Origin of the sequence: Neopoerus faecalis (genome assembly GCF_029218125.1) — a bacterium.
Lineage (GTDB): Bacteria > Bacillota > Clostridia > Oscillospirales > Oscillospiraceae > Oscillibacter > Oscillibacter faecalis_A.
Genome location: NZ_JARFXX010000003.1, coordinates 230,687 through 287,263, shown reverse-complemented (window position 1 = coordinate 287,263; position 56,577 = coordinate 230,687). Strand labels below are relative to the sequence as shown.

At 55.7% G+C, this 56,577-nt stretch carries 54 protein-coding genes (2 of these 54 only partly in view); 30 read left to right on the top strand and 24 right to left on the bottom strand.

The genetic code is table 11. From position 1 onward, the window contains the following. Nucleotides 1-149: the end of a HEPN domain-containing protein gene (locus PY311_RS05635; RefSeq protein ID WP_286147707.1), read on the top strand. Its footprint begins 226 nt before the window's first position; 149 of the gene's 375 nt are visible here — the last part of the coding sequence; its start codon lies off the left edge, out of view; the stop codon is at nucleotides 147-149. A gap of 391 nt (nucleotides 150-540) precedes the next feature. Here the strand turns inward: PY311_RS05635 and PY311_RS05630 are convergent, their stop codons facing one another. Further along, nucleotides 541-1,674, bottom strand: a complete 1,134-nt coding sequence (locus PY311_RS05630; RefSeq protein WP_286147706.1) for an IS3 family transposase — start codon at nucleotides 1,672-1,674, stop codon at nucleotides 541-543. A 504-nt stretch (nucleotides 1,675-2,178) separates the two neighbouring features. Between PY311_RS05630 and PY311_RS05625 the strand changes: the two genes are divergently transcribed. Continuing rightward, a complete protein-coding gene (locus PY311_RS05625; RefSeq protein WP_286147705.1) occupies nucleotides 2,179-3,093 on the top strand; it encodes an SDH family Clp fold serine proteinase in 915 nt (304 codons plus the stop codon). A gap of 10 nt (nucleotides 3,094-3,103) precedes the next feature. Continuing rightward, on the top strand, nucleotides 3,104-3,277 hold the full coding sequence (locus PY311_RS05620) for a hypothetical protein (protein ID WP_286147704.1): 174 nt from the start codon (nucleotides 3,104-3,106) through the stop codon (nucleotides 3,275-3,277). A 482-nt stretch (nucleotides 3,278-3,759) separates the two neighbouring features. Here the strand turns inward: PY311_RS05620 and PY311_RS05615 are convergent, their stop codons facing one another. The 3 genes from PY311_RS05615 to PY311_RS05605 all read right to left on the bottom strand — a co-directional run bounded on the left by PY311_RS05615 (nucleotide 3,760) and on the right by PY311_RS05605 (nucleotide 7,119). After that, the gene (locus tag PY311_RS05615; protein ID WP_286147703.1) at nucleotides 3,760-4,407 is read right to left on the bottom strand and encodes a potassium channel family protein; all 648 of its coding nucleotides are present in this window, start codon (nucleotides 4,405-4,407) and stop codon (nucleotides 3,760-3,762) included. Nucleotides 4,408-4,427: 20 nt separating this feature from the next. Continuing rightward, entirely contained in the window at nucleotides 4,428-5,768 is a 1,341-nt protein-coding gene (locus tag PY311_RS05610; protein ID WP_286147718.1) for a TrkH family potassium uptake protein, read from the bottom strand. A 277-nt stretch (nucleotides 5,769-6,045) separates the two neighbouring features. Beyond that, nucleotides 6,046-7,119, bottom strand: a complete 1,074-nt coding sequence (locus PY311_RS05605) for a DUF6076 domain-containing protein (RefSeq protein WP_286147702.1) — start codon at nucleotides 7,117-7,119, stop codon at nucleotides 6,046-6,048. Between the two features lie 151 nt (nucleotides 7,120-7,270). Between PY311_RS05605 and PY311_RS05600 the strand changes: the two genes are divergently transcribed. The 6 genes from PY311_RS05600 to PY311_RS05575 all read left to right on the top strand — a co-directional run bounded on the left by PY311_RS05600 (nucleotide 7,271) and on the right by PY311_RS05575 (nucleotide 12,618). Then, nucleotides 7,271-7,810 (top strand): AAA family ATPase, encoded by a 540-nt coding sequence (locus tag PY311_RS05600; protein ID WP_286147701.1) that lies wholly within the window; start codon nucleotides 7,271-7,273, stop codon nucleotides 7,808-7,810. 78 nt (nucleotides 7,811-7,888) lie between these two features. After that, entirely contained in the window at nucleotides 7,889-8,323 is a 435-nt protein-coding gene (locus tag PY311_RS05595) for a hypothetical protein (RefSeq protein WP_286147700.1), read from the top strand. 479 nt (nucleotides 8,324-8,802) lie between these two features. Continuing rightward, nucleotides 8,803-9,108: a MobC family plasmid mobilization relaxosome protein gene (locus tag PY311_RS05590; protein ID WP_286147699.1), complete on the top strand. Its 306-nt coding sequence runs from the start codon at nucleotides 8,803-8,805 to the stop codon at nucleotides 9,106-9,108. 5 nt (nucleotides 9,109-9,113) lie between these two features. Continuing rightward, nucleotides 9,114-10,562, top strand: a complete 1,449-nt coding sequence (locus tag PY311_RS05585) for a relaxase/mobilization nuclease domain-containing protein (RefSeq protein ID WP_286147698.1) — start codon at nucleotides 9,114-9,116, stop codon at nucleotides 10,560-10,562. Then, on the top strand, nucleotides 10,562-10,846 hold the full coding sequence (locus PY311_RS05580; protein WP_286147697.1) for a hypothetical protein: 285 nt from the start codon (nucleotides 10,562-10,564) through the stop codon (nucleotides 10,844-10,846). The genes PY311_RS05585 and PY311_RS05580 overlap by 1 nt, the downstream gene beginning before the upstream one ends. An 80-nt stretch (nucleotides 10,847-10,926) precedes the next feature. Further along, nucleotides 10,927-12,618: a recombinase family protein gene (locus PY311_RS05575; protein WP_286147696.1), complete on the top strand. Its 1,692-nt coding sequence runs from the start codon at nucleotides 10,927-10,929 to the stop codon at nucleotides 12,616-12,618. Nucleotides 12,619-12,764: 146 nt separating this feature from the next. Here PY311_RS05575 and PY311_RS05570 read toward each other — a convergent pair whose 3' ends face one another. After that, nucleotides 12,765-12,890 carry a hypothetical protein gene (locus PY311_RS05570; protein WP_286147695.1) on the bottom strand — a complete coding sequence of 42 codons (126 nt, stop codon included), beginning with the start codon at nucleotides 12,888-12,890 and terminating at the stop codon, nucleotides 12,765-12,767. A 1,122-nt stretch (nucleotides 12,891-14,012) separates the two neighbouring features. On the opposite strand from PY311_RS05570, the gene nifJ reads away from it, so the two are divergent. After that, the gene (nifJ, locus tag PY311_RS05565) at nucleotides 14,013-17,534 is read left to right on the top strand and encodes a pyruvate:ferredoxin (flavodoxin) oxidoreductase (protein WP_286147694.1); all 3,522 of its coding nucleotides are present in this window, start codon (nucleotides 14,013-14,015) and stop codon (nucleotides 17,532-17,534) included. 392 nt (nucleotides 17,535-17,926) lie between these two features. On the opposite strand, the gene PY311_RS05560 is transcribed toward nifJ, so the two are convergent. Both PY311_RS05560 and PY311_RS05555 read right to left on the bottom strand, forming a co-directional pair. Further along, nucleotides 17,927-18,352 (bottom strand): hypothetical protein, encoded by a 426-nt coding sequence (locus PY311_RS05560; RefSeq protein WP_286147692.1) that lies wholly within the window; start codon nucleotides 18,350-18,352, stop codon nucleotides 17,927-17,929. Further along, nucleotides 18,315-18,722: a hypothetical protein gene (locus PY311_RS05555; RefSeq protein ID WP_286147691.1), complete on the bottom strand. Its 408-nt coding sequence runs from the start codon at nucleotides 18,720-18,722 to the stop codon at nucleotides 18,315-18,317. Before PY311_RS05555 ends, PY311_RS05560 begins: the two co-directional genes overlap by 38 nt. A gap of 299 nt (nucleotides 18,723-19,021) precedes the next feature. Here PY311_RS05555 and greA point away from each other — a divergent pair, with 299 nt between their 5' ends. Continuing rightward, on the top strand, nucleotides 19,022-19,489 hold the full coding sequence (gene greA / locus PY311_RS05550; protein ID WP_286147690.1) for a transcription elongation factor GreA: 468 nt from the start codon (nucleotides 19,022-19,024) through the stop codon (nucleotides 19,487-19,489). A gap of 10 nt (nucleotides 19,490-19,499) precedes the next feature. Beyond that, nucleotides 19,500-21,002: a lysine--tRNA ligase gene (lysS, locus tag PY311_RS05545; RefSeq protein WP_286147689.1), complete on the top strand. Its 1,503-nt coding sequence runs from the start codon at nucleotides 19,500-19,502 to the stop codon at nucleotides 21,000-21,002. A gap of 204 nt (nucleotides 21,003-21,206) precedes the next feature. Here lysS and PY311_RS05540 read toward each other — a convergent pair whose 3' ends face one another. From PY311_RS05540 to PY311_RS05530, 3 genes are all read right to left on the bottom strand, one after another. Then, nucleotides 21,207-21,629, bottom strand: coding sequence for a DUF2000 domain-containing protein (locus tag PY311_RS05540; RefSeq protein WP_286147687.1), 423 nt, complete (start codon nucleotides 21,627-21,629; stop codon nucleotides 21,207-21,209). Nucleotides 21,630-21,738: 109 nt separating this feature from the next. Then, nucleotides 21,739-21,924 (bottom strand): helix-turn-helix domain-containing protein, encoded by a 186-nt coding sequence (locus PY311_RS05535; RefSeq protein ID WP_286147685.1) that lies wholly within the window; start codon nucleotides 21,922-21,924, stop codon nucleotides 21,739-21,741. Between the two features lie 377 nt (nucleotides 21,925-22,301). Next, the gene (locus tag PY311_RS05530; RefSeq protein WP_286147684.1) at nucleotides 22,302-22,550 is read right to left on the bottom strand and encodes an AraC family ligand binding domain-containing protein; all 249 of its coding nucleotides are present in this window, start codon (nucleotides 22,548-22,550) and stop codon (nucleotides 22,302-22,304) included. 720 nt (nucleotides 22,551-23,270) lie between these two features. Between PY311_RS05530 and PY311_RS05525 the strand changes: the two genes are divergently transcribed. The 7 genes from PY311_RS05525 (at nucleotide 23,271) to rnc (ending at nucleotide 31,227) form a co-directional block, all read left to right on the top strand. Further along, nucleotides 23,271-24,032, top strand: a complete 762-nt coding sequence (locus PY311_RS05525) for a TrmH family RNA methyltransferase (protein WP_286147683.1) — start codon at nucleotides 23,271-23,273, stop codon at nucleotides 24,030-24,032. A gap of 18 nt (nucleotides 24,033-24,050) precedes the next feature. Continuing rightward, the gene (gene dprA / locus PY311_RS05520) at nucleotides 24,051-25,226 is read left to right on the top strand and encodes a DNA-processing protein DprA (RefSeq protein ID WP_286147682.1); all 1,176 of its coding nucleotides are present in this window, start codon (nucleotides 24,051-24,053) and stop codon (nucleotides 25,224-25,226) included. A gap of 65 nt (nucleotides 25,227-25,291) precedes the next feature. After that, nucleotides 25,292-27,724, top strand: coding sequence for a type I DNA topoisomerase (gene topA, locus PY311_RS05515; protein WP_286147681.1), 2,433 nt, complete (start codon nucleotides 25,292-25,294; stop codon nucleotides 27,722-27,724). Nucleotides 27,725-27,761: 37 nt separating this feature from the next. Continuing rightward, entirely contained in the window at nucleotides 27,762-29,069 is a 1,308-nt protein-coding gene (gene trmFO, locus PY311_RS05510) for a methylenetetrahydrofolate--tRNA-(uracil(54)-C(5))-methyltransferase (FADH(2)-oxidizing) TrmFO (protein WP_286147680.1), read from the top strand. Nucleotides 29,070-29,127: 58 nt separating this feature from the next. After that, nucleotides 29,128-30,141: a phosphate acyltransferase PlsX gene (plsX, locus tag PY311_RS05505; RefSeq protein WP_286147679.1), complete on the top strand. Its 1,014-nt coding sequence runs from the start codon at nucleotides 29,128-29,130 to the stop codon at nucleotides 30,139-30,141. 98 nt (nucleotides 30,142-30,239) lie between these two features. Continuing rightward, a complete protein-coding gene (gene acpP / locus PY311_RS05500) occupies nucleotides 30,240-30,485 on the top strand; it encodes an acyl carrier protein (RefSeq protein WP_286147678.1) in 246 nt (81 codons plus the stop codon). Nucleotides 30,486-30,543: 58 nt separating this feature from the next. Next, nucleotides 30,544-31,227 carry a ribonuclease III gene (rnc, locus tag PY311_RS05495; protein WP_286147677.1) on the top strand — a complete coding sequence of 228 codons (684 nt, stop codon included), beginning with the start codon at nucleotides 30,544-30,546 and terminating at the stop codon, nucleotides 31,225-31,227. Nucleotides 31,228-31,279: 52 nt separating this feature from the next. Here rnc and PY311_RS05490 read toward each other — a convergent pair whose 3' ends face one another. From PY311_RS05490 to PY311_RS05475, 4 genes are all read right to left on the bottom strand, one after another. After that, complete coding sequence (locus PY311_RS05490) at nucleotides 31,280-32,674, bottom strand: DUF2812 domain-containing protein (RefSeq protein ID WP_286147676.1); 1,395 nt, start codon at nucleotides 32,672-32,674, stop codon at nucleotides 31,280-31,282. Nucleotides 32,675-32,694: 20 nt separating this feature from the next. Continuing rightward, nucleotides 32,695-34,161, bottom strand: a complete 1,467-nt coding sequence (locus PY311_RS05485; protein WP_286147675.1) for a DUF2812 domain-containing protein — start codon at nucleotides 34,159-34,161, stop codon at nucleotides 32,695-32,697. Beyond that, nucleotides 34,158-34,487 (bottom strand): PadR family transcriptional regulator, encoded by a 330-nt coding sequence (locus PY311_RS05480; RefSeq protein WP_286147674.1) that lies wholly within the window; start codon nucleotides 34,485-34,487, stop codon nucleotides 34,158-34,160. Before PY311_RS05480 ends, PY311_RS05485 begins: the two co-directional genes overlap by 4 nt. Nucleotides 34,488-34,690: 203 nt before the next feature. Then, a complete protein-coding gene (locus tag PY311_RS05475; RefSeq protein ID WP_286147673.1) occupies nucleotides 34,691-35,623 on the bottom strand; it encodes an alpha/beta hydrolase in 933 nt (310 codons plus the stop codon). A 176-nt stretch (nucleotides 35,624-35,799) separates the two neighbouring features. Here PY311_RS05475 and PY311_RS05470 point away from each other — a divergent pair, with 176 nt between their 5' ends. Further along, nucleotides 35,800-36,222, top strand: coding sequence for a zinc ribbon domain-containing protein (locus tag PY311_RS05470; protein WP_286147672.1), 423 nt, complete (start codon nucleotides 35,800-35,802; stop codon nucleotides 36,220-36,222). 48 nt (nucleotides 36,223-36,270) lie between these two features. Here PY311_RS05470 and PY311_RS05465 read toward each other — a convergent pair whose 3' ends face one another. Together PY311_RS05465 and PY311_RS05460 are read right to left on the bottom strand one after the other, a co-directional pair. Next, nucleotides 36,271-37,140 (bottom strand): radical SAM protein, encoded by an 870-nt coding sequence (locus tag PY311_RS05465; RefSeq protein ID WP_286147671.1) that lies wholly within the window; start codon nucleotides 37,138-37,140, stop codon nucleotides 36,271-36,273. After that, a complete protein-coding gene (locus PY311_RS05460; protein ID WP_286147670.1) occupies nucleotides 37,137-38,411 on the bottom strand; it encodes an aspartate aminotransferase type Ic in 1,275 nt (424 codons plus the stop codon). The genes PY311_RS05465 and PY311_RS05460 overlap by 4 nt, the downstream gene beginning before the upstream one ends. Nucleotides 38,412-38,632: 221 nt before the next feature. Between PY311_RS05460 and PY311_RS05455 the strand changes: the two genes are divergently transcribed. Further along, nucleotides 38,633-39,997 carry an MATE family efflux transporter gene (locus PY311_RS05455; protein WP_286147669.1) on the top strand — a complete coding sequence of 455 codons (1,365 nt, stop codon included), beginning with the start codon at nucleotides 38,633-38,635 and terminating at the stop codon, nucleotides 39,995-39,997. Nucleotides 39,998-40,033: 36 nt separating this feature from the next. On the opposite strand, the gene PY311_RS05450 is transcribed toward PY311_RS05455, so the two are convergent. From PY311_RS05450 to PY311_RS05415, 8 genes are all read right to left on the bottom strand, one after another. Further along, a complete protein-coding gene (locus PY311_RS05450) occupies nucleotides 40,034-41,002 on the bottom strand; it encodes a tRNA dihydrouridine synthase (protein WP_286147668.1) in 969 nt (322 codons plus the stop codon). Then, on the bottom strand, nucleotides 40,999-41,349 hold the full coding sequence (locus PY311_RS05445; protein ID WP_286147667.1) for an arsenate reductase family protein: 351 nt from the start codon (nucleotides 41,347-41,349) through the stop codon (nucleotides 40,999-41,001). Before PY311_RS05445 ends, PY311_RS05450 begins: the two co-directional genes overlap by 4 nt. Nucleotides 41,350-41,413: 64 nt before the next feature. After that, nucleotides 41,414-43,090, bottom strand: coding sequence for a DAK2 domain-containing protein (locus PY311_RS05440; RefSeq protein WP_286147666.1), 1,677 nt, complete (start codon nucleotides 43,088-43,090; stop codon nucleotides 41,414-41,416). 16 nt (nucleotides 43,091-43,106) lie between these two features. Continuing rightward, a complete protein-coding gene (locus PY311_RS05435) occupies nucleotides 43,107-43,457 on the bottom strand; it encodes an Asp23/Gls24 family envelope stress response protein (RefSeq protein WP_286147665.1) in 351 nt (116 codons plus the stop codon). 170 nt (nucleotides 43,458-43,627) lie between these two features. Next, a complete protein-coding gene (locus PY311_RS05430) occupies nucleotides 43,628-44,728 on the bottom strand; it encodes an alginate O-acetyltransferase AlgX-related protein (protein WP_286147664.1) in 1,101 nt (366 codons plus the stop codon). A 9-nt stretch (nucleotides 44,729-44,737) separates the two neighbouring features. After that, the gene (locus PY311_RS05425; protein WP_286147663.1) at nucleotides 44,738-46,141 is read right to left on the bottom strand and encodes an MBOAT family O-acyltransferase; all 1,404 of its coding nucleotides are present in this window, start codon (nucleotides 46,139-46,141) and stop codon (nucleotides 44,738-44,740) included. 69 nt (nucleotides 46,142-46,210) lie between these two features. Then, entirely contained in the window at nucleotides 46,211-46,777 is a 567-nt protein-coding gene (locus PY311_RS05420; RefSeq protein WP_286147662.1) for a bacteriocin transport accessory protein, read from the bottom strand. A 143-nt stretch (nucleotides 46,778-46,920) separates the two neighbouring features. After that, nucleotides 46,921-48,273 (bottom strand): MATE family efflux transporter, encoded by a 1,353-nt coding sequence (locus PY311_RS05415; RefSeq protein ID WP_286147661.1) that lies wholly within the window; start codon nucleotides 48,271-48,273, stop codon nucleotides 46,921-46,923. 214 nt (nucleotides 48,274-48,487) lie between these two features. Between PY311_RS05415 and PY311_RS05410 the strand changes: the two genes are divergently transcribed. The 9 genes from PY311_RS05410 to pyrG all read left to right on the top strand — a co-directional run. Further along, nucleotides 48,488-48,961: a MarR family winged helix-turn-helix transcriptional regulator gene (locus tag PY311_RS05410; RefSeq protein ID WP_286147660.1), complete on the top strand. Its 474-nt coding sequence runs from the start codon at nucleotides 48,488-48,490 to the stop codon at nucleotides 48,959-48,961. Between the two features lie 14 nt (nucleotides 48,962-48,975). Continuing rightward, nucleotides 48,976-49,818, top strand: a complete 843-nt coding sequence (locus PY311_RS05405; RefSeq protein ID WP_286147659.1) for a DegV family protein — start codon at nucleotides 48,976-48,978, stop codon at nucleotides 49,816-49,818. Between the two features lie 154 nt (nucleotides 49,819-49,972). After that, nucleotides 49,973-50,830, top strand: a complete 858-nt coding sequence (locus tag PY311_RS05400; protein WP_286147658.1) for a hypothetical protein — start codon at nucleotides 49,973-49,975, stop codon at nucleotides 50,828-50,830. Between the two features lie 208 nt (nucleotides 50,831-51,038). Continuing rightward, the gene (locus PY311_RS05395) at nucleotides 51,039-52,130 is read left to right on the top strand and encodes a class II glutamine amidotransferase (RefSeq protein WP_286147657.1); all 1,092 of its coding nucleotides are present in this window, start codon (nucleotides 51,039-51,041) and stop codon (nucleotides 52,128-52,130) included. Continuing rightward, nucleotides 52,130-53,635 carry a glutamate synthase-related protein gene (locus PY311_RS05390; RefSeq protein ID WP_286147656.1) on the top strand — a complete coding sequence of 502 codons (1,506 nt, stop codon included), beginning with the start codon at nucleotides 52,130-52,132 and terminating at the stop codon, nucleotides 53,633-53,635. Before PY311_RS05395 ends, PY311_RS05390 begins: the two co-directional genes overlap by 1 nt. Nucleotides 53,636-53,699: 64 nt before the next feature. Then, a complete protein-coding gene (locus PY311_RS05385; protein WP_286147655.1) occupies nucleotides 53,700-54,419 on the top strand; it encodes a GltB/FmdC/FwdC-like GXGXG domain-containing protein in 720 nt (239 codons plus the stop codon). A gap of 28 nt (nucleotides 54,420-54,447) precedes the next feature. Next, nucleotides 54,448-55,656, top strand: coding sequence for a glutamine synthetase family protein (locus PY311_RS05380; protein WP_286147654.1), 1,209 nt, complete (start codon nucleotides 54,448-54,450; stop codon nucleotides 55,654-55,656). Nucleotides 55,657-55,714: 58 nt separating this feature from the next. Further along, entirely contained in the window at nucleotides 55,715-56,296 is a 582-nt protein-coding gene (locus tag PY311_RS05375) for an ANTAR domain-containing response regulator (protein WP_286147653.1), read from the top strand. Between the two features lie 47 nt (nucleotides 56,297-56,343). Beyond that, nucleotides 56,344-56,577, top strand: partial view of a CTP synthase gene (pyrG, locus tag PY311_RS05370; protein ID WP_286147651.1) — the 5' end (the start) only. 1,362 nt of this gene lie beyond the right edge of the window; 234 of the gene's 1,596 nt are visible here — the first part of the coding sequence; its start codon is at nucleotides 56,344-56,346; the stop codon falls past the right edge of the window.

Here is a 56,577-nt window from a genome sequence, read left to right as displayed (position 1 = left end):
CGTTGAAAGGTAACCTCAGAGACTGTGCGTATGTAAACCAGTTTTATATTGAAACCCGCTATCCATCTGACTCTTATATGCCTGTGTCCGAAGAGGAAGCTCGGGATTGCATGGATGCCGCAAGGAAATTGATGGAGTTGCTGGCATAACGCGCAGACTACTATTTGACTACTACCGCGAAAAACCTCGGAAGTCTTGCCCTGCAAGGCTTTCGAGGCTTTTTCTCAAAATGGCGGAAATTTGTGCGATACCAACCAAACCGTTGCCCTGCAGAGCTTTCCAGTTTGCCGGTCTGATAATTCCGACTCTAAAGGCCGCTGGTTCGAATCCAGTCGGGCGTACCAAAATGAACGACCCTACCCAATCCGAACAAGTTGATGAGACTTGCGGATCGGGTAGGGTCGTTTTGTATCTTAAAAGCCTTGGCATGACAGCATTTTTTGAAGATATCACGCCAAAGCAGATATGAGACGCTCAAATTCAAACCTCTTCAAATCGAGGTAGAAAACGCAAAAGCCAGGCGATTCAAACACCGATGTCTCATTTGGCATTTTTGTAGAAGTTTTCTTCCATCTGGCATGGCGTCAGATTTTTCAATGTTCGATGCGGCCTTCGGGTATTATAAAACTCAATATAGGAAGCGACACTGGCTTGAAATGCTCTATCGGAAGTAATATTTCTTCGGTAGAGCTCTTCTTTTTTCAGTGATGCGAAAAATGACTCTGCTACCGCATTGTCATGTGGCTCGCCGGGGCGCGAAAACGACTGTGTTACATTGTGCTCATGTAAGAGCTTCTGGAACCGATGAGATGTATATTGCGCGCCTCGATCACTATGAAAAATAAGTCCGGCTGGAGGATCTCGCTCCTCATAAGCCATCTTAAACGTGGCCGTGATGAGCTGGGTACTGTTCTTCTTTGAGATCTTATATGCGATCACTCTGCGTGAGAAAAGATCAATGATCGCGCAGACATAGAGATAGTGATCTCCGATTTTAAAGCAGCTAACATCGCTGACCCACCTCTGATTTGGCTGATCAGCAGTAAATTGCTGCTGCAGGAGATTTTTCTTTCTCTCCGGCTCACGAAGCTTCAGATATTCCTTCTTTGCTGTCATCCGAACGCTGCGCAGTCCCATTTCACTCATGAGCCGTGAAACATACTCCTTACTGACTTGATGACCTCTCTGAACAAGAATCGTTTGAATTTTCTCCGCGCCCAGCACCTGCTGATATTCATCGAACACATCGCGGATCAGTTGGCAATACTCTTCTCGGCGCTTTTCAAACCAGGCATTTTCACGCTTGTTTCGTAACATATGATTGTAAAATGTACCACGGTCGACATCCAGTGCTTCGCATATTGTGTGGACCTCATACTTCCCATAAAACGGTTCCAGCGCGTACAGCCGTTCCTTTAATGGCGCAGATACCAAGCAATCGGCAGACTTTAGAATCGTGATGACGTTTTGCAACTTTTCAACTTTACGCTGGAGTAATGTGTATTCTTGATAGGAAAACTTTAACGGCTTTCCAGCACTGTCTGTAGGAAAAGATTTGAGCCACCGATATAAGGTACTGCGTGGGATAGAGAGTTCATTGGAAAGAGCGGCGACGCTTTCCCCTTGCTGACAGCGTGCGACAATGGATAGCTTTTCTTCGTTTGAATATTTCATAGTAATATCCTCCCTTATTATTAGGTTAGGATATCACGGAAAATGAGACGAGGAAACTTGCAAGACTTTGGTGCTAATGCGATGTGCAATATTAGTACCGATGTAAAAAGGCCGCTATAAGCAAGGACACAGCTTCGGCAAAAGTTTCTCCGATACGTCGACGGTTGCATATCTTGGTTCAACTATTGGTTTAGTCCTAATATATGTGAAGTAGTAATTATAATGTAATTGCTTAGGAAAACAGATGTATTCATACTCCTACTTTGGCATAATAGAATTGATTAGAATGGAGGCAAATTTCGCATGGAATTTTCTTGGAACACTGACTATATAGTTGATTATTTCCATTTTGGGAAAGTTAAAGGTTCTTCAATCACGTTGAATTATTCGTATTGAAATAAATGTCTAAAGCATAATAATTAACATTTCAGATTGGAATTTCTCAATTGACATTTGCAACTTTCCGCGTTAAATTTATAGTATAATGAGGAAAGGAGTAGAAATATGCCTTCTTGGGGAGATCTTTTGTCGGAATTACAGCCGCATACGGATGCTAGTGGAAATGCTGTACCCGGATTATCCTGTGACGATTTGAGAACGAAGTATATTAGCAAATTATCCGAGTATACAAATCGAAATGTTATAGCCTATTACTCTGGGTGGCTCAAACCCTTAAAATCGCAAAATATCGATATAAATGACAGCGATATAACCGGTTTTATGAATGCGATTAAGGGGCTTGATACGGATAAAGGTCTCGACTTAATTCTTCATACGCCAGGAGGAAATCCGACAGCAACAGAAGGAATCGTAAAGTATTTACACAGCAAATTCAAGGATGACATACGTGTTATTGTTCCACAGATGTCAATGTCTGCTGGAACTATGTTAGCATGCTCAGCAAAAACAATTATCATGGGGAAGCATTCTTGCCTAGGGCCAATTGACCCTCAATATGGTGGTGTCCCCGCTTACAACATCGTTAATGAATTCCGCGAGGCAAAAAACGATCTTGACCGTAACATTGATGCAAAAACATATTGGGAACTACAGCTCAAAAAATATCCCGCAGCATTCTTTTATACTGTAATGGATGCAATCAACTTATCGAGCCAGTTGGCAAGTGATTGGTTAATTCAATATATGTTTAGTGATGAAGATCCTACCACAGCAAAAAAGAAAGCTACTAAAATTGTAAAAAAGTTAAATGCAAATAACAAATCGCACTCTCGGCACTTTACCGTTGACTTTTGCAAGGAACTTGGTCTTAATATTACAGAACTAGAATCTGACCAGACTTTACAAGAATTGGTACTTAGTGTCCACCATGCGTTTATTATCACAATTGATGCAACTGCAGCTACAAAATTGATTGAAAATCAAAATGGTGCACGGTATATTACATCTCAAAAGAAATGATGGTGACTTTATGGAATCAACTATAGATTTTCAAAGAGAAGAATATGAAGCCTTAATGAAGGTACTCGGACTTGATAACGATGGATTTGATGAAACCGACGATACAGCTAAGTACTTTGATGCGTGGAATTTTGGGAGAACGGATGAGGATTCAAATTTCTTCGCAACAACGGCACTATCTTGAATAACATTCCGCATCTTTTTCATCAACACTATCCAAGGAAGACCCTGTAACCACAACGGTTCATGTTCATAGGTACACAATGTGACCTATGGGGCAAACCGGACGGTACAGGGCACGAAAAAGTAAGTCGAGGGAAATTCCCTCGACTTATTTTTTCTTTGATCCCAAGTTTATTTGAGCGTCACATTTCAATTGAATACGCAGACTTGATACGGGATATAGCATTGAATTAAAACTCAGCCCTCTGCCTTTTCATTGGCAGAGGGCCGTTTTTTTGGCTTAACAATTATTGAACATTCCTTACGGTGATAAATACGCCCCGGTGATGATGCTGTTCAGCAAGCGTGATGTGGCAAATCTGCTGAAGAGGAAGTTGAAGAACGGGTCTGTTCGGGAGTCCGTGCGGCAGAAGCAGAAAATGCAACAGGTACAGCAAAAGCGAAAAAAGAAAAGCAACGACGGCTGGGAGCGATAATATCATTTCAAATCCGAAAGCACTTTTGCAGGGCTTTATACTCACCCAATGCCAGGATCGTAATGTCATCGGACAATATGGTGTCCGGCGTAACGGAAACATCCGTTTTTCCTGCACGTTTGATGCCGAGAATGGTGATGCCGAACTTCCTGCGGACATCCAGCTCGCCAACGCTTTTCCCGACCCACGCCTCTGGCACCTGAACTTCAAAGATGGCGTGCTGTTCATCGATCTCTATATAGTCAAAAATATGGTCGGCAGTGAAGCGAATCGCTGCCCATTTTGCCATCTGCTTTTCGGGATAGACCACGTTATCTGCGCCGTTGCGGAGCAGAAACTTCGCCTGCACATCGCGTTCGGCGCGGGATACCACGCATTTTGCGCCCAGCTCTTTCAGCAGCGAGGTGGTTTCCAGCGAGTTCTGGAAGCTGCCGCTGATGGTCACAAAGCAAACATCAAAATTCCCGATGCCGAGCGAACGCAGGAACTCCGCATTGGTGCTGTCACCGATCTGTGCGTTGGTGACAAACGGAAGCACATCGTTGATCCGCTCCTCGTTGGTATCGACTGCCATGACCTGATGCCCCAGTTGAGAAAGCTGCATGGCGATATGCCGCCCAAAGCGGCCTGCTCCAATCAATAAAACATTTTTCATGGGATAGACAACTCCTTTGCTCATCCAATCGTGATTCTTTCCTGCGGCAGCTTTGCATTGCCGCTTTTTTTGCTGGACACCGTCGCATAAATGAGCGTCAGCCCGCCGACTCTGCCCAGATACATCAGCGCGATCAATACCATTTGCGAGGGAATGTGCAGCTGCGGCGTAATACCCAATGTCAGTCCCACCGTGCCTACCGCCGACGCTGCTTCATACAGGCAGGAGGACAGCGGAAGATTCTCATATACGCTGATAAAAATGCCTCCGCCAAAGAACAGCGCAAGGTACATCGTCAGAATGGTCGCGGCGGTTTTGACGGCACTGCAATCGACTCTGCGCCCAAAGAATTGGGCACTGTCCCGCTGGCGGAAGGTCGCGGCAGCATTGGCAAGCAGAACTGCCAGCGTAGTGGTTTTCATGCCGCCTGCCGTGGAGCCGGGAGAACCGCCGATGAGCATCAGAAGGATCATCACGCCCAGCGACGCGCTGGACATGGCGGGTAGATCGACCGTGTTGAAGCCCGCCGTTCTCGGCGTGACCGATTGGAACAGGGCTGCCTGGACCCGCGCTCTGAGGGGAAGGGTACCAAAGTCCACAAAGAAGAAAAACAGCGCCGGAAGGACGATCAGTGCAAGTGTCGTGACAAGAATCACCTTGCTCTGCATTCGATAACGGTGGAAGTGCAGCTTGTTTTCGCAAATGTCATCCCACGTCAAGAAACCGATGCCGCCGGTTATGATCAGCAGCATGATCGTGATATTGATCACCGGATTTTGGACGTAACCGGTAAGGGACGGATACAAGTTGCCGTTCGTTCCCAGAATGTCAAACCCCGCGTTGCAAAAGGCGGAGATGGAGTGAAATACCGCCATCCAGATCCCGCGCCATCCGTAGTCGCGGCAAAACACCGGCAGCATGGCAAGTGCGCCGATCAGTTCGATCAGAAATGTTCCCTGCAGGATGAACCGTGTCAGCCGGACGATCCCTCCGACCCTCGGCGCTGAGATGGCGTCCTGCATGGTGCTGCGCTGCATCAGAGAGATCCTTCGCCCGGACAGCAGCGCAAACGATGCCGCCACGGTGACAACACCGAGTCCACCTATCTGAATCAGCGTCAGGATCACCACTTGGCCAAAGACCGACCAATAGCTGCCGGTATCCTGCACCACAAGACCCGTTACACAAACAGCGGAGGTCGCGGTGAAGAGCGCTTCATGAAATGGCGTTACGCACCCGGCTGTTGTGGAGAGCGGCAGCATCAGCAGCAGCGCGCCCAGCAGGATCACCCCTGCAAAGCCCAATATGATAATTTGAAAAGACGAAAGGCGGCGCTTTCTGAAAACCATTTCTTCCGACATCATCCTCACTCCTTGTGAATCGTGCGATCGCTTTATTGTGCGCAGGTTAAACTGTGTATTTGTAAGATAATACGATTTAAGAGTACAGGCTGTTGGATGGAATGTCAAGATTTACATTGCAAATCAAACACAAGCTGTTGTCAGTATGATCCAGAGCCGTCTGCGAAGTGCTCCACTGCTCAGGGCTCCGTAATGGGACTACGCAGTGCTTCGGCACCGCAGCACAGGGGGGAACTGCATCCGCATTTGCGGACGCAGCTCCCTCCTGTTTTTTCGCTCACAGCTTATTCAGTTTTTGCGTGACCTCATCCACAATGCGCTGGCGTTCCTCTTCGCTCTGCGCTCTGCCATATTCCATCAGCGCATCGTCCCGCAGCGTCTCCATTTTCCGGGACCACACTTCAAACACGCCCTTGCTCATCGTCCCCTTTCGGGTACGGGCAAAATATTTTTTGTAGGCCCGCTGATGTGCTTTCCAAACATCGTTGTTCCGCACCTTGCTGCGAAAGCTGCTGGTGGCTCCGATCTCCCGGCAGGTCTTGCCATCCTGCCCCGGCGCCGGTTCGCCGCAATAGGCGTAGGTCATACCCGGCATCTGCAAGAACCAGCGTCCGCAGTTGGCACAGCGTTTCGGCACAAAGCCCTTCTGCAGCCCCTTCATAAGCTCCACATAGACGAAATCCAGCAGCCGGTCAAAATACATCTTCTCAACTACCTCGGCATTTTCTCTTTCGCCCCGGATGCGGTACTGCGCTCTTACCAGCGGCGCGTCTACCTCCGGGTCCTTCCCCAAACTGACACCGCTGACAAAAGCCTCATAACCGCTGGAATAGATCAACTGCGCCAGAGATTCTTTTCTCTGGCCTTTTTTCTTTTCAAACACAGCGTTTGCAAAAACCCGGTCCAGAAACCACGCGTACCGCTCCTGAATGAGCTGAATGTCCTTGATCTGCTGCTGCATGAAGGATGGTATTTCGCGCTCCTCATTGATCACATATTTCGCAAATGCCTCCCGCACTTCCTCACCCACAAATTCCTCGATCTTCATATCTCCGAAATAACGGAAGTCCATCAGATACAATCGGTAGAGCGGCAGAGATCCAAAACCCTTCTGCATGTCCATATAGGCACGCGGAGCGTCATCATAATTCTTTTCGTGGACAGCGGTGTTCAACCTGTCCAACAGCTTCTGAAAAGGTGTGACATCCAGATTTAGGATCTCCGTCAGCACAGTTCCGTAGGGCTGCATCTCCGGGACCATCTCCACCCAGTAGCCGGATGCGCCAAATTCCACTTTTGTGTTCGTATGCGAACGCTGAAAATCAAACAGGTCTTTTCCTAAAACAGACATAAGCCCTCTCCCAGTAGATAATGTATTCGCCTCAATATAGTGTATGTAGTAAAATGATACATTACCTATTTTCGAAAGTCAATCCCCATGTTACGATACAAGCACAGGCCTGAAAGAAATAAACACTCCAACTCAGAAAGGAGAAATTTTTATGAACCGACTGCAAACCATTGACGCGGACACGCTGCAAAGCACCGCTTACGAGCCGGCCTTCTTCGTGGTCGACGATCTGCTGCCCCAGGGACTGCACCTGCTGGCAGGCGCGCCGAAGATCGGCAAATCGTGGCTGGCACTGTGGCTGTGTCTCTGCGCCGCGCGGGGCAAGCCGCTCTGGACATTCGCCACACGGCCATGCGAGGTACTGTACCTCTGTCTGGAGGACAACTTCCAGCGCATCCAAAGCCGCCTCTTTGATCTCACGGAGGACGCGCCGCCCACGCTGCACTTCGCCGTCATGTCCCAGCAGCTCCACAACGGGCTGGTGGAACAGATCGAACAATTCCTGAAAAAGCATCCGCAGACCAGGCTCATCGTCATCGACACGCTCCAGCGTATCCGCACAGTGGGCAATGACGCAAACCCCTATGCCGCGTCGTCGCGGACTTCATATCCTTCGTTTCCGCCTACGTCGAAAACTCACTCATTTCGTCGCTCCTCCTTTTCCGTTCAGAACCGCTTTGCTGGGTTCTGAACGGAGAGCCACGCAAAGCCGCTGGCATTGCGTGGAGAGGCGATGCGGCAAAATGTGATTTCTTTCTCAGAAGGAAGAATGATGGAGAACACCGCCACGCTCTACTGCACCGGGCGGGACATCCCCTACCGGGAACTGGCATTGGAGTTCGATGGCGAGGATCATGTCTGGAAACAGCTGTCAGATGACTGCGAACAGAAAGAGCAGCCCAACGAGAGAATTCTTTTTCTTCTCTCTGAATTGCTGCGCCGGCAGCCGGAGATCAGCGCCCCTGCCAAGGCGCTGTTGGAAAAGATCGACCCTGCCGGTACGGAGGGACTGACCCCCAACAGTTTCTCCCACCGAATCCGTAAAAGCGTTGACGCTCTAAGGAGAAACGGCATTACGGTGTCCTTCCGCAAGAGCAACGGCGACCGTCTGATCTGCCTGAAAAGGGTCGATGGTGTCGATGATCCCGCTGCCGGAAACATCGTCACCATCGACCCTGAGAACCCGCCGTATTTCGGCGTGTGAGCCGCTGTGTGCGCGGTTCGGGGCTGGGGTGGCGTGTGTACCCGCCGAGGGGAGATTCAGCCCGCACAGGGCAAATTCCGGGGTAGCATAAAAACGGCAAATAAGCCGCCGTAACTCCTGCGCGTCCAGTGTTTCAACGGCATGAAGCGCACGCCGAGGGTAATGATACCACCCCCCATGCAGGAACGCCGAAAAAGCGCTGTGTGAAGGGAGAAAAATTCCTTAAAAGCCAGCAGAAGAAACATTTTATTTCTCTGCCGCAGATGGAAAATTCCTCTGCGTAAGCCGTTATTCCCAATAGGCGCAGAGACTCCCTGTTACGGGAGCTTTTATCACCTCCGTTGGAGGTGGCCAGCATCGCATTTGTCTGGTCTGCGGCGAAGCTGCTGCCCTGCCAAATGCACTGGGCGGGGCATGGCCCCGCACCCCATTTTCGGGCAGAAGCCCGGACTCACTTTTAGCTACGATTGGAGAAAAACATGAAAAAAGATATCAAATTCAGCACGCGCATGGCGTCCGCTGACCGCGAGAAGATCAAAGCGCTGGCGGCGAAGGCCCACATGTCCATGAGCGACTACGTCACTGCCTGCTGTCTCGGAAAGCGGATCGTGGTCATCGACGAACAGAAAGAACTGCTCCGCCAGCTCAAGGGCATCGGCAGCAACATCAACCGCCTCACCGTCCTCGCCAACATGGGCAAGGTGCAGGTCATCGGTCTGGAAAAAGCTGCCGGTGAGCTGTCCGAGGTCAGCGTTGCGCTACGGTCAGTCATGGAAGGTCGGTGAGCCGTATGGCCATCGTACATTTCGTGAACTACAAAAAGGGCACACAGTCCCGCGCCGCCATGCGCGGCGTGATGCTCTACGTCATGCAGGAAAAGAAAACCGCATGGGAGGGCGGGGCGCTCGTCAGCGGCATCAACTGCCAGCCGCAAAGCGTCTATGACGACTTCCTGAACACGAAACTGCTCTACCACAAGGACGGCGGCACGATGTTCTATCACTTGGTGCAGAGCTTCCCAAAAGGTAAAATGATTGATCCACGGCAGGCCCACGAAGCCGCGCGGCGGCTGGCGGAATACTTCGACGGCTGCGAGGTGCTGGTCTGCACCCATGTAGATCGCGAGCACGTCCACTCTCACTGCGTCATCAACTCCGTCAATTTCGAGACCGGCAAAAAGCTGCACATGGCGAAGGAACAGATTCAAGAACTGATGCGGCGCAATGACGTGATCTGTCTGGAGATGGATCTGCCGGTCTTTGAGCCGACCGCGCAGCAGGCCCGCGGCATGAGCGGCGCGGAGTATCACACAGCGCTGAAGGGACAGAGTTGGAAGCTTCGGCTCATGAACACCATTGACGAGTGCATGAAATACGCCGCCGACAAGGACGCCTTCGTTTCCCTGATGGCGTCCGAGGGCTACGCTGTCCGCTGGGAAAGTGGGCGCAAGTACATCACCTACACCACGCCGGACGGCATGAGATGCCGCGACAGCAAATTACATGAAGAAAAGTACTGCAAGGAGGTCATGGAGCATGAATTCAGAATACGCACAGAGCTCATCAAGAGAAAATTTCATCGAGCAGCGGAAACCGATGGAGGAATTGAAACGGCTGAATCAGCCGAGCAGCGCGCCGCAGCCGCAGTCGATCCAGCCCATCGTGATCCAGTGCGATCTGCCGCAGGCGATGAGCAAGCTGGCGGAGCAGGCAGACGGAATAAACTGGGAGCTGGAGGAAATTCGGAAGGCCCTGCCGGAGCTGAAAACGCACGTCGACCTGACACCGGTGCAGAAGTCGCTCACGGAGATGCAGAGATCGCTGACAGAGATGAACAGACTGCTGGAACGGGTTGGGAATCTGAGCGAGAAATATTCCTCCAAGTGGATCGACTGGCTCCCGGACTTCAGCCTGCTGGTGGCCCTCAAGTGGATCATGCTGATGCTGATCCTTGGCACGGCGGCACTGGCGGGTTGGTATGGCGCGGCGGCGATCCGCGGCCTGTTCCTCTGATTCCCGCCGTGGCAGGACTGTCTGCCGTAGGAACACTGCTGGATGAGGACGAGGACGCCGAGGAAAAGCGGCGGCGCATGGAGGCGAAAATCGCCGCCGAAAACCTCGGCGCGGCGATCGGCTTCGCCGCGGGCGCGGCTATGGCTGTGAAAGAAAAATTGGACGAGCAGTCTGCGCGAGAAGAACAGAAAAAGCAACAGCATGAGCAAACCATGGGAGGATTGTAATGAAACAGGATTGGGAAATTTATCGTGACACGGGCATCCTCGGCGCCTACCGGCCGGAGCAGGTCATCCTGCGCCGCTCCGAGGACGGCGGCGTGGAAACGTTGTTCCGTGACAGCACAGCCAAATGGGAGGGCGATGACCTCACCCGTCAACGGGCGATGCTGGTTGGTGGGAAGTGCTTCTTTGTGACCTCCGTATTCCCCGGCGGCGCATCGGCAACACCCACAGACAAGCTCCTGCAGCTCATCGACACAAAGTTAGAGCGGGAGCATCATGAGCAGTAAAATTCCGGTAGACTTGCGAGAGCCGGTGCGGTATACTTCGTGTTACCGTACCGGCCTGCCCCAACGAAAAGGAGGTAACTATGGCAGGTCAAGAAAATCAGCAATACACCGTACTCTACGGACGGCTCAGTCAGGAGGACGAGCGGGCCGGAGAGTCCAACAGCATTCAGCACCAGCGCACCCTGCTGGAGAAATACGCAAAAGAAAAGGGCTTCGAGAACACCATCTTCCTTGCGGATGACGGCTACTCTGGTACGAACTTTGAGCGGCCTTCATGGAAAAAGATCATCGTGGAGATGATCGAAGTGGGACAGGTGGCGAACCTCATCGTAAAGGACGCCTCCCGCTTGGGGCGAGAATCCCTTCAGGTGGGCTACTACATGGAGATATATTTCCCCCAGAAGAATGTCCGCTTCATCGCGGTCAACGATGGCGTGGATTCCACGGTGGAGAGCAGCAATGACTTCAACCCCATCCGCAACTGGGCCAACGAGCTTCACGCCAAGGATACCAGCCGCAAGGTCCGTGCGGTCATGAAAATGAAAGCGGAGCAGGGAGAGCGGCTGGGCGGCAGACCGCCCTACGGCTATCGGAAAAGTGATGGTGACGCCAACACGCTGGTTCCGGACGAGGACACCGCACCTGTGGTGAAGCGCATCTTCTCTCTCTGCGCCGCTGGAAACGGCCCCAAGCGAATCGCCACCATCCTCACCAAAGAGCAGGTGGTGAACCCGTCCAACGCCTACTACCGCAAGACCGGGAAAAGCCATCGGGGACTGGACACCACCAGACCCTGCCTGTGGTCTTCCAACAGCGTCACCAGCATTCTGAACAATGAGGTCTACCTCGGACACTCGGTTGGACTGCGTACCACTACGATCTCCTACAAAAACAAGCAGCGTGTGGAGCGCCCTGAAAGTGAGCGGTTCGTGGTGAAGAACACCCACGAAGCCCTTGTCACGCAGGAGCAGTGGGACATCGTGCAGGAGGTGCGTCAGCACAAAAAGCGTGTCCCCAAGCACATGGACGAGCCGAACATCTTCTCTGGACTGGTGTTCTGCGCGGATTGCGGCAAGCCGCTGGTGCTGCACAGAGCCAGCACGATGAAGCGGACGGAGTACAACTTCAAGTGCTACACCTACGGCAAAAAGGGCAAGACCGTCTGCACGCCGCATCACATCCGGGAGTTTGAACTGAAAGCCGTTGTGCTGGAGGACTTGCGCCGGGTGACGCACTTCGCGCGGATGAAGGAAAAGCAGTTCGCCGCCTACATCGGCAGCAAGAATACGCTGGAGTTGCGGCGTGAGATGAACACGATCCAAAAAGATCTGGATACCATGCGGCGGCGCAGAGAGGAACTGTCCAAGCTGTTCAAGCGGCTCTATGAGGACAATGTGCTGGGGCGGGTGACCGATGAGCAGTACCGGATGCTGGCGGGCGATTACACCGTCGAACAGAAAGCGTTGGAGGAACAGATCCCCGAAAAGGAGGCCCGGTTGGAAAAGCTGAAAGCCGCCTCCGCCAATGTGAACACGTTCGTTGAGAAGGCGAAGCAGTATACCGCCATCGACGAGCTGACGCCGGAGCTGCTGCGCCTGTTCATCCAGCGGATCGAGGTAGGCGAGCGGACGGAGAAATACTCCCGCAGCTCCCACCAGAGCATCCGCATCGTGTACCGCGACATCGGCACGGTGGACAGCGCGATGGAGCAGGGCGAGGCGCAGCCGCGCATTGCGCCGCCCCTGAGTGAGGTATTCCAGCTTCCCGCATAAAAAAACAGAGAAAAAAAGCAAGAAAGCGGACAGCAAACGCTGTCCGCCCCCTTGCAAGATATGGTGTCAACTTGTGTCCCTATGAACATTACCCGAATGGTTACAGGGTTTTTATTTTGTCAGGTACACACGAAGGTACACACTTTTCATTTTGCCTTGATAATTTCAGAAAATGCTTCTTCAGTAAAGGCGGCTGCCTTCGCCAAATCTCCGGCCATTTGATGTCCGTAGATCCCATCAGTATCCATATCTTGACTGTGCCCAATTGTCATCTTCTTTAGCCCCTCCAGCATCTCTTTGTTGACGCTGACATAGGTGTGCCGGAGTTCGTAGAGCGATACCACGGGGATATTATTGGACGTGCAGTAACGTCGCCAACAACGGTAGAATCGGTTTCGAGTTTTTCTCAGGCTTCTTTTTCCTGATCAATGGAGGGCTTGAGAACGAGATCAACAATCGTTTTAGCGTCAGAATTAACATCTAAACTCACGGCTCAAATAAGTACGAACAACAATATAATATGATTTTCGGAATCAGCTTCAAATAAGGGCTCAAAGTATGACATAAGGCTCGATATAGAAGAAGTATTTACTTGGGTTGGAAAGGTATTGTGATATAAGATCGACATTTTCGAAGAATCTACTTCTGCTGAGTTGGAATTGAAGCCTTCGGTTTCATGTGCACTATATTTGGAGCCAAAGGCTTTTTAGGCATTCGATATTTATTGATTTTACAATTACCATCTTCATATTTTTTTGTTGTATTTTCACGAAGACCAATGAGCTTTCCGACTTTTGCTCTGGAGTATCAGTTGGCTTTTCAAGCTAAATATAGACGGTGGCCAACAGGTTTATTGAAATTGTTGTTCATAACAGAACCTGCTTCTGTTCTGCGGCAGCGGGCAGCTTGCTTGAGAGACTGCAGCGTTTTATGGCAAAAGCAGCAATACCATTATTTCATAGCAGATTATTAGGAAAAGCTATAGTTCATGAACGTGAACTTGATGCGGAACTTTTCCGGTTTTGACGGTTATTATACCGAATTTGCTGTATTTACAGCATTTATGGAGGGAAGAAGGTCATATATTTGCCAAAACAAGACACAGGACCGGAGTGGAGATGCGATATGCGGTAAATAAAAATGATGGGAATATTTTACCAAATTGTAAATATTTTCACAATTTGAAGCATTTTGGACTTGCAAACTTATAATGTGTAGAGTTATAATCATGTGAGGACCGGGCTGTGTCCAATAAAATGCCTCCAATGTGATTGGGAGCGTTTTCAAGGATGCAGCTTGATCAGTAGGCTGATCCGCCCAATATGGGCTCCACATCAAAGGGTGGAGAGCCGCCGTGTTCAATACAGGGAAGAAAAATAGGAGGAATTACGTTCATGGCAAAAAACAAAATGTTTAAAACGATGGACGGTAATGAAGCTGCCGCATACGTGTCTTATGCGTTTACTGAGGTAGCTACCATTTACCCCATCACTCCTTCCAGCCCCATGGCTGACCATGTGGATGCGTGGGCTGCCAACGGCAAGAAGAACCTGTTTGGCCAGCCCGTAAAGCTGGTCGAGATGCAGGCGGAGTCCGGCGCGGCCGGCGCAATGCACGGCTCTCTGGAGACCGGCTCCCTGACCAGCACCTACACCGCTTCTCAGGGCCTGCTGCTGATGATCCCGCCCATGTACCGTATCGCCGGTTCTCAGCTGCCCGGCGTTATGCACGTCTCTGCCCGTACCGTGGCAACCCACTCTCTGTCCATCTTCGGTGATCATTCCGACGTTATGGCCTGTCGCCAGACCGGCTGGGCACAGCTGGCTTCTTCCAGCGTGCAGGAGGCTATGGATATGGCTGCCGTTGCCCACCTGTCCGCCATCAAGGGCTCCATCCCCTTCCAGCATTTCTTCGACGGCTTCCGGACCTCTCACGAGATTCAGAAGGTCGAGGTTCTGGACTATGAGGATCTGGGCAAGATGCTGGATTGGGACGCTGTTCAGCGCTTCAAGGATCATGCCCTGAGCACCGAGCATCCCACTCTGCGCAACACCCTGCAGAATCCCGATACCTTCTTCCAGTCCCGCGAGGCCTGCAACAGCGCCTATGATGCGCTGCCCGCCATTGTCGAGGAGTACATGGGCAAGATCAACGAGGTCACTGGCCGCGACTATCAGTTGTTCAACTACTACGGTGCTCCCGATGCTGAGCGCGTTGTGGTGGCTATGGGCTCCGTCTGCGAGACCCTGCTGGAGGTTGTTGATTATCTGATGGAGCGCGGCGAGAAGGTCGGCTTCATTCAGGTCCATCTGTTCCGTCCCTTCTCCATGGAGCGTCTGCTGGAGAAGATTCCCGCTACCTGCAAGTGCCTGACCGTTCTGGACCGCACCAAGGAGCCCGGCGCTCCCGGCGAGCCTCTGTATCTGGATGTGTGCGACGCTCTGTGGGAAGGCAAGCGTACCAACATCGAGGCTCTGTGCGGCCGCTATGGCCTGGGTTCCAAGGATACCACTCCTGCCCAGATGAAGGCCGTGTTCGACAACATGAAGGGTGAGAAGAAGAACCACTTCACCGTCGGCATCAACGATGACGTTACGCATCTGTCCCTGCCCGTTGGCGAGAATATCGTCACCGCCGGCAAGTCCATCATCTCCTGCAAGTTCTGGGGTTTGGGCTCCGATGGTACCGTTGGCGCCAACAAGAACTCCATCAAGATCATCGGTGACCACACCGACCAGTACGCTCAGGCTTACTTTGAGTATGACTCCAAGAAGTCCGGCGGCGTTACCAAGTCCCACCTGCGCTTCGGCCATGAGCCCATCCACAGCACCTACTATGTTACCATGGCTGACTTTGTGGCCTGCCACAAGACCTCTTACATCAAGGACTTCGATATCGTCTCCGAGATCAAGCCTCACGGCACCTTCCTGCTGAACACCAGCTGGACCGGCGCTGAGCTGGAGGAGCACCTGCCCAACCGCGTGAAGCGTCAGATCGCCGAGCGTGAAATCAACTTCTACACCATCGACGCTACCGCTATCGCTATGGAGCTGGGTCTGGGCAACCGCACCAACACCGTGCTGCAGGCTGCCTTCTTCAAGCTCTCCGGCATCATCCCCATCGAGGATGCTGTGAAGTACATGAAGGACGCTATCATCAAGTCCTACTCCAAGAAGGGCCAGAAGATCGTCGACATGAACAGTGCCGCCGTTGACAGAGGTGTTGACGCTGCCGTGAAGATCGACGTTCCCGAGTCCTGGAAGACTCTGGCTGACGATACCAAGGCTCCCGACGCAAGCCTGCCTCACTACATCCGTGAGATCCAGATCCCTGTCAACAAGCAGGCCGGCGATGCCATCCCCGTGAGCGAGTTCATGCCCTACGCTGATGGTGTTACCCCCTCTGAGACTTCTAAGTATGAGAAGCGCGGCATCGCTGTGAAGGTGCCCAAGTGGATCCCCGAGAACTGCATTGGCTGCAACAAGTGCGCTCTGGTCTGCCCCCACGCCGCGATTCGTCCCTTCCTGCTGAACGCGGAGGAAGAGGCTGCAAAGCCTGCCGCCTTCGTTACCAAGGAGGCCAAGGGCAAGGGCTTTGAGGGCTTGACCTTCCGTATGCAGGTCGATCCTCTGGACTGCCAGGGCTGCGGCGCCTGCGCCAATGTCTGCCCCGCCAAGGAGAAGGCTCTGGTCATGGAGCTGCTGGATACCCAGATGCCCGAGCAGGAGAACTGGGACCATGCTCTGACTCTGTCCACCAAGGCCAACCCCATGGACAAGTTCACTGTTCGCGGTTCTCAGTACGAGCGTCCTCTGTACGAGTTCAGCGGCGCCTGCGCCGGCTGCGGCGAGGCTCCTTACATGAAGCTTATGTCTCAGCTGTTCGGTGACCGGATGTTCGTTACCTCTGCTACCGGTTGCGCTTACGTTGTGGGTTCCTCCACTCCTTCCTTCCCCTATGCGGTCAATGAGAAGGGTCACGGCCCCGCAAACTCCAACTCTCTGTTCGAGGATAACGCCGAGTATGCTCTGGGCATGAAGCTGTCCATCGACCAGATGCGCCGTCAGATGGCTGCTCACGCCGAGGCTGTGGTGGCTTCTACCTCCGACGCTGCTCTGAAGAGCGCTCTTGAGGCTTGGCTGGCTGAGGGCGATAACGGCGACAAGACCCGTGCTCTGTCCGAGGCTGTTGTGGCTGCGCTGAACGCCACTGCTGAGACCTCTGATGATATCGCCTTCCTGAAGGCCAACAAGGATGCTCTGCCCAAGAAGAGTGTCTGGATGTACGGCGGCGATGGTTGGGCTTACGATATCGGCTTCGGTGGTCTGGACCATGTTCTGGCCTCCGGCGCTGACGTGAACGTCCTGGTGGTCGATACCGAGGTGTATTCCAACACCGGTGGTCAGGCTTCCAAGGCCACTCAGCTGGGTGCCGTGGCTCAGTTCGCCAACGGCGGTAAGAGAACCGGCAAGAAGGATCTGGGTGCCATCGCCATGACTTATGGCAATGTCTATGTTGCTCAGGTCGCTATGGGTGCCAACGAGCAGCACCTCATCACGGCTTTGAAGGAAGCCGAGGCGCATCATGGCCCCTCCATTATCATCGCTTACGCACCCTGCATCAACCACGGTATCTCCAAGGGTATGAGCCAGGCTCAGCTGGAGGAGAAGGAAGCCAGCGAGTGCGGCTATTGGCCTCTGTGGCGCTATGTGCCCGAGCTGAAGGCCGAGGGTAAGAACCCGTTCATCCTGACCAGCAAGGAGCCCAATGGCAAGCTGCTGGACTTCATGATGGGCGAGACCCGTTTCGCTGCTCTGACCAGAACCTTCCCCGAGACTGCCAAGGTTCTGTTTGCCGAGGCTCAGGAGTTCTGCGATGCTCGTTACGCCAGATACAAGCATCTGGCTGAGCAGTAATTGCAGATTAGAAACAGTTACGAAATTTGTGTGAAAGCCAAATTTCATATCTGATGTAATGAATACCACCCGTGTTTCGGCAAAAATCCGAAACACGGGTGGTTTCTTATTTGGAGAGCCCTATATTACAAGGCTTTCCACTTTTTCATAGATGGTCGATACATAGCCGGGAAACATCAAAATTGTGAAGACGTTTTTTGTACGTCAACAATGCTGTATAAACACGGTGTTTCTATATGTCTCCGCATAATTTCAACTGCTTGTGAGGACTTATATTTTAATATTTAATGTGGGAGAATCTCATTGTAAGGTTGTAAGGTAAGTATTCTGACGTCGGATTACTTGCGGAGAGAAGCGTCCTCCAGAGCCGTGACTGCCGTTTTACCAATTGCTCACATTGATAGAAAACAGGCCCCGGGATTTCCTCGGGGCCTGTTTTTAAGACACACAAGAACGCACCTTTTGTTTGCACTTTTGCAGGAGAATTTTACATGGAGCAGATGGTTCAGATATATCTGAACCATCTGCTCCATGTCCAGGTTGGGAACCTTGACCGGTTCCTTATTGTAGGAATCGATTTCTCCGTTGAAATATTTTGCCAGCTCCGTCATCGGGCCACAAAGATCTCGAATATCCTGAGCCACCGTATCGCTGCCATCACCCAGCACCTGATAGGATAGCGAGCTGCCGTCCGATGTAAGAGTCAGATTGCCCAAGGTTTTGAAATCAGGACCATCATAGGTGATGTTGTTTAAGTCCAGATTCTTTCCGAGGTCATAGTTAGGAATATTGATGGAACCAACCGTAGTAGGTGACATTCCTATCTGAATCCGTGGACGAATCAAATACTTCAAATACCGGGAGAATTAAATCCGTAGAAGGTGGATTGGACTGAGAATAGGTTTCGGCGTAGGTCTGATTACTGTAGATTTGGATAATCGCATTAAAAATATCTGCATTTGCTCCCTCTAAGTCGAAAACATCGGCAGTCGGTATGGGAAAGGCATCCCACATTACATCTTCCCCTGTAAGCAGAATCCAATCATCCGTTTCTGTCTTTTCAGAATCGGGAGCTTGAATTTCCTCAGAGGGCTGCTTGTCCTGATTGTCAGGCGTGTCATTTGACTGAGAGGGGCTTTTTCCGCAGGCAGCACAGGAACAAATCAGCAAGGCAGACAAAATCAACAAAAGCTTCTTTTTTATTCCATTTTTGCCGCTGTTAAGGTATTTGACAGCGGCGATCCTCCTTCATAATAAAATATAGAACCGATTGCTTTGAATGGTCTGGTACCTTAGCTATCTTATAACAAAATACGGGAATTGTCGAAAGGGGAAGTGTTGCCTCTATAGAAAACGGCCCCTGATTCTGTTGCCCTTGACAATTTGCGGAGCACTTATTATAATAATAAACTATGGTAAATTAGGTGTATTGTGTGCGGAGACGCCGTATACTTCACCAAACAACGATAAACGAAAGGAACGGCTGTATGGAAAGAGAATATAAAATGAGCGCAGCGCGCGCTCAGGAACTTCAGGAGGAACTGAATTATCTGAAGACAACCCGCAGCGATGAGGTTGCGGAGCAGATCAAAATCGCCCGCGGCTTTGGCGACCTCAGCGAGAACAGCGAGTATGACGAAGCCAAGAACGAGCAGGGCAAGCTGTACTCCCGGATTGCAGAGCTGGAGGAGATTTTGCAGCATGTTGTGATCGTGGACGAATCTGCGGCGTCCGATGCCATCACCATCGGCTGTACGGTCACGGTCCGGGCCAAGGACGGCAAGGAGGCCAGCTATAAAATCGTCGGCTCTCAGGAGTCCGATCCGATGCACGGCATTATCTCCGAGGAATCCCCCTTCGGCAAGGCCCTAATCGGCGCCAAGGAGGGGCAGGAGGTCATCGTGGAGGCACCCTTCGGCAACATCCATTATACGGTCGCAAAGATTGAGCGCTGAGGAGGATACGATGGCTGAACAGAAGAATCCGCAGACCCAGCCGGAGCTGAGCCTGTCTGAGCAGACCCGTATTCGCCGGGAAAAGCTGGCAAATCTTCAGGCCGAGGGCCAGAATCCCTTTGAAATCACGCGCTTTGATTGGGATGCTACCTCTCAGCAGATCAAGGATCACTTTGACGAGATGGAGGGCAAGCCCGTTAAAGTGGCGGGACGGCTGATGAGCAAGCGCGGCATGGGTAAGGTCTCCTTCTGCGATTTGCAGGACCGGGATGGCCGAATTCAGCTTTACGCCCGTCAGGACGAGATGGACGAGGCAGTCTATAAGAAGTTCAAGAAGTATGACATCGGTGATATTGTCGGCGTTGAGGGCGAGGCGTTCCGCACCCAGCGGGGCGAGATGAGCGTTCGCGCCAAGAATATCATTCTGCTGTCCAAGTCCCTGCTGCCTCTGCCGGAAAAGTTCCACGGCCTGCAGGACAAGGAACTGCGGTTCCGTCAGCGGTATGTGGATCTGATGGTGAACCCGGAGGTAAAGAAGAACTTCGTTATCCGTTCTCAGTTCATCAAGCATCTGCGGAATTATCTGGATGATATGGGCTATATCGAGGTGGAAACGCCTGTGCTGAATACCATCGCAGGCGGTGCCGCTGCCCGGCCATTTGTCACTCACCACAATACGCTGGATATTGATATGTATATGCGGATCGCCACGGAGCTGCCCTTAAAGAGGCTCATTGTCGGCGGCATGGACCGGGTGTACGAGATCGGCCGCATCTTCCGCAACGAGGGCATGGACCCCAAGCACAATCCTGAGTTCACAACTGTGGAGCTGTATCAGGCCTACGCCGATTTCCACACTATGATGGATATTGCCGAGGGTGTGTACACCACCTTTGCCAAGAAATATCTGGGCACCTATGAGCTGGAATGGATGGGGGAGAAGATCGACCTGACGCCCGGCTGGCCCCGGATGACCATGGTGGAGGCTGTCAAAAAGTACGTTGGCATTGACTTTGACGCCATCTCCGATGACGCGGAGGCTGTGGCCGCCGCTAAAGCAAAGGGCGTGGAGCTGGCGGATGCTGCCGAAAAGACATGGGGCAATGCCCTGTATGCCTGCTTTGATCAGCAGGTCGAGGAGCATCTGGTGCAGCCCACCTTTATTACCATGTACCCGGTGGAGGTCAGCCCCCTGACCAAGCGCAGCCCTGCTGATCCCCGACTGACGGAGCGCTTTGAGTTCTTTATCTGCCGCAGTGAGATGGGTAATGCTTACTCTGAGCTGAATGACCCTATCGACCAACGGGAGCGCTTTGAAAAGCAGGTGGAGCAGCGGGAGCGCGGTGACGATGAGACCGAGATGCTGGATGAGGATTTCCTCACCGCCATGGAGTATGGTATGCCTCCCACGGGCGGCATGGGTATGGGTATCGACCGCGCTGTGATGCTCTTTACAGGCACCGACACGATTCGAGAGGTCATCCTGTTCCCGACCATGAAGCCTTTGGACTGATTTGAAACATTAAAAACCTTGATTTATCAAGAGATTCAGCGTTTTTAAGTTGCCATTTTTGCGGTTTGACTACAATTTGACAACAAATGAAAACCGGTAAAAGGTGCTGAAATATCAAAAACCGCGTGCGTGATTTTAAAATCACGCACGCGGTTTTTTGATTGTGTTGTTGCCGCACAATCAAAAAAGTCACTGATCGTCGCATCACCGCAGCAGCGGCATACTGCCGGTCAGTTGATTGACCTTCTTTTTGGCACCGCAGATGGCAAGGCCGAGATAGTTAAGACTATTTTCGGGAGCTTGTGTCATCCGTTCCGCAAATTCGGTGTAGGTCTTGCAGCTTTGCGCTAAATCGGAGAAATCCACAACTGTCAGTTCCTGAAATTCCAGCAGATACAGCCGTTCGCGCAGCACTTTGATGGCCTCCGAGGTGCTTCTGAGAATAGGGACAGGGAATTCGATAATTCCGAGATGGCTTTGGCCGCTTGCATCCTCGACCGCTGCGCCGACAACTTCCGGCAGTGTTTTCCCAAGGGTAATTCCCAAAATGGCTGCGGTATTTGCAATCAGACCCAATGGCAGCCCCTCGTCCATAACAATCACACATTTTTCATTTTCTAAGCTCATACGCTTCCTCTTTTTCTTTGAATTGGGAAGGAAAAATATGAAAAATGCTGCAATAGAACGGTGAGAAAGGAAAGATACTTTACACAGAAAAAGGAGGCTTTCTGCTCCCTTAATGCCGGAAGCTATCCTGATAAAGACCGGGTGACAGGCCGATAAAGCGACTGAAGCAGTTGGTAAAGTGGCTTTGATCGGAAAAACCGACCTGCAGCGCGGTATCAACGGGGGAGACTCCCTGTTCCGGCAGCCTTTTTGCGGCCCCGATGCGAACGCTCTCCAGATAGCCGTAGGGAGTCAAGCCCTTGTACTTAGTAAAGGCCCGCAGCAGTGTAGATTACTCACAACGGCGCAGCGGCAGATGTCATTCAGACAGATGTACTCCGCAAAATGCTGTTCCATGAACCGACAGGCCGCTTCGATTTCCACCCGGCATTCTGGTGTGTGCGCTTCAAAAGGACAGCTACAGTAGGGAAGAAGCAGCGAGATCAGCAGAAGCAGCAATTTCTCCCTATGGAGCGTACACGCTTTCCCCATGACTGCTTCGTGCAGGCGGCGTAGGCAGCGAGCGGCCTCCTTGTCGGCAATGACTGCCGGGGAAAAAGCGGGAAGTGCTCGTTTCCCGGTTATCTCTTCCACCAAGGTGAGCATGGTTTCCCTTGGGATATTAAGCCCCCGTTAATCCATTGCACCTTTATCACTTTGCACGCAGGCGTGTGTATCCCTGAGGTTAAAGAGCACGATGTTCCCCGGGCGCAGCGAGTAGACTGTACTTCGACAGGAGAGACTGCGGCGCCCCTTCTCTATGAGGCCGATGACATAATATGCGTGGAAGTGACTTGGAAAGGGCTGCGCGATTCCCTGAAAGCGAAAGACCTCTAATTGCAGCGCTGTGTCATAAACGGCGGTTCGTATTCCTTTTTTCATATCGCCCTCCCGCGTCATATTTTATCACCCGCCCGATTAAAAAGGCTTGTAAAATAGCTTCATTTTGACCGAAGACTAAAAGAGACGAAAAATACTGAATTTGGAAAGATTGTAAAGTGATATCATTTGTCAGTATTTCTGCTTGCCAGATAAAAGATTACGTCGGCCTCGGCATCTGTCAGTGGGATATTGACGCGGTTCGGATAGCCGCCCTGAAGTTGGCCATAGTCAGTAGTAAAGCATGGCAGCGAGGAGGCGCAGACAACCTCGTTAAATACATCGGCGTCTGTCTGGACCAGAAATTTGGAGACAGGCATTTTTTCGCGGCAAATGGTGTCCCAGAAGCCGAGCTCCGAGCGGAGCAGAAAATTGAAGCCGTGGAGTGGTTTATGTCCATTCTGTGATTGCATAGAAAAAACTGAAAATCGCTATTACAGCAGCAGGCCGATACAGTTGTATCGGCCTGCTGCTGTTTCTGTGTTTTGCAGGCAGATTCGAATGTATTCCAACGTTTGGAGGGTATGATTGGGCTTGCCGGACAGATGCGGTCTGCTTTCCGGGAGGGCAGGGTGGCTTTGAGGGGGAAATGTTTTTTATTTTATAATGTATCGCGGAAAGTTTGCTTGACAATCCAGTCGGATACCTTTATGATATATGCGTTTAAGATGTGATACTCTGCTGTTTGAGGCGTAATAGCGTTTTTGGGAAGGGAGGCGGCTGATGGAGACCATTACAAGCAGACAAAATCCGCTATGTACCCATTTGCGGAAACTATCGTCCTCCGCCGCCTACCGGCGCCAGTGCGGGGAGTTCCTCTGTGACAGCCCCAAGCTGCTTCAGGAGGCGCTGCTTTGGGGTTCGGAGCTCCATACCGTGGTGGTCACGGCGGGGACGGAAGCTCCGCCGCTGCCGAAGGGTGTACGGCTGGTTGAGGTCCCGGCGGATGTGATGCGGTCCGTTTCTCCCATGGAGACCCCTCAGGGGACGCTGTTTACCTGCGCCATCCACACGGAGCCGCTGCCGGAAACGCTGGCGGGCCGCCGCTATGTGGTGTTGGACACCTTGCAGGACCCCGGCAACGTGGGCACCATCCTCCGCACGGCGGACGCCTTCCATGCCGATGGAATGTTTCTGGTGAACGGCTGCGCGGATCTCTATAACCCCAAGACCCTCCGGGCTACCATGGGAGCGGTGTTCCGCTGCCCGGTGTGGACGGTGGGGGCGGAGGAGCTGTCCGCTCTGCTGAAAAAGAGCGGCATTCCTCTTTACGGCGCGGCGCTGCGGGAGGATACCCTGGACGCCCGTGCGGTGGATTACAACCGCTGCGCCATTGCCATCGGCAGTGAGGGCCGGGGACTGACGGAGGGCGTGTTGGCCCTCTGTGACCGGACGATCAAAATACCCATGAGCGAGCACTGCGAATCGTTGAACGCGGCGGCGGCAGCCACGGTCCTGCTGTGGGAGGCCGCCCGGAATGACTGAACGGGGAGGACGCGGGATATGCTGAAATATTGGGTATGGCTGTCGGAGTTGAAGGGCCTGCGGAATCAGACCAAGCTGGCGCTTCTGCGCCGCTTTGGCGACCCGGAGAGCATATTCTACGCGGACCCCGATGAGCTTTCCCTGACAGAAGGGGCCGACCTCAGTCAGCTAAAGCTGCTGGAAAATCACGAGCTTGCACAGGCAGACCGCATTCTGGCGGATTGCCAGCGATTGGATATCGGATTGCTGACATTTTCCGATGCGGCCTATCCGGGGCGGCTGAAGAATATCTATGACCCGCCGGTGCTGCTGTACTATAAGGGCAAGCTGCCGCTGCTGGACGATCTGATGTCCGTGGCGGTGGTAGGCACCCGGGACTGTACGCCCTACGGCGTGAACTGCGCGGAGAAGCTGGGCTTCGGACTTGCCTCCGGCGGCGCGGTGGTGGTGAGCGGTCTGGCAAAGGGCATCGACGCCGCGGCCACACGGGGCGCTCTGCGTGCCGGCGGCATTACCATCGGCGTTACAGGCAACGGTCTGGATGTGCACTATCCCTATGAAAGCCGGTATCTTTACGAGGATGTGGCAGCATCCGGCGTACTGCTATCGGAGTATCCGCCGGGAACGGAGCCGGCGCCGGGGCATTTCCCGGTGCGGAACCGTATTCTTTCCGGTCTGTCCTTAGCGGCTCTGGTGGTGGAAGCGCCGGAACGGAGCGGTGCGCTTATTACCGCCGCTACGGCGCTGGAGCAGGGCCGGGATGTATTTGCGGTCCCCGGTCCCATCGACGCACCTACCAGCGTGGGCTGCAACCGCCTGATCCGGGACGGCGCGGGGCTGGTAACGGATGCGTCCGACATTTTGCGGGAGTATGAGGGCCGCTTCACTTTGAATCTGAAAGAGGCGCGGGAGGAGCCGGAGACCTTGGGCTATCAGGCCCGGATGGTGCCGGAGCCGAAGCCCGTGGCCCCTGCCCTCAGCCTGTCCCGCAGCGATGTGGAGCTGACGGACGACCAGATCGCCATTTTAAAGGCACTTTCCGACACGGAGCCGATGCAGGTGGATGACCTCACCGAGCTGGTGGACATTCCCACCCGCCGGGTGCTCTCCGCCCTGACGGTCCTTGAAATCGACCAATATGTGGTCCAGCACGCGGGCAAGCACTATACCCGCGCCGTGACCCTTACAGAATAAACGCGCTCCTGAGCACGATCAGAATATGAAAACGCGGCTTTTGAACAAAGCCGCCGGAGGTAACTATGGCAAAACAGAGCCTGGTCATCGTGGAGTCTCCTGCGAAGGCCAAAACCATTGGAAAATATCTGGGCAAGGACTATGAGGTAAAGGCTTGCATGGGCCATCTCCGGGACTTGCAGAAAAGCAAACTCAGCGTGGATGTAGACAATGACTTCGAACCGGTCTACAAGCCCATCAAGGGGAAGGAAGCCATCATTTCCGACCTGAAAAAATCTGCCAAGGCGGCGGATACCGTGTACCTCGCAACCGACCCGGACCGCGAGGGCGAGGCCATCAGCTGGCATCTGAAAAGCCTTTTGAATTTGCCGGATGAAAAGACGCACCGTGTCACCTTCAATGAGATCACGAAGAATGTGGTGCGGCAGAGCATTGAACATCCCCGGGACATCGACCAGAATCTGGTGGACGCCCAGCAGGCCCGGCGTATTCTGGACCGGCTGGTGGGCTATCAGCTCAGTCCCCTGCTGTGGAAGAAGATCAAGCGGGGCCTGTCCGCAGGACGGGTCCAGTCCGTTGCCACCCGAATGGTGGATGACCGGGACCGGGAGATCGAAAACTTCAAGCCGGAGGAATATTGGACGCTGGACGCCAACCTCACCGGCAATGACGTGAAAAAGCTGCCCTTCTCCGCCCGGTATCACGGGAAGAACGGCAAGAAGGCAGAGCTGAAGTCCGCCGCCGAGGTGGAAGCCGTGGTAGAGGAGACGAAGAATGCTGTCTTTACCGTCAAGTCCGTGAAGCGGACGGATAAGAACCGTTCTCCCTCGCCCCCCTTTACCACCTCCACCATGCAGCAGGAGGCCAGCCGCAAGCTGTCCATGACCCCCCGCCGCACCATGGCCATTGCCCAGCAGCTTTACGAGGGCGTGGATATTGAGGGCGAGGGCACCGTGGGTCTGATCACCTATATGCGTACCGACTCTCTCCGCATCAGCGAGGAGGCTGTCGCCGCCGCCAAGGAATTTATCGTGGGGCGCTACGGTCAGCAGTACTATCCCGCCAAGGGAGCCAATCACTATAAGGCCAAGGCCAGCGCCCAGGACGCCCACGAAGCTATCCGCCCCAGCAATGTGAACTGGACGCCGGAGATGCTGAAAAAGGACCTCACCGGCGAGCAGTACCGGCTCTATAGGCTGGTCTGGAGCCGCTTTGTGGCCTGTCAGATGGCCAACGCTGTGTACGACAGTGTCTCCGTGGAGATCGATGCGGCGGGACACAGCTTCCGTACCAGCTCCTCCAGCCTGAAATTCTCCGGCTACACTGCCGTGTACGAGGAGGGCAAGGACGATGATAAAGAGGAAAAGGAACCCACCCTGCCGCCGCTGACGGAAGGGGAGACGCTGGACCTCAAGAGCTTTGGCCGGGACCAGCACTTCACCCAGCCCCCGGCCCACTATACCGACGCCACGCTGATTCGGGCCATGGAGGAGCAGGGCATCGGCCGTCCCTCTACCTATGCCCCCACGGTGTCCACCATTCTGGACCGGGAGTATGTGGTGAAGGAGGGAAAGTACCTCCACATCACCAATCTGGGCCGGGTAGTGACGCAGCTCATGGAGGAGCGGTTCAGTGACATTGCCGATTTGAAATTCACGGCCAATATGGAAAAGAAGCTGGACGATGTGGAGACCGGCTCTGTGAAGTGGAAGTCCGTGCTTCGGGATTTTTACGGCAATTTTGCCGAGAACCTCAAAAAGGCGGAAAAGGACTTGGAGGGCGTTTATATCAAGGTGCCTGACGAGGTCTCCGAGGAGATCTGCCCCGTCTGTGGGCGGAATCTGGTGGTGAAATCCGGCCGGTTCGGGCGGTTTTTGGCCTGCCCCGGTTTCCCGGAGTGTAATTTCACCATGCCGCTGGTGGTGGAGATGCCGGGCCGCTGTCCCAAGTGCGGCGGGCGGCTGTTCAAGCGTACCGGCACCAGTCGAAAATCCGGTAAGCAGTACACCTATTACTGCTGCGAGCACACCAATAACCGGGTAGCCGGCGGCGCGACCTGCGATTTCATGACATGGGATGTGCCGGTAAAGGATGATTGTCCGATTTGCGGCAAGACCATGTTCAAGCGGGCAGGCAAGGGCTACAAGCGGCCCTACTGCATCAACCCGGAATGTCCCAACTTCCTGCCGGAGGACAAGCGCGGCTACCCCAAGAAGCAGGCAGAGGCGTCCGCCAACGCGGAGGAGGCTCCTGGCGAGTCTGACACACCGGCAGAGGAGAAGCCTGCTAAGAAAACGACGGCGAAGAAGGCTGCCGCCAAGGCCGCTGAAAAGAAGGCCGCCGCAAGAAAAACGGCGGTGAAAAAGGCAGAGGGCGAAGCGGCAGAGAAGAAGCCTGCGGCGAAAAAGACAACTGCCAAGAAAGCCGCTGCCAAAACTGTCGCAAAGAAAACAACAACGAAAAAGACAACGAAAAAAACTGCGGAGGCCGGGGAGTGACCGGCTTTCCGCAAGAATGAAATAAAGGACTTTGCAAATGAAGGTAACAGTGATCGGCGCGGGACTTGCCGGCAGTGAATGCGCGTGGCAGTTGGCCCAGCGGGGAATACAGGTGCGGCTTTGTGAAATGAAGCCGGAAAAAATGACGCCCGCCCATACAACGGAATATTTCGCGGAGCTTTGCTGCTCCAACTCTCTGCGGGGCGCTGCGCTGGAAAATGCCGTGGGCCTTTTGAAAGAAGAACTGCGGCGGCTGGACAGTCTCATTCTCCAATGTGCCGATGCGACCCGTGTGGAGGCCGGCGGTGCTCTGGCGGTGGACCGCCACGGCTTTGCCAAGCTGGTTACGGAGAAAATTCGCAGCCATCCCAATATCACGGTAGTCCCCGGCGAGGTGACGGACATTCCGGAGGGAGAGGTCATCATTGCCTCCGGTCCGCTGACTTCCGATGCACTGGCGGAAAAGCTGCAAATGCTGTTGGGCGCGAACAGCGACCTCCACTTTTTTGATGCGGCGGCGCCGCTGGTGTCTGCCGAAAGTGTGGATATGAATTATGCGTGGATGGGCTCCCGCTATGACAAGGGCACAGATGATTATGTAAACTGCCCTATGAATCAGGAGGAGTATGACGCTTTCTGGAAGGAGCTGACCACCGCCCAGGAGGCGGAGGTCCACGGCTTTGAGGACAGTCAGGTTTTTGAGGGCTGTATGCCGGTGGAGGTCATGGCCCGCCGGGGCCATGATACGCTGCTGTACGGTCCGCTGAAATCCCGTGGACTGGACGATCCCCGGACGGGCCGCTGGCCCTATGCTGTGGTGCAGCTGCGGCGGGACAATGCCGAGGGCAGCGTTTATAATCTGGTGGGCTTCCAGACCCACCTGAAATTTCCGGAGCAGAAGCGGGTGTTCTCCATGATCCCGGCGCTGCATAACGCGGAATTTCTGCGCTACGGTGTGATGCACCGCAATACATTTTTGGATTCCCCTCGGCTGCTGGACCGGTATTACCGGCTGAAAAAGGAACCCCGCATTGCCTTTGCCGGACAGATGACCGGCGTGGAGGGCTACGTGGAGTCCGCCGCCAGTGGCTTCTTGGTGGGCATTGAAACGGCCCGGCGGCTGAAGGGCCAGCCTCCGGTGGATTTCCCCCGGGAGATGGCCGTTGGAGCCTTGGCGCTGTATATTTCCAACGAGTCTGTCACTCAGTTCCAGCCCATGAATATCAACTTCGGCATCATCCCGCCGCTGGACCACTTTGTAAAGGGCAAGCGGAACAAGAACGCTGAAATTTCCCGGCGTGCACTGGAAATTCTGGAAATGAAAAAGGCCGATATTCTGGCCTGAGCGAAAAGAAAATGCTTCGGCCATTGGACGGAGCGTGTTCCCCTGAAAGGAGGAAGCAATGAAAATTATCATAGACGCCATGGGCGGCGACAACGCGCCTAAAGCGATCGTAGAGGGTGCATTGGCGGCCCACACCCAAACCGGCGCCGAAATTGTACTGGTAGGGCAGGAGAATGCGATTCGTGACTGTCTGGCAGGCCTGCTGCCGGAGGGTGTAGAGATCGTAAATGCCACTGAGATTGTGGAAATTTGCGATGATCCGGCCACGGCCTTTAAGCGGAAAAAGGATTCCTCTTTGACGGTAGGTTTGACCATGCTGAAAAACGGAGAGGGAGACGCTTTCATTTCCGCCGGCTCCACCGGCGCTTTGCTGGCGGGCGCTACGCTGCTGGTCAAGCGCATCCGGGGCATCCGGCGCGCGGCTATGGGCCCGGTGATTCCCACTGCCTCAGGCCGTGCCATTCTCTGCGACTGCGGCGCCAACGCGGACTGTACGCCGGAATATCTGCTGCAATTTGCGTACCTCGGCAGCTTTTATGCTAAGCGGCTTATGGGATTGGAAAATCCGCGTGTGGGCCTGTTGAATATCGGCGCGGAGCCCTCCAAGGGCGATTCTCTGCGTCACGAGACCTTCCAACTGTTAGAGGAGGCAGGCCGGGAGGGCCGCTTGAATTTCATCGGCAATGTGGAGGCCAATACGGCGCTGCTGGGCGGCGCCGATGTGATTGTGGCAGACGGCTATTCGGGCAATATTCTTCTCAAGGGCGTGGAGGGCTGCGCCAAGCTGATGATGGGCGAGCTGAAAAAGGCGCTCCGTTCCAGCACGAAAAGCAAGCTGGGCGCTCTGCTGGTCAAAGACAGCCTGCGGGACATGAAAAAGCTGCTGGACCCCAGCGAGATAGGCGGTACGCCGTTCCTTGGCATCAGCAAGCCGGTGCTGAAGGCTCACGGCTCCTCTGATGCTCACGCCATCTGCAATGCGGTGCAGCGGGCAATCGAATATGCACAGAGCGGCATCATCGCCGATGTGGAAGCGCATATTGATGAGATGAAGGTGGAAAAGCAGGCATAAATATGGAAATGCCTCTTGACAGGGCCATAGGATTGCCGTATGATGTTTTCTGCCAATTATGGATGAATATTACATTCTCATAGGAGTGAAGTGCGATTATGTCAGTTGAGGAGATCTTTCAGACTATGCGGGATCTGGTGGCCGAGCAGTTTGCCATGGGCCCGGCGGAGATTACGATGGAGACTTCTTTTGAGGAGGACCTCGGCGCAGATTCCGTGGACTTGGTAGAGCTTGTGATGGCCATGGAGGAAGAATTTGATATGGGCGAGGCCGGCGAGGATGAGCTGACCGGTCTGAAGACGGTTGGTGACGCGGTGAATTACGTTGCCTCCAAGCTGAAATAAAATGAGGAAAACGCCCCGCTTCCGGCGGGGCGTCCTTATAACCGTGAGAGGTAAGAGGATGCAGGAACTTGAGAAAAAACTGAATTACACATTTCATGACCAACGGCTGCTGCGGGAGGCGCTGAATCACAGCTCCTATGCCAATGAGCACCGCGCACAGGGAATGAACAGCAATGAGCGTCTGGAGTTTCTGGGCGACAGTGTGCTGGGCTTTGTTACGGCGGAATACTTATTTGCCCGGCACCCGGATTTGCCGGAGGGAGACCTGACCCGCATCCGGGCGGCGCTTGTGTGTGAACAGAGCTTGCATGAGGTGGCGCAGAAGCTGGGTTTAGGCAGCTATCTGCGGCTGGGAAAGGGCGAGGAGGCCGGCGGCGGACGCCAGCGCACCTCCATTTTGGCGGACGCCACCGAGGCGGTATTTGCCGCGGTGTATCTTGATGGCGGCATTTCTGCCGCTTCCGCGCTCATTCACCGTGTTTTGCTGGATGTGGAGCGGGAAGAGGTAGTAGAGGAGCGCCGCCGGGATTATAAGACCCAGCTTCAGGAGCGTGTTCAGCGTCAGGCCGGGCAGGAGCTGACCTACTGCATGGTGGGCGAAGAGGGCCCGGATCACGCCAAGACCTTTATCACGGAGGTCCGCTTGAACGGCGCGGCCATTGGCCGGGGCAGCGGCCACAGCAAGAAGGAATCCGAGCAGATGGCCGCAAAGGCCGCCTTGGAAAAGCTGAGCGAACATTAAAGAATAAAACAGCAGCCGGAACAAATGCTCCGGCTGCTGTTCTTTTATGAAATCATGCCAATGCGCCGCAGCCCAGCCGTTCCCGCACCAGTTCCGCCTGCATAGGTTTGACCGTGGCATCGGGCCAGTTGAAAAATTGAAGATCCACCAAACGGTCAGCATACCGCAGAAGAAAGTGCAGGGAACCATCGGCAGAGCTATAGGCGGTTTCCGCGCCCCAGTGGGAAGCATCAAGCTCTGTAAAGGAAATTTGCTCCACAGGATGAAAGGCGCTGCATGCGCCCTGCCGCAGCTCTGTCAGTCTGCGGTCGAGGAAATACGCACTTCCCACAAAAACGGAATAGGCGAGGGCGGGCTGGCTGCTGCCCTGAAAAAGCGGAACCGATTGCAGTCCGGCATACTGCCGAAGCAGCGGCGTGCCGCGTACCTCAAAAAAACAGGAGTAGTTGGTGTCGGATGTTTCACCGGTCAGTTCCTCCACTGTCAGGGGCAGTGGGTCATGATAGATTTTATCAACAAGAAAGGTCGAGCCTCCAACAGATTGGGTGATGCGTTCAGCATTTCGATGCCCTAAAATGATAGGGTGGGCCGCAGTGTAGCCAAGGGAGAGAACCAGCTCTAAAGCGAAGGCTGCCATAAGAAACGCGGCAGCAGTCCGTCTTCCGCGTTGTTGCAGCCGGTGACGGAGCCTGAAATAGACTGCCAATAGAAAGATCGTCCCGGGGATGACAGCACCGGTCAGTGTGGCCAAATAGTAGTTCCGCTCTGCGATGACGCTGAAAAGGAAGAGGAACAGGCAGATAAGGGCGAGAATGGTATGAACAGCGTTCAGACGCCGGTTTCCCTTGGGGGCCTGAAGGCGGTTTTCGTTTTGAGCGGTCTGCCGGGCCGAGCGGTACCAGAGTAAATGGGAGACAAGCGTAATACAGCAGGGAAGGATGTACAGAAGGAGCGCTGGCAGGAATAAACGGAACCACGCCGCCCAGTTACCGGCAGAGCGCGTCAGAAGCAAAAGGGGGAGCAGCAGAAGAATATAAAAAATCAGCGAACCAGCAAACAGAACGGAATCCCGGACTCTCATGGCGGCGTGAATCGTTTCCATCTGCACCACCGGGTCAGTTTCAATGGGAACCGGCTCTTTCTCCGCTGTGCGGAAAACCTGCATCTGCCCAGCCGTGGCCGTAAGCTCCCAGCCGGTGGCGCGGCACAGCTCCCACAGCTCCCGCTGCTGCCGGGAAATATATTCATCGGCGGGGTCCTTTGGAAAATACACCACGGCATAATGCAGATTGGCAGGCGGACATTTGCGGTAGCGCCAGAAAACAGGACCGATATGCTCCAACTGCCAGCCCTGCTGGGCAAGCGCCTCCAAGTGCTGCGCGATCTCCGGGGCGGCGTATAAATCAAACAGGTTGTATTCATACTGTGCGTTTCGGAATGTGAACATATTTCCGGCCTCCTTTTCCGCTATGTCAAAGAACCGAAGCCCAGCCGCTCGCCAACAAGGGCCATTTGCTCTTGAGTGGGGGCAGTATCGTACCATGGGTCAAAGCGAAGCCTAACGATGCGGTTTGGGTAGCACAAAAGGTATACGCCGTTGGCTGTATCGCCGCGGTGGAACTGATAGACTTCATCAGCGCCCCATGGAGCAGCGTCCGTGGGGACCCAGCTTCGCCGGGGCTGTCCAATCAGGCTTGTGTTGCGGTTGAAGGTTTCCAGCTCCTTGAAAAAGGAGTCCTTCACCGGTGCGTAAAGGCAGCTCAAATTAACCTGATACACTGAGCAATACAGCTCCGGGGCGGCGGTGCTGCCTGCTCCATAGGTCTGTTCCTGCCGGAAGATATACTCCGTTACCAGCAGGGAGGTGCCGGTTTTCCGATAGCAGGAATAGTCTGCGCCGGGGATTTCGCCCATTAGTTCTTCTACCGTCAGGGGCAGGGGATCATGATACACGGTGTAGGTGTAGCGGCTGCTATCATGATAGCCGGGAGAGGGCCGCTTCTCCGCATTTGGGTGCCCCAGCGGTGTGCCAACGAGCCGCAGACTTACCCAAAACAGCCCGGCGGTCAGGACAAGCGCCGCTATGATGGTGATGAAGGTGCTCAGCAGCAGATTGTGCTCGGCGGGGAAGCCGTGCTTTTTCATGAGATAGCGGCTGCCGTGGATGACCAGCGACAGCAGCGCGGCATAGAGAATCCAAAGTAAAAGACCGGTATAGACAGCCATTCCGTATCGATTGGCTGCCAGTAGCGTACCGAGATATGCCGCGCAGAAAACCGCAATCAGTGAAAGCTCAAGGACTCTTCGCCATTTGTGGCTGCGGGGAGAGAGGAGAACCCCCTCCTCCCGGGCGGCCACCGCCGCCCGTTTGCTCCAGCGGTAGTAGGCGATCAGCTCTGCAACGGAATCCATCAAAATCAATCCCCAAAGCAAAACGGCCAGAAGGGAGATTCCGGATGACAGCAGATCCCGAATTGTTTCCGCATTTCGGAATTGCGCCCAGATCTGAAGCAGCGCACAGCACAGCATGAGCCAGTTGGAGCGGGCGACTCCTGTTTTCATGGCGGCATGGACGTTTTCCACCTGTACCACCGGGTCTGTTTCGATGGGGGTTGGATTCTTTGCCGGATTGCAGAAAATCTGCATCTGATAGCGGTTAGAGACCAGCTCCCAGCCCGTTGCCTTGCACAGTGCCCAGAAGTCCCGCTGCTCCGGCGGCGGTTCCGGGTCAAACTGGCTGGCCTTGGGGAAGTACACCACGGCGTAGTGTAGCTCCGCCGGCTCACAGCGCCGGTAGGTCCAGAACACAGAGCCGGTATGTTCCAGCTGCCAGCCCTGCCGGGCCAGCTCCTCTAAATGGCGGACGATGCCCGCGTGGTCATAATAAGAGTAAAGATTGACTTCGCGCCGCTTTTTTCGGCCTGACAGGTTCATGCTTCGATCTCTCCTCTCCGTCCCATATAGCTGCGGTAATCCTCGGACAGCGCTTGCAGCCGCCGGTACTCGTCTGCCAATGCCTGCTCTCCGGCAGCGGTAATGAGATAGCTCCGCTTGCGGCCCTCCGTTTTTGTTTCCACGATCCAGCCGGTTTCCTGAAAGCTCTCCAGCAGATTGTAAAGCGTTCCGGGCCCCACCGTAACGCGGCCATGGGTGATATTGGCGATTCGGGCCATGATGTCCGCGCCGCAGCACTCGTCCCGGAGGGACAGCAGTACATAGAACATCTGCTCCGTCAGCGTTTGAAATTTTTCCCGTGCCATAGGCAGCACCATCCAGTATCGATATTCGATATTTCTATCTACAACATACTATCGAATATCGATTATGTCAAGAAAAATGTGGAAAAGTTGAAAAAGCCGGACCGCCATGCAGACGGTCCAGCAAAATGCTTATTTACATAATGATTGTAAAATGATTTAAAAAAGTAGAAAATCAAATAAAACAGAGCTTTACATAACTTTGATTATAGTCCTGCCTTTTCCGTAAGCCAGCCGTAAATATCCCGCTGAATTTGTTCATGCTCCGCTTCCTTTAAAATTTCATGACGCAGTCCCGGATACAGCTTTACAGTCACATCCTCCATTCCGGCCTTGCGGAAGGCATCGGCGGCGCGCTTTACACCCTTTCCGCAGTCGCCTACCATATCCATATCGCCGGAAACGAACAAAACCGGCGTATGGCGATTCATTTTGCGGATATTGGCTGAATCACAGACAAAGCGGATGCCGGAGAGCATTTCCCGGAACAATCCGGCAGTGGCATTGCCCTGACAGAGCGGATCAGCAAGATAGGCGTCTACATTGTCTGGATTTGCGGAGAGCCAGTCCATCGCGGTGCGGTTGGGGGCAAAGCGGCGGTTGTAGATGCCGAAGGACGCCCTGGTCGCCAGCTCGCTGGGGCGGTTTTCACCGTTGCGGCGGCACTCTCCGCGGATGGCGGCCATAGCGGCCGCAGTCACGGTGGGGCTCAGATGGCCGGTTCCCATGATGACCGCGCCGTTTACCGTGCCGGGGTAGCGAATGAGATAGGTCCGGGCCAAAAATGACCCCATGGAATGTCCCAGCAGGAAATAGGGGAGGTCGGGAAATTGGCTGTGGGTTAGTTTGCGGAGCTGTTCCAGATCGTCCACCACATAGTTCCAACTGCCCTGCGGGCCGAAATAGAACCAGGGCGCACCCTCCGCAACGGACAGGCCGTGACCGATATGGTCATTTCCCACCACGGCAAAGCCCTGCTCCGTCAGATATTGCGCAAAGGGCTCATAGCGCAGAATATATTCGGAAATGCCGTGAGCAATCTGCAAAACGGCCACAGGGGTGCCGTCTGGCAGCCATGAAACGGCGTGGATATTTGTTTTACTGTCGGCTGAGGGAAAAGTAAATTCGTGTTTCACCATGGTGCATTCCTCCTGCTTTCAGCGGTAGTTTACCACATTTCCAAGAAAATTACCAGCGTTCGACTTATCAACGGAAAACAAATTGTGAACACCATTGCGTTTTTCGTTTGCCGGCGCTATACTAAAGACATGAGATTTCCGGTCAAGTGTACCGAATTGTGAAAGGAGCGCTTAATATGGCATTTTTTGAGGAATTGGGACGCAAGGCAAAGGACGTAGCAGCCGTGGCGGCGGACAAGGCCAAGGATATGGCGGCAGTGGCCGCCGATAAGGCCCGGGAAACAACGGAGCTGACGAAGCTCTCGGTAGCCATTGCCGGCGAGCAGCGGGAGCTTGAGAAGAATTACCGCCTGATCGGCGAGTGGTTCATGAATGAGTATGACGGTGAGCTGCCGGAGGGCGTAAGCGAGCTGGCCGCAGCGGTGGCGGCCTCCAAGGCCAAGATCGCGGAGCTGGAGGAGCAGAAGACCGCTGTTAAGAGCGAGTCCGCCGTGGAGGCGGAGGGGGCCGTAGTAGAGCCTGCCGCCAAGGTCTGCCCGGTCTGCGGTGCGGAGTCCGACAGCAAGTTCTGCCCGAAGTGCGGCGCCCCGATGGACTGAGCAGATACATGAAAACTGCCGTGGAACTTTCGTTCCACGGCAGTTTTTTTATAATCCCCGCCAGCTTTCCGGGCGCAGACAGGAAAGGTCCTGTTCTGCCCGCCGAATCGAGGATAACAGTGCGTCCCGGTCGGCATTCAGCGTGCCCCGCAGGTCCAGATAATTACTGGCGTGGTTCATGCGGAACACACTGCCGGGACTGTCAAAATTCCGCACCAGCAGCTCTGTTTCCGTAAGGACCTGATGCTGGTCCAGCAGATGAAAGCTGCCCGCCTTTACCCAGTCATACAGCGGCGTGCCCGGCTCCACCATCAGCGTGAGCATTCCGATATACTCCGGGTTCATGGCGTTGAAGGCTTTTGCAGTGTCTACTGCGTGCTCCTCCAGCAGCTCCGGTCCGCCCAGACCCGTAATGGCGGTCACGGACAGCGCCATGCCGCAGCGGCGGACCTTCTGGCCCATTTCGATGATCTCGGCGGCGGAGTGCCCCTTCCGCATCAGCGTCAGCACCTTGTCACTGCCGGATTCCAGCCCCATGTATACCATGGTCAGGCCCTTTTCCCACAGTGTCCGCAGTTCCTCCTCCGTCCGCAGACGGATACTGGAGGGGGAGGCATAGCTGGTGACCCGCTCGCACTCCGGGAACAGCTCCCGGATGGTATCCAGAATTGTGTACAGTTCACTGGCCTTTCGGATCAGCGCGTCGCCATCCGCCAGAAAAACGCGCCGGACACTGCGGTAGCGCTGCCTCGCAAGCTGAAAATCCTCAAGCACCTCGTTCAGCGGCCGCAGAGCGAAGCGTTTTTCCTTGTACATACTGCAAAAGGCGCAGGTGTTGTGGCTGCATCCGTAGGTCACCTGAACGATGAGACTGTAAGCCTCGGACGGCGGCCGGTAGACCATACCCTGATATCTCATACGCCCAGCTTTTCCAGAGCGGCCATTCGCACACAGGTGCAGAACACGGTAATGGCCTTTTCCACATCCTCCACCGGCGGGAAGGAGGGGGCGATACGGATGTTGCTGTCATTGGGGTCAATGCCGTAGGGGAACGTGGCGCCGGCGGCGGTCATGGATACACCGGCCTCCTTGCACAGTGCCAGCGTCCGCTTGGCGGTGCCTGGCATGGCGTCAAAGGAAATGAAGTAGCCGCCCTTGGGATGGCTCCAGCTTGCGATTTCCAGCGGGGCGATCTCCCGGTCCAGCGTGGAGAGGACTGCCTCAAATTTGGGTGCCATGAACGCGGCGTGCTTTTTCATCAGCTTCAGGGTGTGGGCGTGGTTTTGGAGATAGAGCACGTGGCGCTGCTGGTTCACCTTATCATAGGAGATGGTCTGAATGCCGATCCACTTTTCAAAATCCTCGAGGTTTGCTTCGGAGGTAGCCATGCAGGCCACACCGTCGCCGGGGAACGTGATCTTGGAGGTAGAGGCAAACTCATAGACCATATCATAATTGCCGTACTTCTTGCACTGGTGCAGAATGTCCGGGAACTCCACATAGTCTCCCTCAAACTCATGGACGCAGTAGGCGTTATCCCACATGATGGTAAAATCCGGCGCGGCGGGCTTCATGGAGGCCATACGGATGATGGTATCCTTGGAATAGATGATGCCCTCTGGGTTGGAATATTTGGGAACGCACCAGATGCCCTTCACGGCGGGGTCCTTGATGGCTTCCTCCACGGCGTCCATGTCCGGGCCGGTGGGGGTCATGGGAATGGTGATAAGCTCAAAGCCAAAGGACTGGGTCAGCTTGAAGTGGCGGTCATAGCCGGGGGCAGGACACAGCCACTTCACCACAGGCTCCTTGCACCAGGGACGGGGGCTGTTGAGGCGGCCATGGATGAAGGCGCAGTCAATAACGCCGTACATCAACTGCAAACTGGCGTTGCCGCCTACAAAAACCTGCTTGGGCTTGCAGTCCAGAATGTTTGCGAACAGGCGCTTTGCCTCCGGCAGACCGGACAGAGCGCCGTAGTTGCGGATGTCGATACCGTCAACAATGTAATCCTCAGGCTCCTTGAGCATGTCGAAAATATCAGAGACCATATCCAGTTGGTCCTTGCAGGGCTTGCCGCGGGTCATGTCCAGCTTGAGTCCCTGTGCCTTCAGGTCCTCAAAGGCAGTCTGAAGGGCTGCGTATTCCGCCCTCCGTTGGTCCAGTGTCATGTTTTTGTAAGCAGTCATCTGTCTCATCCTCTCCGGGTATCCCCTAAAGTTGGAATGGGTGTTCCCCATATCAATATCCGTTACATTATACTCACTTCCGCCTCGTGTTTCAAGCCTTTTCCCGGAAAAGAACAGGTAAAATATCAGTATCCTCGAAAAAAATTTACACGTTCTTTTCATTTTGCGAAAAATATGCTATAATCTTTCCTAATATAGATAAATTGACAGGAGTGTTACCCTTGGACGAACAGCAGCAGAAAAAATACGTACAGATGACGCAAACGCCGGTGAGCCGCCTGATTCCGCGGTTGGCTTTACCCTGTATCATCAGTATGCTGGTCACGGCATTTTACAATATGGCGGACACCTTTTTCGTGGGAATGCTGAAAAGCAATGCCGCCACCGGCGCTGTGGGCGTGGTGTTTTCCCTGATGGCGATCATACAGGCCATCGGCTTTTTCTTCGGGCAGGGCAGCGGCAATTTCATGTCCCGCGCCATTGGCCAGAAAAATTATGAGGAGGCTTCGGACATGGCCTCCACAGGCTTCTTTTCTGCGCTGGCGGCGGGCGTGCTCATCTGTGCGCTAGGCTTGATTTTCCTGAAGCCGCTGGCCTATCTGCTGGGCTCCACGGATACGATTCTGCCCTACACCAAGGCGTATCTCCGTGTGATTTTGCTGGGTGCGCCGTGGATGACCTCCTCGTTGGTGCTGAACAATCAGCTCCGCTTTCAGGGCAGCGCCGCCTATGCCATGGTTGGCATCACTGCCGGCGCAGTACTGAATATCGGTCTGGACCCGCTGCTGATCTTTGTGTTTGATCTGGGAATTGCCGGCGCGGCATGGGCCACCATCATCAGCCAGTTTGTCAGCTTTTGCCTGCTGCTGGTGGGCTGCGGCAGGGGCGGCAACATCCGCATTGATTTCGCCCACCTGCGGATGAAGCCTTACTATTATCTCTGGATTTTCAAGGGCGGACTGCCCTCACTGGCGCGGCAGGGGCTTGCCAGTGTGGCGACTATCTGTCTCAATCAGGCTGCCCGTCCCTTTGGGGACGCCGCCATTGCCGCTATGGGTGTGGTGCAGCGCATCGCCATGTTCGGCGGCTCCGCCATGATCGGCTTTGGACAAGGCTTCCAGCCGGTGTGCGGCTTTAATTACGGCGCGGGGCTTTACCGCCGGGTCAAGGACGGTTTCTGGTTCTGTGTCAGGGTAACAACGATTTTTATGCTTGCTGTCAGCGTGCTGGGCTTTGTATTCGCGCCGCAGCTTGTGGCTGTATTCAGGGATGACCCGGAGGTGGTGGCCATCGGCACCCGGGCACTGCGGTTCCAGTGCGTGACCTTCTGCCTGCAGGGTTGGGTGGTCATGAGCAATATGTGCCAGCAGACTATGGGACTGACCACGCCGGCAACCTTCCTTGCTGTAGCGCGGCAGGGCTTGTTCTTTGTGCCGCTGGTTTGGCTCTTTTCAGCCCTGTGGGGCCTGACGGGTATCGAAATGACTCAAACGGCGGCGGACCTTTTAACGTTCCTCTGCGCGGTTCCGCTGCAGGCCCGGGTGCTCCGGCGGCTGACATGGCTGGAACATAAAACGGCGAAATAGAAAAAGCGGTATTGCCGTGAAGCAATACCGCTTTTTTTAGATCAAATCGCCCGAACAGTCCGTCCGCAAGGGACAGGAGGCCAGAATGGCCGCTTGTATGGTTTCGTATTCCGTCGGTGTGCGGAACCGCCGAAGCTGCTTGTTCAGCTTTTCGGCGTCATCAAAAAGGTGAATGAGATAGAACCAAACCTCCCGCATCCGCTGAGCGGCGGTGGCAACCTGACCATCGTAAAACGCCGTGTAGCTTTGATAAAGCTCCTCTAAAAAGGCGGTGAGCTCCTCGCGGTTTGTCCCGCTGCCGCCCCGGAGCTTCCGAGCAAGTGCGGGGTCGGCTACCAGCCCCCGGCCGATCATCACATGGCTGACCGCCGGGAATCGGGCCTCCAGCGCCCGTACCTCACCGACTGTCCGCAGGTCGCCATTGTAGCATACCGGGTTCCGGCTTTCTGCCAGCGCATAGGCGAAGCTGTCCAGATGCACCGCGCCCCGGTATTTTTCCTTCCGCACCCGGGGATGGACGGTGAGACAGGCGATAGGGTAGCGGTTGAAAAGCTCCAGCAGAGCGGGAAATTCCTCCGGCGTGTCATAGCCCAGCCGAGTTTTGACGGATACCGGCAGAGGGGCGCGGGCAAACACCATATCAAAAAAGCGCGCCAGCTCATCGGGGTGAGCCAAAAAGCCAGAGCCCTTGCCCTTGGCGGTAACGGTGCCGGAGGGGCAGCCTAAATTCAGGTTTACCTCTGTAAAGCCCATATCCTTTAGCACCTCGCAGGCCCAAAGGAAATCCTCCGCGTTGCGGGTCATTACCTGCGGAACGGAGGGGAGTCCCGCATTGGCGGTAAAATCTACCTCCCGCAGATCCCGGGGCGTCATGGTGTGGTGGGGCGTGGGGGAAAAGAAGGGAATAAAATAGCGGTCCACACCGCCGAAATGTTTGTGCCATACCCGCCGAAACACGATTTTTGTGATTCCGTCCAGCGGGGCAAAGTCAATGGCTTGAATCATCTAAGCGCCGCTTCCCATTCCGCCGCTCGGAAGCCGGTGAGCACAAAGCTGTCTCCTACCAGCAGCGGGCGCTTTACCAGCATTCCGTCCGTTGCCAGCAGCGCAAGCTGCTCCGCCTCGCTCATGTCGGGCAGCTTATCCTTCAGTCCCAGCGCCTTGTACTGCAAGCCGCTGGTGTTGAAAAACTTCTTCAGGGGAAGGCCGCTTTTCCGATACCAGAGGGTCAACTCCTCCGCCGTGGGATTGTCCGTTTTGATGTCCCGCAGCTCATAGGAAATACCGCGCTCATCCAGCCACGCCTTCGCCTTCTGGCAGGTGGAGCACTTGGGGTAGCATAAAAACAGCATAGGGTTCTCCTTTCAATTTTCAAAAAACGGGGCAGTTACAAGAACTGCCCCGCCTGAAGATAGCTCATTCAAACGAGATAATGTAGTAATAGACCGGTTGTCCGCCAGAGAGCACGCTGATCTCCGCATCGGGACAGATTGCCTGAAATTTAGCGCCTGCGGCCTGTGCGTCCGCCTCGGACACATCCTCGCCGTAATACAGAGCGATGAAGGAGGCGTTCTTGCCCTCCTCCGCCAGCTTTTCCAGCAGAGCGTCCAGTTGCGAGTCGGTGCCGAACAGCTTGCCCTCCTTCAGCGCCAGATAATCGCCCTCGTGAATTTCAAAACCGTCAAAGTCAGAATTGCGGGCTGCATAGGTGATCTGAGAGGTGGTGACGGTGGACAGCGCCTCCGTCATGGCGGCGGTGATGGTTTCCACACTGCCCTCGGGGTCTACGCCCATCATGGCGGTGATGCCCTGGGGCACGGTCTTGCTGGGGATGACCACCACCTTCTTTTCCGTCAGTCCTTGACACTGCTGAGCGGCCATGATGATATTGCTGTTGTTGGGCAGTACGAACACGGTCTCGGCGGGGACCTGATCGATTCCGGCCAAAATGCTCTCCGTGGAGGGATTCATGGTCTGTCCGCCGGAAACAACGGCGTCACAGCCAAGGTCGCGGAAAACGGCAGCCAGACCGTCACCGGCGCAGATGGCTAAAAAGCCCACAGCCTTTTCAGGAGCCGCTGCCTGATGGCCGTGCTCCCCGCTCTCCAGCTCCTCCTCGATGGCCTCAAGGTCATCGGTGGACTGAGCCTCGCGGCCTGCCGCCAGCGCATCGGCCTGAGAACGCATATTTTCGATTTTTGCCAGCTCCAGCGTGCCGTATTTCTGGGATTCTGTCAGTGCCGCGCCGGGAATATCGGTGTGGACATGGACCTTGAAGGTCTCATCATCCTCACCGATGACCAGACTGTCGCCGATGCTGCTGAGATAGGCCCGCAGGGGCATGAGGTCGATGTCCTCCCGGGCCTTCCGCACCACATATACGGTATCAAAGGTGAAGGTGATCTCCTCCTGCGCCATCATGTTAAAGTCGGCCTTTTCCTTGTGGGTATCCTCCGCCTCGCTCAGCTCCGGCATGGGCTCGCCACGGAGCTCTGCCAGCATACCCTCCAGAATCAGCAGATAGCCCTTGCCGCCGGCGTCCACCACACCGGCCTTTTTCAGAACCGGATTCATATCTGTGGTTTGAGATAGCGCGTCATAGCCCTCCGTAATGGCGGCGGCAAGCACTTCTTCAATGTCCGCACACTCTGCGGCGGTGTCCACCGCACGCTTGGCGGCAAGACGGGATACAGTCAGCACCGTGCCCTCGGCGGGCTTCATAACAGCCTTGTAGGCTGCCCCCACACCCTCCTGCATTGCGGCGGCGAAGGCGGCGGCATCGGCGGTCTCCATGCCCTTGAGGGACTTGGAAAGTCCGCGGAACAGCAGGGAGAGAATCACGCCGGAGTTACCCCGGGCGCCCTGCAGCAAAGCGGAGGCCGTGACAGAGGACGCCTGTCCCACAGAGGTGGGGGAGGTCTTCCGCAGCGCGTCCGCGGCGGCGGCGATGGTCATGGACATATTGGTGCCGGTGTCACCGTCCGGGACGGGGAACACATTCAAATCGTTGATGGCCTGCTTCTGGGCCGTGATGGCGGCGGCGCCGTGCAGAATCATCTGCTTGAACAGCGCGCCGGTAATTTCCTGATACATTTCTCTGAAGCCCTCCTCACAGGATCATGGAATCCACGAATACATCCACGGAGCGGACCTCCGCGCCGGTGTTCTTATTGACCACATAGCGAACCTCGTTCATGATGGAGCGGCATACAGCCGGGATATTCACGCCGTTTTCCACAATGATGTGAAGCTCAATGGTGATGGACTCATCCTCGTGGTAGATCACGTTGACGCCCTTGCTCATGGCCTCCCGCCGCAGCAGGTGCACAAGACCGTCCGTCATAGAGCGGTAGGCCATGCCCTTCACGCCGAAGCAGTTGGTGGCGGCCATGCCGGTGATGTTGGAAAAAACAGCGCTGGAGACGGTGATCTCCCCATGTTCCGAATGGAATTTCAACATAATTGGATAACCTTCCTTTCCGTGGGCCCGGGGAAGCCTCCCTCCGGGCATAGTTATCAGGCTATTATTATATATGACTTTTCACAAAAGTACAAGAGTAAAAACGCCATTAGGCCCGAACCGGGCAGAAAAACAGGAAAAAGCGCCCGCCCACCGGCAGACGCTTTTTATTATTTCAGCGTTTCGCTGTTGTTCAGCACGGACGCGCTGTAGAGGAACAGCACATCTTGGTTATCAAACGTCAGGTATTTTCCTATCTGGCTGGCCGGCAGATAACGGATATCCGCCAGCGTCACCCGGGCGTAGCCGGAAACGAGCAGCGGGGCAAGGGAGCTTGCAAAGGAGTCCCGGAAGATTACCAGCTCCCGGTCCGTTTCTGCATGGGGATTTTCCACGGTTAGCAGGGACACGGAGCCGGAGAGGAACAGCTCGTAGGGGTCCTTTCCCACGCCCTTTTCCAAGTCATATACGGAACCGTTTTTGTCGGACTCGTAATTATAAACACTGCACGCCTCCAGCGTATCGGATGTGAGATAGGTGATTTGATCCGGCTCCATCGGCAGCGCGGCGTAGCCGTAGTACACGCCGTAATAGGGCCGCTCCAGCGTTTGGGGCCGGTAATCGTCCTCCGACAGCACAGCCCCCATGGCCTCTGCTAACGTATGGGCGGCGGGTAGCAGCGTTTCCTGCCGCCAGTGGGAATCCGTGCGGTAGTAATTGTCAAGGCTCAGACTGCCGAACAGGTCGATATAGTCCGCAAATTCCAACTCACCGGCCAGCTTTTCTGCCAGCGCCTGTTCATCATAGGCGGGATAGCCGTTGGCCTCCGCCAGAAAATGATTCTTGTCGGGAATTACAGAAAAATATACGTGCGTGTCCGTTCCGGCCATCAGCGTTTCATAGAGATAGCGGAACCGCTCCGCCGCATGTGTCAAAGATGCCTCCTTCAGCGGGTAATCCAGTTTGGCGGCGTAGCCGCCGGCAAGATAAACGCCGTTGTTGTCCTTCTGACCGTAGCCGTAAAGGCTCGTCAGGGCCTTCAGGGTGCGGAACTGCTCCCGCAGGGGAAACTGGTCAACGGCATAGCTTTCGTAGTCGGACATGAACCGCCCGGAGAGCACGCCTGCCGCAGTCATCTCCGGTCTTTGGGCGAGAGGGCGCCTCTCGCTGACAGACAGTGCATCAGGCGGCTTTACCGCCGCCCAGCCGCTAAGTCCAAGGACGAAGGTACCCAAAAGCGTCAGGGTGATGATGTTCTTCGCATTTTTCATGGTGCCTCCTCAAAAGCGGAAATACAAAAAGGGATTGAAGGAACCGTCCACCAGATACCCGGTACAAATCGCCAGCAGAGCCAGCAGTACCACCGGCTCCAATGCGGAGACTACCCGCCCGGTGATGCGTCCCCGGGCAAGCTGCCGGACAATGATGGCGGGCAGCGGCGTGGCTCCTAAGATGGCAATGAGGAATACCCCGGCATAGCTCCAGAGATAGTAAATGCTCAAGGGGTCTGTCAGCGGCAGACCGCCCAGCCCGAACAGCGCGGCGATGGTGGATATGGCACCGAGTACGCTGTCTGCGTCAAAGAGCACAAAGCTCACCGCAATCACCAGCAGGACATAGGCGTGCTTGATGACATGGGTTTTAGTCAGCGCACGGCCGTACCACAGCTTTTCCATGGTCAGCAGCACTGCAAACAGCAGTCCCCACAGAACAAATGTCCATGCGGCGCCGTGCCACAGCCCCGTCAGCAGCCAGACCACTAAAATGTTGCGCAGCTGCTTCCGGCGGGATACCCGGTTACCCCCAAGGGGGATATATACGTAATCCCGGAACCAGCTGCCAAGACTTATATGCCACCGCCGCCAGAACTCCGTCACGCTGGCGGAGATATAGGGATAGTTGAAATTTTCCGGAAAGCGGAAGCCGAAAATGCGCCCAAGGCCGATGGCCATATCGCTGTACCCGGAAAAATCAAAATAGAGGTGCAGCACGAACCCGGCAGCATAGAGCCAGACAAACAGCACGGAGGTTTCCGTTCCCGCCTTGTAGGCGGAGATCAGCTCGTAGAGCACATTGGCCAGTAGCACCTTTTTGGCAAGGCCCAGAATAAACCGCCGTGCGCCAAGGGCAGCGTCCTCCACCGTATGCACCCGCTGCTTCAGTTGGGGGGCGATATCGGTGTAGCGGACGATAGGCCCGGCAATGAGCTGGGGGAACATGGCCACATAGGCCGCAAGGTCGATGAAGCTCCGCTGGGCTGCGGCGGTCCCACGGTAAACATCAATGACATAACTGAGAATCTGAAACGTATAGAAGCTGATGCCGATGGGCAGCGCCACATGGAGCAGCGGCACGGACAGCCCGGTGAGACGGTTGAAGCCGGAAAGAAAAAAATCGGTGTATTTGCAATAGCCAAGCAGACCGAGGCCGATGACGGCGGAGCCCCAGACGCACAGCCGCGCCCGCTTCCGTTCCGACCGATACTTTTCCGCCAGCAGGCCGAATACATAGCCCTGCACGATGGCGATGACCATGAACACCACGAACCTCGGCTCGCCCCATGCGTAGAACAGCAGGCTTGCCAGCAGCAAAACGGTGTTTTTCAGCCGGTCAGGCGATAAAAAGTAAACGATCAGCACGCAGGGGAGGAACGTATAAAGAAAGGGAATACTGGAAAACAGCATACGGATGACTCCTGTTTGAATTTAACAGCGCCCGCGCGGGAGGGCGCGGGCGCTGCAGTGGGCAGAGGGTTAGATAATGGCCTCATCATAGGCCACAACGGCGTTGCCGTAGGCAGCGGCGAGCTTATCCCGGAACGTGTTCACAAGGTCCTCATTGCCGTAAAGCGCCACCACGTAGCGGTCATAGGTGAATACCACCAGCTTATCGGGGAAGCCGCACATCCACTGCTTGGACTGAATGGCGTCCCGCATATCCTGTGCAAGCCCCTCTACCTCGTCGGCGTTGGCCGCGCGGAGCGCGCCGCAGGTGAAGGTGTTGGCGTTCATCATGTGCATGAGGGAGGCGGCATCGTCCAGCTTGTCGGCATCCTCGGCGGGAACGCTCAGAAGATACGTGAGGTTATCCGTGTCGGAAATGTCGAAAGCACCGGGGGCACCGTCCACGGAATGCTCATAGTCGCCGCCTGCGGCGGGGAACTTTTCGTCATCCGTGTAGCTGTCCCAAACGGTGTTCAGCAGCGTCAGGGCATCGGTGGGGACGTTGGAATCGCTGTCGGTGCCGGTGTCCTTTTTGCCGCAGGCGGTGAGGGTCAGGGCCAGCACAAAAGCCAGCGCCAGAGACAAAGCTCTTTTCATAGTTGAATCTCCTTGTAATCATAGTTTGTATGCGCCGCCATCATCGGCGGTACGTGAGAATAGACGGACGGATTTGAAAAAAGGTTCCGCTTTTTTTGAAAAATTTTCGTCCGCCGATTTATTTTTTCCAAATTTTTCAAAATTCAGTCCGTTTTCCCCGACGGCGCGGGCGAAAGGAGACGCTGCCGCCGCAGAAAATAATAGCCGTAGCCCACAAAATCGGCAAGGAACCAGCCAATGGGAATTGCCGCCCAGATGCCGGCTTCGCCCACCGGTCCCGCCAGCGCGTAGGCCAGCGCCACGCGGGTCCCAAGGGAGATCACCGTCAGGACAACACTCATGCCGGGGCGCTGCACCGCCCGGTAAAAGCCATAGAGCAGGAACAGGCAGCCGATACCGGCATAAAACGCACCTTCGATTCTCAGGTAGCGCACGCCTGCCGCCAGCACTTCCGTCTCTCCGGCCTGCACGAAAATCCGCATCAGCGGCCGGGCAAACAGCACCACCATCGCCGAGATGGCGCAGGAGAAAGCGGCGCTGACCGCTGTGGCTGTGCGGAAGCCCTGCCGCAGCCGCTCCGTCTGTCCGGCACCGTAATTCTGCGCGGCGAAAGTAGAAAAGGCGTTGCCGAAGTCCTGAACAGGGAGGTAGGCGAAGGAATCGATTTTCACCGCCGCCGCAAAGGCGGCCATGATAACGGGGCCGAAGCTGTCCACCAAACGCTGTACCAGCAAGATGCCGAAATTCATCGCGGACTGCTGGGCGCAGGTCAAAAGCGACAAATCCGCAAGCTCACGGAGGATGCGGCCGTTGAAATGCAGGTCCTCCCGCCGGGGCAGCAGCTCCCGGCAGCGCAGGATCGTGTACAGGGTCAGTCCGCCGCCGGAAACATACTGCGCGATGACCGTGGCCGCTGCCGCTCCGGCCACGCCGAAGTGCAGCACCGGCACGAACAGCAGGTCCAGCCCGATATTCAGCAGAGCGGAGATGCCGAGGAACCACAAGGGCACCACGGAGTTTCCCACCGCCCGCAGCAAACAGGCGAAGAAATTATAAAGAAATGTGGCGGCCAGTCCGCCGAAAATAATCAGCAGATAGTCCCGCATGGAGCTGTACAGCTCGTGCGGTATCTGCAAAAAGCGGAGAATGGGATCGGCCAGCAGATAGACGCTCAGATTCAGCACCAGCGTCACGGCGCCGATGAGGGCAAAGGCGTGGGCCACGGCGGCCCGGAGCGCCTTTTTGTCTCCGCGGCCGAGGCAGATGGAAAACAGTGCGCCCGCGCCCATGGACAGCCCTAAAAAGATAGAGGTCAGAAAGACCATGAGCGTGTAGGCGGAGCCGACTGCCGCCAGTGCGTTGCGTCCCAACGCCTGCCCTACGATCAGCGTGTCGGCGATATTATAGAGCTGCTGTAAAAGATTCCCCGCAATCATAGGCAGGGCGAAAAGCAGCAAACCCTTGGTAATGCTGCCGTGGGTCAGATCCCGGTACATAGGCCATCTCCTGTTTTATTGTCATTCCGACATATTATACGGTTTTCCACACCAAAAGGCAAGAGACCGCGTTGTCGTTTTACTACCGCCTCCCAACTGCCGTTTGTTGCACATTTTCGTGCAACGGCGCATAAAAAATAAACTTGTTGACAAATCAACAATACCGTGCCATACTATGCAGGCATTTATGACTACAACAGGAGGGAGCCCGGTCTTGGAGCGCTTTGAGACCTTTACGCTGCTGGTGAGTAAGCTCAGCCGCAGCATCCGAAAAATCAAATCGGAGGAAATGGCGGAGTTCGGGCTGAAGGGCCCTCATGTATCCTGCCTTTATTATCTTTCACAGTGCGGCGGGCTCACCGCGTCCGAGCTGTGCGAGCGGTGCGAGGAGGATAAGGCCGCAGTCTCCCGCTCTCTGGACTATCTGGAGAAAAACGGCTATGTGACCTGTGCGGAGGGCAGCAGGCGTTACCGCAGTCCGCTGGGGTTGACGGAAAAGGGCGCGGCGGTCTGCCGCGTGCTGAATGAAAAAATCGAGCGGGTGGTGGAGGCTGCCAGCCGGGGACTCAGCAATCGGGAGCGGCAGATCATGTACGGCGCTATGGCGGTTATCAGCGACCATTTGGACGAGATCGCGGAAAAATTGAAAAACGGGGCGGCGGAGCGTGATTCCCTGCCGGATACATAAAGGAGAAAGAGAATATGAAGGTTCAGATCATTGTCGATTCCACGGTGGATATGCCGGAGCACAGCCGGAGCGCCTGCCGCGTAGTGCCCCTGACTGTGCACTTTGGCGAGGAGTCCTTTATTGATGGCGTAACGCTGAATAAACAGGATTTTTACCGGCGGCTGGCGGAGGGCGGCGCGCTGCCCACTACCAGTCAGGCCACCCCCGCTGCGTTTCAGTCGGTGTTTGATGAGGTGACCCGGGCCGGGGACAGCGCCGTGGTCATCACCCTTGCCTCCCAATTTTCCGGCACGTACCAGAGCGCCTGCATCGCGGCGGAGGACTACGAGAATATCTACGTGGTGGACAGCCGCACTGCCGCTATCGGCTCCGGCATTCTGGCGGAATACGCGCTGCGCTGCGCGGAGCAGGGCATGGAGGCGGGGGCGCTTGCGGCCCTGCTGGAAAAGAAGCGGGAGGATGTGCGCCTGTTTGCGCTGCTGGACACGCTGGAGTACCTGAAGCGGGGCGGACGCATATCTAAAACAGTGGCCTTTGCGGGCGGGCTTTTGAATATCAAGCCCCTCATCACCGTGGAGGACGGAGAGGTGCTGGTAGTAGGCAAGGCCCGGGGCGCCAAGCAGGGCATGGCGCTGCTGACGGAAAAGCTCCTCAGCGATGGCGGCATCAACTTTGACCTGCCGATTCTGCTGGGCTACAGCGGTACGGATGCGTCCAATTTGGAAAAATATCGGGCAGACAGCCGGGAGATCTGGCAGGGCCGCGGGGATACGCTGCCCTCCACGCTGCTGTGCAGCGTCATCGGCACCCATACAGGCCCCGGCGTAGTTGCCGCCGCCTGCTTCAAAAACGATTGATAAACGGGCTCGACACCCCCGGCGTCCGCAGACGCCGGGGATATTTTTGCTTCATGCCGCGAAAATACTGAACCGACAGGCGCATCGGGGACACCGAAAGCATAGGATGAAGGGCGCGGGTGCGCGATCTGCGCGACTTCAAGGAGGTATGTTTATGGCAGCATCCTTTCAGAATATGGCGACCCTCACGTATACCGGCGGCACAGTGGATTCCAACATCGTCACCGGCGAGCTGCGGGAGGTGCTGACGGTTGTAAAAACAGCGGTGAATAAAAGCTATGAGCTGGGCGGCAGAGTCACCTATGTTATCAGTCTTTCCAACAGCGGCACGGTGGCCCTCACCGGCCTGACGCTGACGGATGATCTGGGCGGCTACGCCTTCGGCGGCACAACTCTGTATCCGCTGGCTTATGTAGAGGGCAGTCTGCGGTATTTCCAGAACGGTGTATTGCAGGATATGCCGGCTGTGGTGGCCGGACCGCCCATGACGGTTACCGGCGTCACCGTGCCTGCTGGCGGCAGTGCGCTGGTGGTCTATGAGACCGCCGTGACCCGCTATACGCCTATGGCGGCGGAGAGCACCGTCACCAATACAGTCACCGTGACCGGCGGCGGACTTGCCGAGGCCGTTACGGCGCAGGAGACTGTGGGCGTGGCCAGCGGCAGCAGGCTTTCCGTCTGCAAGAGCCTTTCTCCCACCGTGGTGGCGGAAAACGGTCAACTGACCTATACGTTCACCATTCAGAACCGGGGCAACACCGCAGTCACCGCTGCGGACGATGTGACGCTGCGGGATGTGTTCAAGCCCATTCTTAAAAACATCACCGTGACCTACAACGGTACGGCGTGGAGTGCCGGAACGGAATACACCTACAGCGAGACCACCGGCGAATTTGTTTCCGCCGTGGGGCAGATCACCGTCCCGGCGGCAACCTATACGCAGGACCCGGTCACCGGCGTCTGGAGCGTTACGCCCGGCAGCAGCGTTCTGGTCATCACCGGAACGGTTTAAGGAGCATATTCGGCAAAAGAGAGGGCGGAAGCCCTCTCTTTTGCACTGTTTTTGGCAGAAAGACGATTGACAACCATGTATACACATGGTATCATCAACTTCATTGAATAGCGAATGAGCAATGGCGTTCATTTTCAGCGGGAGCTTCGTCTCCTGCCGGAAATGGACGCCTTTTTTGCGCTGCTTTACGGAAGGAAGGAAAAACGGTATGAGGAAAGAGGGACAGGTGCGGATTCCCTCCGGGTGTGCGATCTCGGCGGTGATTTCCCGGGAGGGCCACCGTATGAGCGGAGAGAAAATCGTGGAGAGTATGCGCCCGATGCATGACCGCTCAAACGGCCTTGGCGGCGGCTTTGCCGCCTATGGCATTTACCCGGAGTACCGGGATTTTTATGCGTTCCACATCTTTTTTGATACCCGGGATACCCGCAAGACCTGCGAGGCGCTGCTGAAAGAGGGCTTTGAGATCGTCAAGGCGGAGCATATCCCCATCCGGCAGATACCTGAGATCACGGATGTGCCGCTGATCTGGCGGTATTTCCTTACGCCGCTGCGCTCCGTACTGTCAAGGCTACAACTGGACGAGGCGGAATACGTGGCCCGAACGGTGACGCGGATCAATGTGGAGCTGCACGGCGCGTATGTTTTTTCCAGCGGAAAGAATATGGGTGCATTCAAGGCGGTGGGCTATCCGGAGGATGTGGGCCGGTTCTACCGGCTGGAGGAATACGCCGCCTATTCCTGGACCGCTCACGGGCGCTATCCCACCAACACCCCCGGCTGGTGGGGCGGCGCGCATCCCTTCGGGCTGCTGGACTGGACGGTGGTCCACAACGGCGAAATATCCTCCTATGACGCGAACCGCCGTTGTGTGGAGATGTTCGGCTATCGCTGTACGCTTCAGACGGATACGGAGGTTATGACCTATATCGCGGACTATCTGCTGCGGCGGCAGGGCTTGACCTTAGAAGAAGCGGCCTGTGTCATGGCCGCACCATTTTGGAGTACCATTGCCGCTAAGCCGCCGGAGGAGGCGGAGCGGCTGGCGTATCTCCGCAAGGTGTTTCCCTCTCTGCTGCTGACGGGGCCGTTTTCCATTATCCTCGGCTTCAACGGCGGACTGATGGCTCTCAATGACCGGCTGAAGCTGCGGAGCATGGTAGTGGCGGAAAAAGATGACCGGGTGTTCATCGCCAGTGAGGAGGCCGCAATTCGCACCATGGAGCCGGAGGCGGAAAACGTCTGGGCGCCTATGGGCGGCGAGCCTGTGATCGTGCGGGTAAAGGAGGGAATGTACTGATGAAGGGCTTTTATGTACCGGCGGCCTTTGAGGTCATTCGTGACCCGCAGCGCTGTGTTAGCTGCAGGCTGTGCATTGAGCAGTGTCCAAACGGCGTTCACAGCTTCGATGAAAAGCGGGGCGTCCTGCTGGCGGAGGAGGACCGGTGCGTGGACTGCCAGCGGTGCGTGGCGTTCTGCCCCACTCACGCGCTGAAAATTCGGAAAAATGACTGTGCGCTCCGGGAAAACGGAAACTGGAGCCAGAATACCGTTCAGGAGATATGGAAGCAGGCGGCCACTGGCGGTGTGCTGCTGTCCTCTATGGGGAATCCCGGCACGCTGCCGGTTTACTGGGACCGGCTGCTCATCAATGCCTCTCAGGTCACGAACCCGCCCATCGACCCGCTGCGGGAGCCTATGGAGACACGGGTGTTCCTTGGAAAAAAGCCGGAGCGGCTCCGGCGGGACGATGCCGGGCGGCTTATCCCGGAGCTGACGCCCCAGATCGAGCTTTCCATGCCGGTGATGTTTGCCGCCATGAGCTACGGCGCCATCAGCTTTCCGGCCCACCTGAGCCTTGCCCGGGCGGCGGAGGCGCTGGGTATCTGCTGCAATACCGGCGAGGGCGGACTGCATGAGGACCTGTACCGCTACGGCGCGCACACCATCGTACAGGTGGCCTCCGGCCGGTTCGGCGTCCATGAGGATTATCTGAACGCCGGCGCGGCCATTGAGATCAAAATGGGGCAGGGGGCCAAGCCCGGCATCGGCGGCCATCTGCCGGGTGCGAAGATCGTGGGCGATGTGTCCCGCACCCGCATGATTCCCGAGGGTGTGGACGCCATTTCCCCCGCGCCGCACCATGACATTTACTCCATTGAGGACCTGCGGCAGCTCATTTACTCATTGAAGGAAGCTACAGAATATAAAAAGCCCATCATTGTCAAGGTGGCAGCGGTCCATAACATCGCGGCCATTGCCAGCGGTATTGCAAGAGGCGGCGCGGACATCATTGCCATTGACGGCTGCCGGGGCGGCACCGGCGCGGCACCCACGAGAATCCGGGACAATGTGGGCATTCCTGTGGAGTTGGCGCTGGCGGCGGTGGACCAGCGGCTCCGGGAGGAGGGCATCCGTAATCAGGTCTCCCTTATCGCTGGCGGCAGCATTCGCTCCGCCGCCGATGTGGTGAAGGCCGTGGCGCTGGGAGCCGATGCCTGCTATATCGGTACGGCCGCGCTGCTGGCGCTGGGCTGCCACCTGTGCCGCACCTGCCAGAGCGGAAAATGCGCGTGGGGCATTGCCACCCAGCGGCCGGAGCTGACAAAGCGTCTGGACCCGGAGGAGGGCGCGGCCCGGCTGATCAATCTTATGACCGCGTGGCGGCATGAGATCATGGAAATGATGGGCGGCATGGGCATCAATTCCATCGAGGCCTTCCGGGGCAACCGCCTGATGCTGCGCGGCGTGGGCCTGACGGAAAAGGAGCTTTCGATTTTGGGCGTGTTTCACGCCGGCGAATAATTGCGGCGGATTTTGTTTTTTCTGCGTTTCAAATCTTGTAAATCCGCCGGGAGGGTGCTATAACATGGACATTGAAGCAAAAGGGCTGGATCATAAGGCCCTGAATGAAGCGATTCGGGCCGCAGGGCCTGTCTGCCGCATCCGCGGCTGCATGGGGCAGCGCTTTATCGGCGCGGGCATGAGCGGACGGAGCGTGGAGATCGACGGGGTTCCCGGAAATGCCCTCGGCGCCTATTTGGGCGGTGGGTGCATTACCGTTCACGGCAACGCGCAGGACGCTGTGGGAGATACCATGAACAGCGGCTCCATCATCATCCGCGGCAGCGTGGGTGATACGGCGGGCTACGCTATGCGCGGCGGCGAAATTTATGTACAGGGCAACGCCGGGTACCGGGTAGGCATTCACATGAAGGCGTACCGGGAGCAGCAGCCGGTCATTGTCATCGGCGGCAGGACCGGCAGCTTTCTGGGGGAGTATCAGGCCGGCGGCACCATTTTGGTGCTGGGCCTGCACACAGACGGAAAGCCCATTGCCGGATATTTTCCCTGCACCGGGCAGCACGGCGGGCGGGTGATTTTCCGGGGCGACGTCTCGGCGCTCAGATTTCCCCCTCAGGTGACGCCTCACCCGGCATCGGAGGAGGAACTGGCGCTGCTCCGCCCGCTGGTAGAGCGCTGGTGTGCCCTGTTCGGTGGGGATGCGGTGGCGCTGCTGCAAGGGCCGTTCACCGTGGCGACGCCGGACACCGGCAACCCCTATCGGCAGATGTACGCGGCCAACTGAGCATTTAAAAAGCATTTGGAGGTGCGGTATGCAGTATACCCCGGAGGAGATTCGCCAGTACGCGGCGGAGGAGGACGTTAAGTTTATCCGCATGGCCTTCTGCGATGTGGAGGGACGTCAGAAAAATATCGCCATCATGCCCGGCGAGCTGGATCGGGCATTCCGGTATGGCATCGCCATTGACGGTTCCGCTATTCCGGGCTTCGGCGGGGAGGTCCACTCCGATCTGCTGCTGTACCCGGACCCATCTACGCTGTGCGTTTTGCCTTGGCGGCCGGAGCATGGCAGGGTGGTGCGGATGTTCTGCGCCGTGACCCGGCCGGACGGTACGGAGATCGAGGCGGACGCCCGTAGTCTTTTGAAAAGGGCCGTGGCGGACGCGGAGGCGGCGGGTTTGACCTTTACCTTCGGCACGGAAATGGAATTTTACCTGTTCTGCCGGGATGAAAACGGAGAGCCCACAAAGATTCCCTATGATGAGGCGGGCTATATGGATATTGCCCCGGCGGATAAGGGTGAAAATATCCGGCGAGAGGTCTGCCTGACGCTGGAGCAGATGGGAATCCGCCCCGAAAGCTCCCACCATGAGGAGGGACCGGGGCAGAATGAGATCGACTTCCGCTATTCTGATCCCGTCACGGCGGCAGACAATGCTGTGACGTTCCGCACCGTGGTGGATACGGCGGCGGCCCGGAATGGCCTCTGGGCAGATTTCGGCCCGAAGCCGCTGGCAGACCGTCCTGGAAACGGTCTGCACATCAACTTTTCCGTAACTGCCGCCGATGGCCGGGATGTGCTGCCGGCGGCTATTGCCGGGATTCTGGCGCGAATTTCGGATATGACGCTGTTTTTGAACCCCAAGGAGGAATCCTATCGCCGGTTCGGGAGCTGCAAGGCGCCCCGCTACATTTCGTGGTCTGCGGAGAATCGTTCCCAGCTCATTCGGGTCCCGGCGGCGGAGGGGGAGTACCGGCGGGCGGAGCTTCGGTCCCCGGATGCGCTGTGCAATCCCTATCTTGCCTTTGCACTGCTGATTCGCGCCGGAATGGAGGGCATCGCCCGCGAGGCACAGCTTCCCCCGGCAGCGGACCTGAACCTGTTCACGGTGCCGGAGGAGGTTCGCAGGCGTTACGCGCTTCTGCCGGAAACACTGGCAGCGGCTAAGGCCGCAGCGGCAGACAGTGATTTTATCAAAGAAAACCTGCCGGAAAGTGTTTTGGAATATTATGTAAACTAAATCCGCTCCGACAGGACTGCTCTGTCGGAGTCTGCAAGGAGAGAGGAGGGGACCGTTCATGGAACTGGAGCGCCGCTACAGCGTTCTGGCGGTGTCCGCCTCTCTCAAATTTGTTGAAACGCTGCGGACGCTGCTGCCGGAGGGGCGCTACGGCCCGGTGACGGTCCTGCATGACACGGCGGCGGCCCGGCGGGCGCTGGCGGAGAACAGCTACGATTTAGTGCTCATCAACACGCCGCTGCCAGACGAGTTTGGCACCCGGCTGGCGCTGGACGCCTGTGAGAGCAGCAGCGCCGGTGTGCTGCTGCTTGTAAAGGCGGAGCACTGTCCGGATATTGAGGCGCAGGTGTCGGCCCACGGTGTGCTGACGCTGGCCAAGCCCACCTCCGCGCAGCTGTTTGCCCAAACGCTGCGGCTTCTATGCATTACTCGAGAGCGACTGCGGGGCATGGAGAAAAAAGCGGTGACGCTGCAGGAGAAAATGGAGGAGATTCGATTGGTGAACCGGGCAAAGTGGCTGCTGATCGAGGAGCTGAAAATGACAGAGCAGGAGGCTCACCGCTATATCGAAAAGCAGGCCATGGACCGCTGCGTGACCCGGCGGGCCGTGGCGGAGCAGATTTTATCCATCTATCAGTGAGCAATGAATATTTTATATAAATCGCGGAAAATTCGGAGGGAGCACACATGACAAAGTATATTTTCGTTACCGGCGGCGTGGTGTCCGGTCTTGGCAAGGGCATTACTGCCGCGTCTTTGGGCCGGCTGCTGAAGGCCCGGGGACTGAAAGTCGCGGCACAAAAGCTGGACCCCTATATCAACGTGGACCCCGGCACCATGAGCCCGTATCAGCACGGAGAGGTCTATGTCACTGAAGACGGCGCCGAGACCGATCTGGACTTGGGACACTATGAGCGCTTC

Excerpts from the sequence above, each read along its gene's own strand:
- PY311_RS05615 (WP_286147703.1), bottom strand. The coding sequence starts at position 4,407 with ATGAAAAATGTTTTATTGATTGGAGCAGGCCGCTTTGGGCGGCATATC.
- PY311_RS05395 (WP_286147657.1), top strand. The coding sequence starts at position 51,039 with ATGAGGAAAGAGGGACAGGTGCGGATTCCCTCCGGGTGTGCGATCTCG.
- PY311_RS05440 (WP_286147666.1), bottom strand. The coding sequence starts at position 43,090 with ATGTATCAGGAAATTACCGGCGCGCTGTTCAAGCAGATGATTCTGCAC.
- PY311_RS05485 (WP_286147675.1), bottom strand. The coding sequence starts at position 34,161 with ATGAACCTGTCAGGCCGAAAAAAGCGGCGCGAAGTCAATCTTTACTCT.
- PY311_RS05590 (WP_286147699.1), top strand. The coding sequence starts at position 8,803 with ATGAAAAAAGATATCAAATTCAGCACGCGCATGGCGTCCGCTGACCGC.
- rnc (WP_286147677.1), top strand. The coding sequence starts at position 30,544 with ATGCAGGAACTTGAGAAAAAACTGAATTACACATTTCATGACCAACGG.
- PY311_RS05415 (WP_286147661.1), bottom strand. The coding sequence starts at position 48,273 with ATGTACCGGGATCTGACCCACGGCAGCATTACCAAGGGTTTGCTGCTT.
- PY311_RS05480 (WP_286147674.1), bottom strand. The coding sequence starts at position 34,487 with ATGGCACGGGAAAAATTTCAAACGCTGACGGAGCAGATGTTCTATGTA.
- PY311_RS05375 (WP_286147653.1), top strand. The coding sequence starts at position 55,715 with ATGGAACTGGAGCGCCGCTACAGCGTTCTGGCGGTGTCCGCCTCTCTC.
- PY311_RS05425 (WP_286147663.1), bottom strand. The coding sequence starts at position 46,141 with ATGCTGTTTTCCAGTATTCCCTTTCTTTATACGTTCCTCCCCTGCGTG.
- plsX (WP_286147679.1), top strand. The coding sequence starts at position 29,128 with ATGAAAATTATCATAGACGCCATGGGCGGCGACAACGCGCCTAAAGCG.
- PY311_RS05525 (WP_286147683.1), top strand. The coding sequence starts at position 23,271 with ATGGAGACCATTACAAGCAGACAAAATCCGCTATGTACCCATTTGCGG.
- PY311_RS05580 (WP_286147697.1), top strand. The coding sequence starts at position 10,562 with ATGAAACAGGATTGGGAAATTTATCGTGACACGGGCATCCTCGGCGCC.
- PY311_RS05430 (WP_286147664.1), bottom strand. The coding sequence starts at position 44,728 with ATGAAAAATGCGAAGAACATCATCACCCTGACGCTTTTGGGTACCTTC.
- PY311_RS05445 (WP_286147667.1), bottom strand. The coding sequence starts at position 41,349 with ATGCTGTTTTTATGCTACCCCAAGTGCTCCACCTGCCAGAAGGCGAAG.
- PY311_RS05575 (WP_286147696.1), top strand. The coding sequence starts at position 10,927 with ATGGCAGGTCAAGAAAATCAGCAATACACCGTACTCTACGGACGGCTC.
- PY311_RS05465 (WP_286147671.1), bottom strand. The coding sequence starts at position 37,140 with ATGAGATATCAGGGTATGGTCTACCGGCCGCCGTCCGAGGCTTACAGT.
- topA (WP_286147681.1), top strand. The coding sequence starts at position 25,292 with ATGGCAAAACAGAGCCTGGTCATCGTGGAGTCTCCTGCGAAGGCCAAA.
- PY311_RS05540 (WP_286147687.1), bottom strand. The coding sequence starts at position 21,629 with ATGAGCTTAGAAAATGAAAAATGTGTGATTGTTATGGACGAGGGGCTG.
- PY311_RS05560 (WP_286147692.1), bottom strand. The coding sequence starts at position 18,352 with ATGTCACCTACTACGGTTGGTTCCATCAATATTCCTAACTATGACCTC.
- PY311_RS05475 (WP_286147673.1), bottom strand. The coding sequence starts at position 35,623 with ATGGTGAAACACGAATTTACTTTTCCCTCAGCCGACAGTAAAACAAAT.
- PY311_RS05610 (WP_286147718.1), bottom strand. The coding sequence starts at position 5,768 with ATGTCGGAAGAAATGGTTTTCAGAAAGCGCCGCCTTTCGTCTTTTCAA.
- PY311_RS05595 (WP_286147700.1), top strand. The coding sequence starts at position 7,889 with ATGATGGAGAACACCGCCACGCTCTACTGCACCGGGCGGGACATCCCC.
- greA (WP_286147690.1), top strand. The coding sequence starts at position 19,022 with ATGGAAAGAGAATATAAAATGAGCGCAGCGCGCGCTCAGGAACTTCAG.
- PY311_RS05620 (WP_286147704.1), top strand. The coding sequence starts at position 3,104 with ATGGAATCAACTATAGATTTTCAAAGAGAAGAATATGAAGCCTTAATG.
- PY311_RS05385 (WP_286147655.1), top strand. The coding sequence starts at position 53,700 with ATGGACATTGAAGCAAAAGGGCTGGATCATAAGGCCCTGAATGAAGCG.
- PY311_RS05470 (WP_286147672.1), top strand. The coding sequence starts at position 35,800 with ATGGCATTTTTTGAGGAATTGGGACGCAAGGCAAAGGACGTAGCAGCC.
- PY311_RS05420 (WP_286147662.1), bottom strand. The coding sequence starts at position 46,777 with ATGAAAAGAGCTTTGTCTCTGGCGCTGGCTTTTGTGCTGGCCCTGACC.
- PY311_RS05450 (WP_286147668.1), bottom strand. The coding sequence starts at position 41,002 with ATGATTCAAGCCATTGACTTTGCCCCGCTGGACGGAATCACAAAAATC.
- PY311_RS05600 (WP_286147701.1), top strand. The coding sequence starts at position 7,271 with ATGAACCGACTGCAAACCATTGACGCGGACACGCTGCAAAGCACCGCT.
- PY311_RS05380 (WP_286147654.1), top strand. The coding sequence starts at position 54,448 with ATGCAGTATACCCCGGAGGAGATTCGCCAGTACGCGGCGGAGGAGGAC.
- PY311_RS05390 (WP_286147656.1), top strand. The coding sequence starts at position 52,130 with ATGAAGGGCTTTTATGTACCGGCGGCCTTTGAGGTCATTCGTGACCCG.
- lysS (WP_286147689.1), top strand. The coding sequence starts at position 19,500 with ATGGCTGAACAGAAGAATCCGCAGACCCAGCCGGAGCTGAGCCTGTCT.
- acpP (WP_286147678.1), top strand. The coding sequence starts at position 30,240 with ATGTCAGTTGAGGAGATCTTTCAGACTATGCGGGATCTGGTGGCCGAG.
- PY311_RS05630 (WP_286147706.1), bottom strand. The coding sequence starts at position 1,674 with ATGAAATATTCAAACGAAGAAAAGCTATCCATTGTCGCACGCTGTCAG.
- PY311_RS05460 (WP_286147670.1), bottom strand. The coding sequence starts at position 38,411 with ATGACTGCTTACAAAAACATGACACTGGACCAACGGAGGGCGGAATAC.
- PY311_RS05625 (WP_286147705.1), top strand. The coding sequence starts at position 2,179 with ATGCCTTCTTGGGGAGATCTTTTGTCGGAATTACAGCCGCATACGGAT.
- nifJ (WP_286147694.1), top strand. The coding sequence starts at position 14,013 with ATGGCAAAAAACAAAATGTTTAAAACGATGGACGGTAATGAAGCTGCC.
- PY311_RS05400 (WP_286147658.1), top strand. The coding sequence starts at position 49,973 with ATGGCAGCATCCTTTCAGAATATGGCGACCCTCACGTATACCGGCGGC.
- PY311_RS05490 (WP_286147676.1), bottom strand. The coding sequence starts at position 32,674 with ATGTTCACATTCCGAAACGCACAGTATGAATACAACCTGTTTGATTTA.
- dprA (WP_286147682.1), top strand. The coding sequence starts at position 24,051 with ATGCTGAAATATTGGGTATGGCTGTCGGAGTTGAAGGGCCTGCGGAAT.
- PY311_RS05530 (WP_286147684.1), bottom strand. The coding sequence starts at position 22,550 with ATGAAAAAAGGAATACGAACCGCCGTTTATGACACAGCGCTGCAATTA.
- PY311_RS05585 (WP_286147698.1), top strand. The coding sequence starts at position 9,114 with ATGGCCATCGTACATTTCGTGAACTACAAAAAGGGCACACAGTCCCGC.
- PY311_RS05570 (WP_286147695.1), bottom strand. The coding sequence starts at position 12,890 with ATGACAATTGGGCACAGTCAAGATATGGATACTGATGGGATCTACGGA.
- trmFO (WP_286147680.1), top strand. The coding sequence starts at position 27,762 with ATGAAGGTAACAGTGATCGGCGCGGGACTTGCCGGCAGTGAATGCGCG.
- PY311_RS05605 (WP_286147702.1), bottom strand. The coding sequence starts at position 7,119 with ATGTCTGTTTTAGGAAAAGACCTGTTTGATTTTCAGCGTTCGCATACG.
- PY311_RS05405 (WP_286147659.1), top strand. The coding sequence starts at position 48,976 with ATGAAGGTTCAGATCATTGTCGATTCCACGGTGGATATGCCGGAGCAC.
- PY311_RS05435 (WP_286147665.1), bottom strand. The coding sequence starts at position 43,457 with ATGTTGAAATTCCATTCGGAACATGGGGAGATCACCGTCTCCAGCGCT.